Source organism: Winogradskyella sp. 4-2091 (genome assembly GCF_045765065.1).
Taxonomy (GTDB): Bacteria; Bacteroidota; Bacteroidia; order Flavobacteriales; family Flavobacteriaceae; genus Winogradskyella.
Genome location: NZ_JBJKOD010000003.1, coordinates 318,690 through 370,443 on the forward strand (window position 1 = coordinate 318,690; position 51,754 = coordinate 370,443).

A 51,754-nucleotide genomic window follows, 5' to 3' on the forward strand; every position below is an offset into this window, starting at 1 on the left:
TAAACTGTCGTTTCTCAGACTTTGTCAAGGATTTTACAAGTGAAAATAAATTATCTTTTTGGTCTTTAGTTATCAATAGAATAAAGGCTTATTGTTCTGTTTTTCAATGCTTTAAAGTACTTAAGTGCTTTTGAACATCGTAAAATCAATTTATCATAATACAAATTAATGAAATTCAAAACATAAATTCGTAAGACAATACTATAAATATATTTTGATATATGTCAAATAACAATATACAAATCTTTGATACAACACTACGCGATGGTGAGCAAGTGCCTGGTTGTAAATTAAACACAGAGCAGAAACTAGTCATAGCAGAGCAATTAGACGAGCTTGGTGTTGATATTATCGAAGCCGGTTTTCCCGTCTCGAGTCCAGGAGATTTTAGATCTGTAGAGGAGATTTCTAAAATCGTAAAAAATGCGACCGTCTGTGGTTTAACTAGATCTGTTCAAAATGATATTAAGGTTGCTGCAGAGGCTTTGAAATACGCAGCTAAACCTAGAATTCATACAGGTATTGGAACTTCAGATTCTCATATAGTTCATAAATTTAAGACAACACAAGAAGATATTTTAGAGCGTGCATTTGCGGCTGTAAAATATGCAAAGTCATTTGTAGAGGATGTTGAGTTCTATGCTGAAGATGCAGGTAGAACAGATAATGAGTATTTGGCTAGAGTATGCGAAGCTGCAATAAAGGCTGGCGCAACAGTTCTAAATATTCCAGACACAACAGGTTACTGTTTGCCTAGTGAATATGGTGCAAAAATTAAATACCTTAAAGAAAATGTAAAAGGAATTGAAAAAGCCATATTATCTTGTCATTGTCATAACGACTTAGGTTTAGCAACGGCTAATTCTATAGAAGGGGTTATTAATGGCGCGAGACAGATTGAGTGTACAATCAATGGAATAGGAGAACGTGCTGGTAATACAGCTTTAGAAGAAGTTGTTATGGTGTTAAAACAACATCCTTACCTTAATTTAGATACCAATATTAATACCTCAATGCTTTATGGAATGAGCCAATTGGTTAGTGATAGTATGGGAATATATACGCAGCCAAATAAAGCGATTGTAGGATCAAATGCATTTGCGCATAGCTCAGGTATTCACCAAGATGGTGTTATAAAAAACCGTGAAACTTACGAAATTATAGACCCAAAAGATGTTGGGGTAACAGAGTCTGCAATTGTTTTAACAGCAAGAAGTGGAAGAGCAGCTTTGGCATATAGAGCTAAAAATGTAGGATACGAATTAACAAAACTTCAGTTAGACGAAGTGTACGCAGATTTTTTGAGTTTTGCCGATAAAAAGAAAGAAATTAATGATAATGATATTCATCAAATCATTGAGAAAAGTAAAGTTTATCAACAAATAATTTCAGCTTAAATGTCAAAAAAAACATTATTCGATAAAGTTTGGGATGCACACGTCGTAGATTCTATAGAAAACGGTCCACAAATTCTATATATTGATAAACACTTAATACATGAGGTTACAAGTCCGCAAGCTTTTAATGAATTAGAAGATCGTGGAATTCCTGTATATAGACCAAATCAAATTGTAGCTACGGCAGATCATAATACACCAACATTAAATCAAGATCAACCCATAAAAGATGATTTATCTAGACAACAGCTAGAACAGTTGTCTATAAATTGTAAAAAAAACGATATTACATTATATGAGTTAGGACATCAATATAATGGAATTGTCCATGTAATGGCTCCAGAGTTGGGCGTGACACAACCAGGCATGACCATGGTCTGTGGAGATAGTCACACTTCAACACATGGTGCCTTTGGTACTATTGCTTTTGGTATAGGAACAAGCCAGGTCGCGCAAGTCTTTGCGAGTCAGTGTTTGCTACTTAAAAAGCCTAAGAGTTTAAGAGTATCGGTAAATGGCAAATTAAAGAATGGCGTCTTACCAAAAGATGTCATTCTTTTTATTATTTCAAAATTAGGAACAAATTCTGGTACAGGTTATTTTTGTGAATATGCAGGAAATGTTTTTGAAGAGATGAGTATGGAAGGTCGTATGACTGTCTGTAATATGAGTATTGAAATGGGAGCGCGTGGTGGAATGATAGCACCAGATCAAACTACTTTTGATTACGTGAAAGGACGAAAATTCGCTCCAGAAGGAGAAGATTTTGAAAAGAAAGTTGCTTATTGGAAAACTTTGCCAACAGATGATGGTGCTAAGTTTGATTTGGAATACAGTTTTAATGCTGAAGATATAGAACCAATGATTACTTATGGAACAAATCCAGGAATGGGAATTAAAATTTCTGAAAATATTCCTGTCGATGAAAACCCGTCATTTAAAAAGTCATTGGCTTACATGGATTTTGAAGCTGGTGAAAGTCTAATCAATAAGCCTATAAACTATGTATTTATAGGGAGTTGTACTAATTCTAGGATAGAAGATTTTAGAGTTGCAGCAAATTATATAAAAGGTAAGAAAAAAGCGGATAATGTTACGGCTTGGTTAGTTCCAGGTAGTAAACAAGTTGAAGCTCAGATAATAGAAGAAGGATTAAAAACAGTATTTGAAGAAGCAGGTTTTGAGTTACGTCAACCAGGATGTTCAGCATGTTTGGCAATGAATGACGATAAAATTCCACAAGGAGAATATTGTGTCTCAACGTCTAATAGAAATTTTGAAGGACGACAAGGGCAAGGTTCAAGAACTATTTTAGCTAGTCCGCTAGTTGCAGCAGCAACTGCTGTAGAGGGTAAGATTATTGACATTTCAAAACAATTAAATTAATGGAAAAATTTATAACATTGCAGTCTAAAGCCATTCCATTAAATATTGAGAATGTAGATACAGACCAGATAATACCTGCACGTTTCTTAAAAGCAACCGATAGAAAAGGATTTGGTGATAATGTATTTAGAGATTGGAGATACCATAAAGATGGAACTGTAAATGCCGGTTTTGTATTAAATGATTCCAAATATTCTGGCAGTATTTTAGTGGCTGGAGATAATTTTGGATGCGGATCGAGTAGGGAGCATGCTGCTTGGGCTATTACAGATTATGGGTTTAAAGTTGTAGTATCTAGTTTCTTTGCAGATATTTTTAAAGGTAATGCTTTAAATAATGGGCTCTTACCAATACAAGTTTCTAAAGCCTTTTTGAGTGACTTATTGCAACAAATTGAGTCAAACCCACAGACGGTTTTAACGGTTAATCTAGAAAATCAAACTATTTCAGTCAATGAATCCGATTTATCTGAAGATTTTGAAATAGATGCTTATAAAAAAACATGCTTAATCAATGGTTATGATGATATTGATTATTTATTAAGTAAAAAAACAGAAATTGAAGCTTTTGAAAAACAAAGTGTGTAAATTAGAACAGTAAAAAAATCAGAATAAGTTTCCCGAAATTTCGGATATAAAAGAAGATTTAATGAAATTAAATATAGCAGTTTTACCAGGAGACGGTATTGGGCCAGAAGTTACAAAGCAGGCAATTAAAGCATTGACAGCTATTGCTTCAGAATTTAATCATAATTTTAAATTTACAACTGCAGATGTAGGAGCAATTGCTATTGATAAGCATGGTGCTGCATTACCAGATGATACGTTAGAATTATGTAAAAAGAGTGATGCCATTTTGTTTGGAGCCATAGGAGATCCGAAGTACGATAATGATCCTTCTGCTCCTGTTAGGCCAGAGCAAGGTTTGCTTAAACTTAGAAAAGAAATGGGATTATATGCTAACATTAGACCAGTTAAAGCGTATAAGACCTTGTTAGATAAGTCGCCATTAAAAAAGAATATTATTGATGGTACCGATATTTGTATTTATAGAGAATTAACTAGTGGTATTTATTTCGGTGAAAAAGCATTGTCTGAAGATGGTAATTATGCTTCAGATTTGTGTGCGTATACTCGAGAAGAAATTGAACGAATTGCTCACTTGGCTTTTGCGGCTGCACAGCATAGAGAGAATAAAGTTACTTTAGTGGATAAAGCTAATGTGCTAGAATCTTCAAGACTTTGGAGAAAGGTTGTAAAAGAAGTTGCAGAAGATTACCCAGATGTTGCATTAGACTTTTTGTTTGTAGATAATGCGGCAATGCAAATGATTTTAAACCCAAAACAGTTTGATGTGATTTTAACTGAAAATATGTTTGGCGACATCATCAGTGATGAGGCAAGTGTAATTGGTGGTTCTATTGGTTTGTTAGCTTCGGCGTCAGTTGGAGACAAATATGCAATGTTTGAGCCTATTCATGGTTCTTATCCTCAAGCCACTAATAAAGGTATAGCAAACCCAATTGCTTCTATATTATCTGCAGCAATGTTACTGAGCCATTTTGGATTGCATAATGAAGCTGAGTTAATTAAGTTGGCTGTAGAGAAATCTTTAAAATTAAATATTACAACTCCAGATATAAACGCTGTGATTGATACCGTTACAACAACCAATGTTGGAGATTTTATTGAGGACTTTATTTTTAATCCAAAAGACACCAATTTAAACTTCAAAAATATTCACTTAGGGCAATCCACAATAATATAAATATACATGTCAAAACAACCAAAGTTAACACGCTTTAATCAGAATGTACTGTCAAAATATCAGATATACAATAGTATATTTATGACACTTCCTTTTGACACTATAACAAAAACAGGAGCGCTTTTGCCTTTGTTTCATGAGACTTGTAAAAAAGGTTTTGCGAATCAAGATGATCCTACAACTATAGTTGATACTTTTTTTAAAAAGTACCAAGGAAGACGTTCGTCTGAGAGTCAAATAAATTTGCTTTTTAGATTTATTCAATACATAGAAAGACAAGTTGTATTGTTTGATGCCATTGAGGATGCTGCATTTCCTGTTGTAAATAACATGGATGGAATAGGAACTCTAAGAAGTTTAAAAGAGACTGTTAGTGCAGGTAATAAAATGGAGTTGCTTCGTCAGTATTTAGAAGAATTTAAAGTTAGAATTGTTTTAACTGCCCATCCAACTCAATTTTATCCAGGATCCGTTTTAGGTATTATTACAGATTTAACTGAAGCTATTCGAGATAATGATTTGCTTAAAATTAATGATTTGTTAGCTCAATTGGGTAAAACACCATTTTATAAACATGCAAAGCCTTCTCCGTTTGATGAAGCGGTAAGTTTAATTTGGTATTTAGAAAACGTATTTTATAAATCGTTTGGAAGTATATATGATTATATACAACAAAATATTTTTGACGGAGAACATGTAGAGAATGATATTATAAATATTGGTTTTTGGCCAGGAGGTGATAGAGATGGGAATCCATTCGTTACACCTGAAATAACATTAAAAGTTGCCGGTAGATTAAGACTATCTATTATTAAAAACTATTACAGAAATGTAAGACAGCTAAAACGGAAGTTAACTTTTGAAGGAGTTGAAGATAGAATGGCGCATTTAGAGCGTGAGTTGTATAACATTATAACTAATGAAAAATCAGATTTAACCTTAGAGTTTTTTGTTTCAGAATTAAAAGCTGTAAGACAAACCATTGTAGATAAGCATCAATCTCTTTATTTTGATGAAATCAATAGTCTTATTAATAAAACACACTTATTTGGATTTCACTTTGCTAATTTAGATATAAGACAAGATAGTAGAAAACACGCTAAGTTCTTTAATGATATGGTTAATGCATTGATAGAAAATGGAAGCGATATTTTTCCGAAAGACTATCATGATTTACCTGAGCAAGAACAGATTAAGATATTGTCCACGGTTAAAGGTTCAGTTGATTTGTCATTGATAGAGGATGAAGAATCTTTGAAGGCTTTAAAGACAATGCAGGTTATAAAGACGATACAAGATACTAATGGTGAGCAAGCGGCTAATCGTTATATAATAAGTAATAATCAAACAACTTTGCATGTAATGCAGTTGTTTGCGATGCTTAAGTTAGTTGCGTTTCATGATAAACTAACTGTAGATATTGGACCATTATTTGAAACAATTACAGACTTAGAAAACGCACCTAAGGTAATGGAGGAGTTATACACAAATCCAGATTATGCTGCACACTTAAAATCGAGAGGCAACAATCAAACAATTATGTTAGGTTTTAGTGATGGTACCAAAGATGGTGGTTATTTAATGGCAAACTGGGCAATATATAAAGCAAAAGAAAACTTAACTAGAGTTTCTAGAAAACATGGAATAAAGGTTGTCTTTTTTGATGGTCGTGGTGGACCACCAGCTAGAGGTGGTGGAAAAACACATAATTTTTATGCGTCGTTAGGTCCAACTATCGAAGATAAGGAGGTGCAGTTAACTATTCAAGGCCAGACAATTAGTTCTAATTTTGGAACTTTAGAGTCGTCTCAATATAATTTAGAGCAATTAATTAGTTCTGGAATAGGGAACAGGTTAACTGATACGGATTTAAGTATGGAGCCAGAAAATAGAGATGTAATGACTGACTTGTCAGAACGCAGTTATAAGGCGTATTCAGCATTTAAAGCACATCCTAAATTTATTTCGTATTTGGAGCATATGAGTACTTTAAAATACTATGCAAAAACGAATATTGGAAGTCGACCATCTAAACGAGGTAAGGCAGAAGGTTTAGTGTTTGAAGATTTAAGGGCAATTCCGTTTGTAGGTTCTTGGAGTCAATTAAAGCAAAATGTACCAGGATTTTTTGGTGTAGGGACAGCATTAAAACATTATGAGGATAATAATGAATTTGAAAAAGTCCAACACTTGTTTAAGACATCTAGTTTTTTCAAGACATTAATAGAAAACAGTATGATGTCCTTGTCTAAATCCTTTTTTGATTTAACGCGTTATATGTCAGAAGATAAAGAATATGGAGAATTCTGGAATCTTATTTATCAAGAATACGAAACATCGAAGCGACTTATACTTAAGTTAACAGGTTTTACTGAGCTGATGCAAGAAGAACCTTCTGGTAAGGCGTCAATTGCTGTGAGGGAATCTATTGTTTTGCCATTATTAACTATTCAGCAATATGCATTAAAGAAAATTCAAGAACTTGAAAAGGCTGAAGTAAGGGATGAAGAACAGATTAAAATTTTCGCTAATATGGTAACGCGATCATTATTTGGTAATATTAATGCTAGTCGTAATTCTGCGTAATGTAATATTATAAAAGTGTAAAGCCTGCAATGTTATACGTTGCAGGCTTTTTTTTATTATTAAAAAACCCTCGTAGTTAACATTACGAGGGTTTTTTCTAACGAACTAATTGTTCAATTAATCAATTAATGTTCGTTTAATCTAAAATCTGGATAAGCATCCATACCATGTTCATGTGCATCTAGGCCTTCTAGCTCTTCTCGTTCTGATACTCTTATGCCTACGGCCTTTTTCAAAGTAAATATAATTAAGAAAGAAGAAACAAGACAGATACCAGCGTAGCATCCTACTCCGATTAATTGAGTTAAAAATGAATGATCTGGGTTTGTAGAAAAGATTCCAACAGCAAGTGTGCCCCAAATACCACATGCTAAATGTACGGCAATTGCTCCCACAGGGTCGTCTAATCTTAATTTGTCAACTAACGCTACGGCGAAAACGATAATTACTCCTGCAATGGCTCCAATAATAATTGCGCTTTCAGGAGACATAACGTCAGCTCCAGCAGTTATTCCTACTAATCCACCCAAAATTCCATTTAAGAACATGGTTAAATCTAAGTTCTTATACTTTAAAAATGAAACTGTAGCAGCAACAACTCCTCCAGAGGCAGCTGCCAAACATGTAGTAACTAAAACTAGTGAAGTTAGCGCTGGGTCAGCAGATAAAACTGAACCGCCATTAAATCCAAACCAGCCAAGCCAAAGTATTAAGACGCCTGCAGTTGCTAAAGGTATGTTGTGTCCTGGAATTGCTTGAGGTTTTCCATCTTTAAATTTGCCAATTCTAGATCCTAATAAATAAACAGCAACTAAAGCTGCCCATCCTCCAACAGAATGAACTAAAGTCGATCCAGCAAAATCGTAGAAACCTAATTTATCTAAAAATCCGCCACCCCATTTCCATGAGCCAGCAATTGGGTAAATCAGTCCAACATAAATCACAGTGAAAATCATAAAAGGTCCAATTTTCATTCGTTCAGCCACAGCACCTGAAACAATAGTTGCTGCAGTTGCAGCAAACATTCCTTGAAACAAGAAGTCTGTGTACCATGTATAGCCTCCATCAGCATATAAACTTCCATCAGCAGTAGTAAATGAATTTTGCATATCTCCTAAGTCAATTCCAAATCCAGCAAAATCTAAAATTCCTGAAGATCCATCAGCAAACCCTGGATACATAAGATTAAATCCTCCAATGTAGTAAAGCAATAAGCCTACCGTGATAATAAATATATTTTTAAATAAGATGTTTATTGTGTTTTTCTGTCTAGTCAGTCCGATTTCTAAAAATGCAAATCCTAAGTGCATAAAGAAGACTAAAGCTGTACAGATCATCATCCATACATTATTTGTAGTTAATAATTCCATGTTTTTTTATTTTAAAGTTTGTCCTCCTTTTTCACCAGTTCTTATTCTATAAACTTCATCAACGTGAGAGACGAAGATTTTACCATCTCCAACATCACCAGTAGAGGCAGCTTCAAGTATGGCTTTGATTGTAACCTCTTCAAAGTCGTCATTAACAACTATTGATAAGTATCGTCTTTGAATATCACTAGTGCTATAAGAAACACCTCTGTAAACATGGCCTTCTTTTTCGTTTCCAAGACCTGTAACGTCCCAATACGAAAAGAAGTTTACGCCTACTTCGTGCAGTGCGTCTTTTACTTTAGAAAATTTTGACTTTCTAATAATGGCTTCAACTTTTTTCATGAAAAAAAATTATTTAGTTAGTTAAGAGACAAATTTATATAAAGTTTATGCGCACCCTTACCAAATTTGGGGTTTGGGCTAAATTTTTATGAATATTTTATTTTATACCCCCTTTTATTTACTTTCTTTTAGTTTTTTCAACGTTCTTTTTGGGTGAAGGTGTTATTTAAACAGAGAAAACCTTCAAAGTGCAATACTTTGAAGGTTTTTAAATCTAATCTTTAATCGAATTATTTAAATCAACACTATATTTAAAGATTGTAATTATCTTTCTCTTTTTCCTGGGTAAGCAATTTCCCCATGTTCAGAAAGGTCAAGACCAACTGTTTCTTCTTCTTTTGTAACTCGAAGCCCCATTGTAGATTTCAAGATTTTAAGAACAATAAATGATAAAACTACAGACCAAACAGCGTAGGCTAAAACGCCTATAGCTTGTGTTCCAAGTTGTGCAAATCCACCACCATTAAATAAGCCTATTCCTTCATCACCGTTTATTCCCCAAAGACCGATTACTAATGTTCCCCAGGCTCCTGCAACACCATGTACAGATGCTGCGCCAATAGCGTCATCAATTTTTAATTTCTTTTCAATGAATTCTATTGAGAATACCACAATTACACCACCAATAAGACCTGCGAAAACAGCTCCGACTGCAGACATGTTTCCACATCCTGCTGTAATACTTACTAAACCGGCAAGGGCACCGTTTAAAGTTTGTGGTAGATTTGGTTTACCGTACCATATCCATGTTGTGATTAATGCGCCAAGACCACCTGCAGCAGCTGCTAGGTTTGTTACAAGTACAACATTAGAAGCGCCAATAGCGTCAGCACCACCCCAAGCTAATTGAGATCCACCATTAAAACCAAACCATCCTAACCAAAGGATAAATACACCTAAAGTAGCTAATATTTGGTTGTGTCCTGGTATAGACATTACTTTTCCATCAACAAATTTTCCAATTCTTGGTCCCACCATGTAAGCAGCAACCAAAGCAGCCCATCCTCCTACAGAGTGAACAATTGAAGATCCTGCAAAATCAATGAAGCCTAAGTTGGTTAACCAACCAGACCCTTGCCATTGCCATCCACCAGCTATTGGGTAAATAAGAGCAGTCATTATAATTGAGAAGATAGCGTAAGTTGAATACTTAGTTCGTCCTGCAATTGCTCCAGAAACAATTGTTGCTGCAGTAGCTGCAAACATTGTTTGGAATAATAAATCAGCACCTTCACCTTGCATTAAACCACTCCAGAAAAACCATCCATTAGAAGTATCTCCATACATTAAAGAATATCCTACTAGCCAATATGTTAGTGATCCAACACAAATGTCTAATAAGTTTTTCATTGCAATGTTGGCTGCGTTTTTAGAACGCGTCATTCCTGTTTCTACAAGAGTAAAACCAGCTTGCATAAAGAATACAAGGATTGCTGATATTAGCATCCATAGCATTCCCATGTCGCCATTAATCGCGGCAACAGCAGCTTCAACTTCAGTAGGTTCTGCAGCATCTTGTACTGCAATAAGACTTGGGAGAATCGTTAAAATATTAGGTATCATAATCGTTAGTGTTAGTTAATATTGTTGGTTAAAACGTGTAGATTGCAGCTAAAGTAAAAGCAGCTAAACTACTTGCATCTTCACCATCTGCATCAAAAAATCTATCGTCCCAATTGCTCCAAGAATCTAATCTGATTTCTGGCTTAATAATCAAATTGCTTTCTACGGTATAACTTCCTGTTAGAGTAGTAGCAAATACACTTGGTAAATCATCTATGTCTTTATCGTGGTAGCCAAAATACTCCCCTCTTAATCCAATGCTGAATTCGTCAGATGTAGCAAATTGTGGGTATAATGCAGCTCCATAAAAACCGCTACCGTCATTATCGTTATACGCAGCGTTGATTCCTAAGAAAAAATCGTCAGAAAGATCAAATCCACCAGTATAGTCAATCTCAAAACCTAATCCGTCGTTATTTCCACTGTCGTAATATAAGTTTAAATATTGTCCAGAATATCCTAATTGAGCTCCAAATGAATACTCTCCAGTTGTAGATGTATTGTTAGTGTCCCAAGGATTCATCACAGCCAGCATTAAGCTAAAATCTTCTGATATCGCAAAATCAGCTTTTAAACCTAAATGTGAGAATGGTCCATGAGAAAATAAATAGGAAGTGCTGTAGTTAAAGTTCGCTGCAGGAGCAATTACTTCGTACCCTAAGAATGTATTAAAACGACCCATTGTTAATGTTGTGCTTTCTGAGACATTCCAATAAGCATAAGCTTGATTAACGATTCCGTCAACAATATCATCGCTAAAAGTTGCGCCTGCACCTCTTGGTCCAACAACTAAATCAAGTACAGCACCTACTTTACCACTTTCGTAACTAGCAATTAAGTTACCCATACCTAAAGCGAATCCAGTTTGATCAGCAAAAGCAGTTCCATATGACTGCCCAGAATCATCAGATGTTGTTAGGTAAGTTTGATAATAAGCATCCACACTTCCACTAAGTGTAAAAGATTTTGTTTCCTCTACGGCCTCAGTTTCCTGTGCTGTTAATACTACTGACATAAATAGTAGTGTTAATGTGAAGATTTTTTTCATAATTATAATATATTTAAAATAGTTAGTTCGGGTCAAATCTATATAAACTTTACATACACCCTATTTAAAAAAGGGGTAAAAACTGAATTTTTATGAATTTGTAATTTTATACCCTATAAATTTTGGGGTTAAAATTAAATATGGTGTTTTTATTGAAATATCAATAATTCTGTTTTTAATAAAATGAAGTAAAACCGTCTATTTTGTGAATTATTATTAATGTTTTATTACTGTCGAAATCGTTTTCGCAACAAATGACATAATTTGTTGTTTTTTTTTCATTAGTTAATTCATAGTATATTATGATATTATTGCAAAATTTTCAATAAGAATCCTGTTTACTATCGATTTGGGAAAATTGTTTCAACTATTTTTTTTATCTGTTTTTTGAATCTATATTAGAGCTGAAATAAGGTGTAAAAAACCTTTAAATAACGATCAGAATATGTTTAAGAAACAAGGACTTTATTTACCAGAATTTGAACACGAAAATTGTGGCGCAGGATTCATATGTAATCTAAAGGGAGAAAAGACAAATCAAATTATACATGATGCCCTGGAAATACTAGAAAAATTAGAGCATCGAGGTGGTGTAAGTTCCGATGGAAAAACGGGTGATGGAGCAGGTCTTTTAATAGATATTCCACATGCGTATTTTAAACGTGTTTGTGGCTTTAAAGTTCCCGTAAAAGGGAAGTATGCTGTAGGTATGGTTTTCTTGCCTAAAAACAGAAATCAATATAAGTTTTGTAAGGATAATTTTGAGAAGGAAATCATCGCTCAAGGACTGACTGTAATAGGTTGGAGAGAAGTGCCTGTAGATTCTACTCAATTAGGAGAAATCGCCTTAGCTTCAGAACCAAATATAGAGCAGCTTTTCGTAGGTAAATCGAATGAAGTTTCTGAAGCTGATTTTAAAGCGAAACTCTATGCAGCACGCAAGATTACGGAGCATACTGTAAGGAAATCTAAGATGTCTCAAAGCTCTTATTTCTATGTGTCTAGCTTGTCAATGAATACACTTATATATAAAGGTATTATCATGCCCGAAGATATAGGTCCTTATTATAAAGATTTACAAGAAGACGATTTGGTTACTAGATTGGCTTTAGTACACCAACGTTTTTCTACTAATACAATGCCAACTTGGGAATTGGCGCAGCCATTCCGATTTATGTGTCAGAATGGAGAAATTAATACCCTTCGTGGCAATGTGAGTAGAATGCGTGTTCGTGAAGAAATCATGAAAAGTGAGGTCTTTGGACCACAAATAGATAAATTATTTCCGATTATTTTACCCGGAAAATCAGATTCTGCATCTATGGATATGGTAGTAGAATTGTTAACGCATACAGGGCGTTCTCTGCCAGAAGTTATGATGATGATGATACCAGAAGCATGGGAGAAACATGCTACAATGTCGCCAGAGCGTAAAGCCTTTTATGATTATAACGCTTGTATTATGGAGCCTTGGGACGGACCAGCTTCTGTGCCATTTACGGATGGTAATTATATAGGTGCGCTTTTAGATAGAAACGGATTAAGACCTTCAAGATATACCGTTACAAAAAGTGGTAAACTAATTATGTCTTCAGAAATTGGAGTGGTTGATATTGATCCAGAAGATGTAGAAAGTCACGGTCGCTTAGAACCTGGTAAAATGTTTTTGGTAGACATGAACCAAGGTCGTATAATTAATGACGAAGAAATAAAAAGCAAAATCGTTAAGGAAAGACCTTATCAAGAATGGTTAGATAAAACAAGATTACATTTAAAAGATATTCCATACACAGGCGAAACTTGTCCTGTGGAACTGTTAGATATTAAAACAAGACAACGTCTCTTTAATTATACATACGAAGATATTCAAGAGGTTATCACACCAATGGCTCAAAAAGCAAAAGAAGCTTTGGGCTCAATGGGAATCGATACACCTTTAGCGGTTTTGTCTAACAAGCCGCAATTAATTTCAAATTATTTTAAGCAATTATTCGCGCAAGTTACTAATCCGCCTTTAGACGGAATTAGAGAAGAAATTGTAACAGATATTAGTTTATCTTTAGGAAAGGATAGAAATATTTTCAGCATTACAGAAAGACAATGTAGAAAATTGAAAATTCAGAATCCAGTAATTTCAAATGACGATTTAGCAAAAATTAGAAACATTCAAGTTGAAGGTTTTAAAGCTGAAACAGTAGAGTTACTGTATCAAAAAGATAAAGGACTTAACGGACTAGAAGATGCTTTAGACAATATTATTATTCAAATAGAAAAAGCACTGACTCGAAAAACCAATATCATCATTTTATCTGATAGAGGTGTGAGTAAGGTAATGGCGCCAATTCCTGCGTTGTTAGCGTGTTCTTATGTAAGTCATCAAATGAACCGTTTGCGTAAGCGTTCGTATTTCGATATTATTATTGAATCTGCAGAACCACGTGAGCCACATCATTTCGCAACCTTATTTGGTTATGGAGCAAGTGCAGTAAATCCATATATGGTTAACGAAATTATTAGAATGCAAGTGACAGATGGTTTCATTACTGATATGGACGAGCAAAAAGCAGTTGATAATTTCAATAAAGCCATCGGAAAAGGGATTCTTAAAGTAATGAACAAAATCGGAATTTCGACATTACGTTCTTACAGAGGATCTCAAATTTTCGAAATCGTAGGTTTCAATTCGCAATTCGTAGAAAAATATTTTCCATATACAGCATCAAGAATTGAAGGTATAGGACTATATGAAATTGAAAAAGAAATTGATAAACGCTACCAACACGCGTATCCAAGTAATGTCTTAGACAAGCGTTTAGGTTTAAACATTGGTGGAGATTACAGATGGAGACGTAATGGAGAAAAGCATTTATTTAATCCAACAACGGTTGCCAAATTACAACAAGCGGTTCGTTTAAGCGACCAGGCGAGTTATGATGTGTACGCAAAAACCATCAATGAGCAATCAAAAAATTTAATGACCATTCGAGGGTTATTCGAATTTAATAATATAGATCCAATTCCAATTGAAGAGGTAGAGCCTTGGACGGAAATCGTGAAACGTTTTAAAACAGGAGCGATGTCTTATGGGTCTATTTCTCGTGAAGCGCATGAGAATTTAGCCATTGCCATGAATAGAATTGGAGGTAAATCTAATTCTGGAGAAGGAGGAGAAGATAGAAGACGTTTTCAGCCAGATGTAAATGGAGATAGTAGAAATTCTGCAATTAAGCAAGTAGCTTCTGGTCGTTTTGGTGTAACGTCACATTATTTAACGAATGCTAAAGAGATTCAGATAAAAATGGCGCAAGGTGCCAAGCCAGGCGAAGGAGGTCAATTGCCAGGTGAAAAGGTATTGCCTTGGATTGCGGCAGCAAGAAATTCAACCCCTTTTGTTGGTTTAATTTCGCCGCCACCACATCACGATATTTATTCTATAGAGGATTTAGCACAATTAATTTACGATTTAAAAAATGCTAATCGCGAGGCTAGAATTAACGTGAAACTAGTTTCAGAAGTTGGTGTTGGTACCATTGCGGCTGGTGTTGCAAAAGCAAAAGCCGACGTAGTACTTATAGCTGGCTATGATGGAGGCACAGGAGCTTCGCCCTTAACATCACTAAAACATGCTGGTTTACCTTGGGAACTTGGATTGGCAGAGGCACAACAAACCTTAGTGCTTAATAACCTAAGAAGTAGAATTGTTGTAGAATGTGATGGACAACTAAAAACAGGTCGTGATGTTGCTATTGCAGCATTATTAGGAGCTGAGGAATTTGGTTTTGCAACTGCACCATTAGTAGCTTCGGGTTGTATTATGATGCGAAAATGTCATTTAAATACATGCCCTGTAGGTATAGCAACACAAGACAAAGAATTGCGTAAAAACTTTAAAGGCACACCAGAACATGTGATTAATTTCTTCTATTATATTGCAGAAGAATTGAGAAGCATTATGGCGGAATTAGGGTTTAGATCTATGGCAGAAATGGTTGGTCAAACACATAAAATTAATGCCAATAAAGCTATTAAACATTACAAAGCTAAAGGCTTAGATTTATCTTCAATTTTACATAGACCAGAAGTGTACAATCAAATGACGGTTAAGAATACTGAGAAGCAAGATCATAATTTAGATAATGTTTTAGATTTCAAAATTCTAAAAGATTCACATCGTGCTTTATACAGAAAAGAGCAGATGACCTTGGCTTATCCAATTAAAAATACAGACAGAACTGTAGGTGCTATTGTGAGTAATGAGATTTCAAAAATATATGGCCATTTAGGATTACCTGAAGATACCTTAAATATCAATTTTGAAGGTTCAGCAGGACAAAGTTTCGGGGCTTTCGGAGCTCACGGATTAACTTTTAATCTTCAAGGAAACACCAATGATTATTTAGGTAAAGGATTATCTGGAGCCAAATTAATTGTAAAGAAACCTGAAAAGGCAGATTTTAAAGCAGAAGATAATATCATCATTGGTAATGTGTGTTTATTTGGAGCTGTTGAAGGACAAGCTTATATCAACGGAATAGCAGGCGAACGATTTGCAGTTAGAAACTCTGGAGCAACTGCAGTTGTAGAAGGTGTTGGAGATCACTGTTGTGAATACATGACTGGTGGAAAAGTAGTGGTTCTTGGCAAAACAGGACGAAACTTCGCAGCAGGAATGAGTGGAGGAATCGCTTATGTGTACGATCCAGAAAACAAGTTTAAAAATGGTTTGTGTAATACCGAAACTATAGATTTTGAAAAAATTCTGAAGAAAGATGCAAACGATTTAAAATCGATAATAGAGAAACATGTAAAATATACTAACAGTGAGTTAGGAAAATCTCTATTAGCAGATTGGGAAACAAGCTTGAAGAATTTTGTACGCGTTATGCCTACGGAATACAAACGTGCTTTAAAACGTTTAGAGACAGAAGAACAAATGGTTGAAGAATTAGAAACAGTATAGGACAATGGGAAAAGTAACAGGTTTTAAAGAATTCGAAAGAAAAGATGAGTCATACAAGCCCGTAAAGGATCGTGTAAAACATTACAAGGAATTTACAGTGCCATTGAATGATAAGGACATGACCGAACAAGGGTCACGTTGCATGGATTGTGGAATTCCGTTTTGTCATAGTGGTTGTCCGCTTGGTAATCTAATTCCAGATTTTAATCATATGGTGCACCAAGGCGAATGGCAAAAGGCTTCTTGGATTTTGCACTCAACAAATAATTTTCCTGAATTTACAGGAAGACTATGTCCTGCGCCATGCGAACAAGCATGTGTTTTAGGTATAATTGAAGATCCAGTATCGATAGAGAATATTGAAAAAAATATAGTAGAACGTGCTTTTAAAGAAGGTTGGATTAAACCACAACCACCAAAAGTAAGAACAGGAAAAACGATTGCTGTCGTAGGTTCTGGTCCTGCAGGCTTAGCAGCTGCACAACAATTAAATAGAGCTGGTCATACAGTTACTGTTTTTGAACGTGATGATGCTATTGGAGGTCTATTGCGTTATGGTATTCCAAATTTTAAAATGGAAAAAGGTATCATAGATCGTCGTTTAGCGATTCTTGAAGCTGAAGGTATTGTATTTAAAACTAATGTTAATGTTGGTGTAAATTATGATGTTGAAGAGTTGAAAAAGTTTGATGCTGTAGTACTTTGTGGAGGAGCAACTGAAAGAAGAAGTTTACCAACACCAGGAATTGATGCAGAAGGAGTAGTGCAAGCTATGGACTTTTTAACACAACAAACTAAGGTTGTTTTTGGGCAAAAGATAAAAAATCAAGTTTTAGCGACTGGTAAAAATGTGATTGTAATTGGAGGTGGAGATACAGGATCTGATTGTATTGGTACATCGAATCGTCAAGGCGCAAAATCAGTCGTGAATTTTGAAATTATGCCAAAACCGCCAGGACATCGTTCGCCAACAACACCTTGGCCATATTGGCCATTGCAGTTAAAGACATCCTCTTCTCATAAAGAAGGTGTAGAACGTAACTGGTTAATAAACACAAAAGAGTTTGTCACTAACGCAAAAGGTAAATTAACAGCCTTAAAAACTGTAAATGTAGAATGGGAAATGGTACCTGGAGAACGACCAAAACTTGTTGAGATTGCTGGTACTGAAAAAACGTGGAAATGTGATTTAGCATTATTAGCCTTAGGTTTTACAGGTCCGGAATCTACAATTGCAGATAAATTAGGTTTAGGCAGAGACGTACGTTCTAACTACAAAGCGAGTTACGGAAAATACCAAACTAACATTCCAAATATTTTCACAGCAGGAGATATGCGAAGAGGACAATCTCTAATTGTTTGGGCTATTTCAGAAGGAAGAGAAGCTGCCAGACAAGTTGATATTTACTTAATGGGTAAATCGGATTTGGCGACTAAGAATGAAGAAGGCGATTTAGTCGGACTATAAATGAAGAATATATTTTAAACACAAAAAGCATCTGGAAACGGATGCTTTTTGTGTTTATATCTCTAAAATCCTCTCAAGAGGACAATAGCTCGAAGTATATTTTTAGGATTGTCCCCTTGAGGAGACTTTAAGGGATTTTTTAATTAGGAAACTTCTTTCTAATTTCATCTAAACACAAATTATGAATACTACCAATATGTGAATGTTCTTTTCCTAAATCGGGTTGGTAAGTTCCTGCTTGTACTTGGCTTCCAATTTTTTGATACGCTTCTCTAAAGCTCATACCATCAACCACTAAATTGTTTATGCTATCTACTGTAAATAAATATTGATATTTCTCATCGTTGAGGTCAATATCTTTTACAATGATTTGTTGAATGGAATACGTAAAGATGTCTAAAATATCCTTTACGTCTTCAAAAGCATTAATAATGTTTTCTTTTAGTAATTGAAAGTCTCTGTGGTAACCACTTGGTAAATTATTAGTAATCAATAACATTTCAGAATGTAAAGCTTGAATTTTATTACATTTTCCTCTAATCAATTCAAACACATCAGGATTCTTTTTGTGTGGCATAATGCTACTTCCTGTGGTTAACTCATCTGGAAATGTAATAAACCCAAAATTCTGACTCATATACAAGCAAATATCCATAGCAAAACGTGCCATAGTATTACATAAGCCACCTAGCGCACTTGCAATAGCACGCTCACTCTTTCCTCTACTTAATTGTGCGGCAACTACATTATATTTTAAAGTTGAAAACCCTAATTCTTTGGTCGTGATATCTCTATCAATAGGAAACGAACTTCCGTAACCAGCAGCCGAACCTAAAACATTTTGGTCAGTAATTTTTGAAACCGCATTTAAAACATAAACATCATCAATTAGTAATTCCGCATAGGCAGAAAACCATAATCCAAAAGAGGATGGCATAGCAACTTGCAAATGCGTGTAACCTGGTAAAAGTTTCGTTTTATGCGTTTCAGCAAGACCTAATAGTGTATCAAAAAACGTTTTAGTTTTATCATTTATGATTTGTAAGTTCTCCTTATAGTAAAGTTGAAGTGCAACTAAAACTTGATCGTTTCTAGAACGTGCTGTATGGATTTTCTTTCCGACGTCGCCTAAGGTTTTTGTGAGTTCATGTTCTATTTTAGAATGTACATCTTCAAAAGAATCTTCAATTGTAAATGTTCCAGCATCAATTGATTCGGCTAAAACTTTTAATCCTGATTTTAATTGCTCCAATTCATCAGAAGTTATAATTCCGATAGACTCTAACATCACAGCATGAGCTCTCGATGCTTCAACATCATATTTTGCGATATGCATGTCAATTTCTCTATCGTTACCAACGGTAAATAATTCTATTTTTTTATCTATTGAATAGCCTTTGTCCCAAAGTTTCATAATATATTCCTGCGAAAGCAGGAATCTCTGCTTTCATTTTTAGTTAAACTTTTATTGTTATGTCATTCCTGCGAAGGCAGGAATCTATTTTTAAATTTCAGTTTGTTTTTGGATTCCTGCATTCGCAGGAATGACAGCACTGTTATAATACCTTTTCCAACAACTTAATATACAAATCAACACCTTCCTCAATCTCAGCCAAATAAATAAACTCATCTGCGGTGTGCGAACGTGTACTATCTCCTGGTCCTAATTTTAATGACTGACAAGTTAAAACAGATTGGTCAGAAAGTGTAGGCGAACCGTAAGTTTCTCTTCCTAATTCAATTCCGGCTTTTACTAGCTCATGATTACTAGAAATTGAAGACGAATTTAATCTTAAACTTCGTGCTGTAATACTTGTACATGGCGATTTCTGAGTTAAAATATCAGCAATTTGTTGATTGGTGTATTTATCATTCACACGTACATCAACAACTAAATCCACTTCTGCAGGAACCGCATTATGTTGTTTACCAGCATTAATCTGCGTAACGGTCATTTTTACATCGCCTAAAACTGGCGATTTTCTTTCAAATTTATAGTCTTGAAACCATTTTAAAACATCAATAGTGTTATATATTGAATTGTCATTGTTTGGGTGTGCAGCATGGCTAGCAGTTCCTTTTACTTTAGCGTCAAAAACGACTAATCCTTTTTCTGCAACCGCTAAATTCATTAAAGTGGGTTCGCCAACAATAGCCACATCTATTTTTGGAATGATGGACAACATACTATTCAATCCGTTTGGTCCACTGTTTTCTTCTTCGGCAGAAGCTACAATGACTAAATTATAGTTGAGGTCTTTTTTGTTGTAGAAATATGTGAACGTAGCAATTAAAGATACCAAGCATCCACCTGCATCATTACTGCCTAAACCATATAATTTACCATCTTCTACAATGGCTTTTAATGGGTCTTTAGTGTAACCAGAATTTGGTTTTACCGTATCGTGATGCGAGTTTAATAATAGGGTTGGTTTGCTCTCGTCAAAATATTTGTTGGTAGACCAAATGTTGTGGTTGTTTCTTTTGAAAGGCACATTGTGTGTTGTAAACCAGCCTTCAATAAGCAATGCAGTGTTGTCTTCTTCTGCAGAAAATGACTGTGTTTCTATAAGTTCCTTCAGTAAAGCAATAGCTTCTGTTGTTAATTTTTCAATCATTTTGTAATGGTTGTATGTTTGTTGTTGGTATTGAAAAGCATATCTGATTTTCCGATACAAACTTTTTGAACGTTTTTATGTATTGCATGAAAACAGTTGTCTAATTTCGGCAACATGCCTTCAAATATGATATTGTTTTCTTTTAATGTTTTGTAGTTTTCTGTGTTGATGTTTTCAATAACAGAATCATCATTTTCTACATCTTCAAGAACACCATTCTTTTCGAAACAATAATATAATTCTGTATTGAAAATTGATGATAATCCGATGGCTAATTCTGAAGCAATCGTATCTGCATTCGTGTTTAATAATTGTCCATTTTCATCATGAGAGATTGCGCAAAAGACAGGTGTAATATTGTTGTTTAATAAAATCTCTAAAACATTTGTATTTACCTTTTTTACATCGCCAACAAAACCGTAATCCATAGTTTTAATAGGTCGTTTTTCCGAAACAATCGTATTTCCGTCTGCACCAGAAAATCCAATAGCATTGCAATTATTGGCTTGTAACTGAGCGACAATATTTTTGTTGATTTTGCCTGCATAAACCATAGTGATAATATCTAAAGTTTCTGGGTCTGTGATACGTCTGCCATCAGTCATTTTTACAGGAATATTCATTTGTTCGGCCAGTTTTGTTGCCAATTTGCCACCTCCATGAACCAAAACTTTTGGACCAACTATAGTCGCAAAATCTTTGAGAAATGCAGCTAGTGCTTCTTCATTATCGATGATGTTCCCACCTATTTTTATGACTTTTATTGTTTTCATTTTATAGTCTTTTGTCATTCCCTTGAAAACGGGAATCCACATTTATTAGTAATAGATTCCTGCCTGCGCAGGAATGACAATGAATTAAACCTGCTAGGTCTTAAGTTATTTATAAATCCTCTAAAATCTGCTTCAATACAACTTGAGCCGCAAAAGTTCTGTTATTTGCTTGTTGTATAACCACAGATTGCTCACTATCTAAAACAGCATCTTCCACCACAACATTCCGTCTTACAGGTAGGCAATGCATAAATTTAGCATTACCTAATTTTGCTTTAGTCATCATCCAATTGCTATCGTTATTTAGAATTTTTCCATAATCGTTATAGCTACTCCAATTTTTTACGTAAACAAAATCGGCATCTTTAAGGGCCTCTTCTTGATTGTGATTTATTGGCGAGTCTTTAGTTATTTCTGAGTTAAGCTCATAACCTTTAGGATGTGTAATTGTAAAATCTACATCTAAATCTTGCATCATCTCAACAAAAGTATTGGCAACCGCTTGTGGTAAAGCTTTTGGATGTGGTGCCCAAGATAAAACCACTTTAGGCTTCTTTTTCTCTGTTAATTCTGAAATAGTGATTGCATCCGTTAGCGCTTGTAATGGATGGGCTGTACTAGATTCCATATTAACTATTGGAACCGTTGCGTATTTTTTGAAGCTATTTAGTACAAATTCCGATTCATCCTTTGCTTTATCTTGTAATGTCGGAAACGCTCTTACCGCAATAATATCTGCATATTGAGAAATCACTTGTGCGGCTTCTTTTATATGTTCAGACCTGTCCATGTTCATAACTGTGCCATCTTCAAACTCTAAATTCCAAGCGTCATTTACGTTAAGAATCATAACGTCCATACCTAAGTTTTTTGCTGCTTTTTCAGTACTTAATCGTGTACGTAAACTTGAGTTGAAAAACAGCATAATTAAAGTCTTGTTTTTTCCTAGATGCGAATATTCAAAAGGACTCATTTTTAATAAAATGGCTTCTCTTATTGTTTCCGACAGATTAGATATGTCTTTTAACGTGGTATAATTTTTCATGTCGCTATTTTATTTTAGTAAAAGGTACTTTGTTTTCTATGGCATTAATAATAAAATTATCTTCCAAACCATTGACAATCCATGTTTCAATATTAGATTGTTTTGCTAAGGAAATGGCATCCACTTTAGATTGCATTCCACCTGTGCCATGAGACGATTTTGAATCTACCACTTCATTCATCAATACGCTAAAATCGTTGACTTCTTCTATGGTTTTTGGTGCTTTATTTTCCATAGATGCTTTAGTGTATATGCCGTTTGTGTTGGTGGCAATTATAAATAAATCTACATCTAAAAGTGATGCTGTTAATGCACCTAACTTGTCGTTGTCTCCAAATTTAATTTCGTCAGTGGCAACCGTGTCATTTTCGTTAATAATAGGAATGTAATTATTGCTAACCAATACATTAATGGTGTTTACAATATTGGTTTTACTCTCTTGTTTTTCAAAATCTGAATAAGATAATAGACATTGAGATGTCAGTAAACCGAGTTCTCTAAAAATTTCTTGATAAATCCGAATAAGATGTGGTTGGCCAATCGAAGCTAAAGCTTGTTTTACAAAGAGTTCCTTGCGTTTGCTCTCTAATTTTACAAACTGTTTGGCTACAGCAATGGCTCCAGAACTCACAATAATAAACTCATGAGAATCTTGAAGCTTCGCAATTTGATTTGCAATATCTTCAATTTTTCCTCTTGAAATATTATCGGTTTCTTTGGTTAAGGTATTAGAGCCGATTTTGAGTAAAATTCTTTTCTTTTTAGCCATTATTTATCGTGTTTGTCCATTTCCGAAAACGTACCATTTATTAGTGACTAAATGTTGTAATCCTATTGGTCCTCTTTGGTGTAATTTGTCTGTGCTTATGGCTAATTCTCCACCTAAACCTAGTTGTCCTCCATCAGTAAAACGTGTAGATGCATTGTGATAAACAGCTGCTGTATCTACATTTTCCATGAAGAGTTTCGCTGCGTCTTTATTTGTTGTTATAATAGAGGATGAATGACCTCCTGAATATGTATTTATCCAAGCAATAGCATCTTGATTTGATGCAATTTCTCCAATTACAATTTTATAATCCAAGAATTCTTCATGCCAAATAGAATCCGAATTTATCGTTTCTATAGTATCAAATTTTGAAATGTTTTCATCTCCTAAGATTTCAACATTATACGCTTTCAATTTTGAAATTAATGTTTTTATGAATGCTTCTTTATTTGGAAGATTTTTATCAATCAGAACTTTATCTACCGCATTACAAGCCGATATTTTAGCTGTTTTACCGTTGATAATAATATCTAGTGCAATTTTAAGGTCAGCTTCTTTATTCACATAAACAAAATTGTTGCCTCTACCACTGATTATAACAGGACATGTAGCGTGTTCTTTTACAAAAGCGATTAATCGTTCGCCTCCACGAGGTACAATTAAATCGACCTTTTGTGTTGGTTTTTCTAAGAATGCTTGTGTTTCTGTTCTGTTAAATTGCATATATTCTACCCAATCGGTAGAAGCATCGCATGCTATTAATGCTTGATGCCAGAGTTCAACAATTTTTAAGTTCGATTTTAAAGATTCCTTTCCACCTTTTAAAAGTATTTTGTTTCCAGATTTAAATGCAATTCCGGCTGCTTCAACAGTAACATCTGGTCGAGACTCATAAATGATTAAAACCGTTCCAAAAGATGCCGTTTTATTATACACTTGCATGCCATTATCATGCTTAAAACTAAAACGTTCTTTGCCAACAGGATCTTCTTGAGACGCTAGGTGTTTTGCAGCAGCAATCATTTCATCTACCTTAGAATCGTCAACCTTTAGTCTGTCGTACATTGAGATATCGTCGCCATTATAAGCGTCTAAATCTGTTTTATTTATGGCAATTATTTGGGCTCTTTCTTTTTCTAAAAGCGCAGCCATTTTAAGTAAAACTGAATTTCTTTTGTCTATGGATAATAAAGTATTCATAGTTATAGTGTTTTTTTTAAGGCGTCGAAAAATGTATCAACATGTTCCTTTTTTACCGTTAATGGTGGTAGAATTCTTAATAAATTAGGGTTTTTAGCGCTTCCTGTGAAAATATGTTGATCGTGAATTAAAGATTTTCTTAAGTCTGCAATTGGAAATTCAAATTCTAATCCCAACATTAACCCTCTACCTTTTATGTTTTTTATTTGTGGAGTTCCTTGTGCTTGTGCAATGAAGTATTTTGAAATTTCTTTAGCATGTTGCATTAAATTCTCTTTCTCTAATACATCTAAAACCGCTATTGATGCTGCACATGCTAAATGATTGCCACCAAAAGTGGTTCCTAACAAACCATAAGATGCTTTTATATTCGGGTGGATTAAAATGCCTCCAATTGGAAAGCCATTACCCATTCCTTTTGCTATGGAAATAATATCGGGTTCAATACCATGTTTTTGAAAAGCGAAAAAATCTCCGGTTCTTCCAAATCCGCATTGAATTTCATCTGCAATTAAAAGTGTTCCGTGTTGTTTACATGCAGCACTAATTTCTTTATAAAATTCGGTAGAAACTTCATCTAATCCACCAATACCTTGAATAGTTTCTATAATAACAGCACAAACATCTCCTTTTGATACTACTGCATTTAGGCTATCTAAATCGTCTAATTCTAAAAACTCAACCTGTTGTTGTGCATTAATTGGTGCTACTATTTTAGGATTGTCAGTTGCGGCAACTGCAGCAGACGTTCTGCCGTGAAATGAATTTTTAAATGAAACTATTTTACTTTTGTTAGTATGAAAAGAAGCTAATTTCAACGCATTTTCATTGGCTTCTGCTCCAGAGTTACATAAGAACAATTGATAATCTTCGCAACCAGATAATTTTCCTAATTTCTGAGCTAATTCAACTTGTAAAGGATTTTGAATAGAGTTACTATAAAATCCTAATTGATTGACTTGATTGCTAATGCTTTTTACATATTCTGGGTGAGAATGCCCTATGGATATTACAGCATGACCTCCATATAAGTCGAGATATTTTGTGTTATTTTCATCGTAAACATAGACATCTTTCCCTTTTACAGGTGTTATGTTGAACAAAGGATAAACATCAAATAAATTCATAACTGGTCGGTTTTAATACTGTTAATTTTGTCGAATGATGCTATCATTCCCTGAATTAAAGATGAGCTTAATCCTTTATGTTCCATTTCATTTAAGCCTTCAATGGTACAGCCCTTTGGTGTTGTTACTTTGTCTATTTCTTGTTCTGGATGATTGCCAGTTGTAATTAATAAACTTGCAGCTCCTTCGCAAGTATGCATGGCTAATTCTTGGGCTTCTTTGGCTTCAAATCCAAGTTGAATTGCCGCTTGAGTGGTTGCTCTAATTAAGCGCATCCAAAAGGCAATTCCGCTAGCGCAAATTACAGTAGCAGCTTGCATTTTAATTTCCGGAATTACAATAGAAGTCCCTAAATTATTAAATATGGCTTCTGCGACTTTTATTCTGTTTTTTCCATTTCCATTACTACACAGACACGTCATTGATTTACCAACAGCAATAGCTGTATTTGGCATAGCTCTTATTAAAATCTTATCATCTCCCACAATGTTTTCCATTTTTTCAATTGAAAATCCTGTAATGGTAGAAATCAGTACATGGTTTTCATGAAGTAAAGGTTTTATAGCGACCAATATTTTCTCCATGTGCGATGGTTGTACCGCAAAAATTAAGATGTCTGAATTTTTAACGGCTTCAATATTATCTGAAGTTAAGATAACGTCTTTATAGCCTTCAAATTCACTAATAGAATTTAAATTACGTTTGGTTAAATACAAGGATGTAATAGCATTGGTTGTAATCAATCCTTTTGCAATGGCCTTTCCTAAATTTCCGGTTCCTATGATTGCTATTTTCATCTTTATAGTTGTTAGTTTTTAGTTAGTAGTAATTAGTGCTTACTGTTGTCTAAATAATTTATTGATGTTTTGTCATTCCTTCGCAGGCAGGAATCTAATTTTTTTACGAGTGGATTCCTGCCTGCGCAGGAATGACAGATGTTTAAAAATAATTCGCCTTTAATTGTAATCCTTCTGTTTCTTCATATCCATACATTAAATTCATGTTTTGCACTGCTGCGCCAGAAGCACCTTTTAATAAATTATCGATTGCACTTGTGATTAGTAATTTATTGCCGTGTTTTTCAAGACTAATTATACATTTATTGGTATTTACCACTTGTTTTAAAAATATACTTTCATCAGAAACAACAGTAAATACTGCGTCTTTATAATAGGTTTTGTAGAGTGTTTTAGCATCTTCTAGAGAACCTTCAAACTTTGTGTATGTTGTAGCAAAAATCCCTCTTGAAAAATCGCCTCTATTTGGCATAAAATTGATTTCGGAATTAAAGTTACTCTGTAATTGTTTTACCGTTTGGTTGATTTCTCCTAAATGTTGATGATTAAATGCTTTATAGTGCGAAAAATTGTTGTCTCTCCAAGTAAAATGCGTTGTAGCAGATAATGATGTTCCTGCGCCAGTTGCTCCAGTAACAGCATTAATATGTACGTCATTAGTTAGTAAACCTTTTGCTGCTAAAGGCAAAAGTGCAAGTTGTAAAGCTGTTGCAAAACAACCTGGATTTGCGATGTACTTAGCTGTTTTTATAGCTTCTTTATCTAATTCTGGTAAACCGTAAACAAATTCTTTTCCTTCAAAATTCTTGTCTGCAACTAACCTAAAATCATTACTTAAATCAATAATCTTAGTATCATCAGAAAATTTATTTTTTTCTAAAAATGCTGTTGAATTTCCATGACCTAGGCACAAGAATAATACATCTACATCTGAATTAATTTCACTCGTAAATTCTAAATCCGTAGAGCCAATTAAATCTTGATGCACTTTATATACTTTGTTTCCTGCATTAGATGTGCTGTAAACAAAATTAAGGTTTGTTTTAGGATGGTTAAGTAATAATCTAATCAACTCTCCAGCTGTATAACCTGCTCCTCCAATGATTCCTGTTTCTAATTTTTTCATATCTATTTCCCATGAAAATGGGAATCTTTTTAATTCAACCTGATTTTTAGTTTGAAACCTACAAGGTTTTATAAACCTGCTAGGTCTAGTCTGAATTATTTACCTGTTGATAAATTTTATTTTGGTTTCCAATAATTTTAATAAACCCTTTGGCGTCATCTGCCGTCCAAGCTTTGTTTTCTTCTCCGTAGGTACTAAATGCGCTAGACATTAAGTCGTGATCAGACACAATACCATCTAAAGAAAAATGATACGGTTTTAAAGTCACTACCACATTACCTGACACCATTTTTTGAGAACTTTGTAAAAAAGCTTCAGTATCTCGCATTACTGGATCTAAATACTGACCTTCATGCAAATGCATGCCGTAAAAACTAGATAAGTACTCTTTGTGCTGCAATTGCCATTTAGTCAACGTATGTTTTTCTAATAAATGATGTGCTTTCACTGTAATTAAAGCGGCAGCAGCTTCAAAACCAACGCGTCCTTTTGTGCCAACAATAGTATCTCCAACATGAATATCTCTTCCAATAGCATACGCAGAAGCAATGTTATTTAAGTTTTCAATATTTACTTCTGGTGCATTTTCTTGTCCGTTTAAAGCAACAAACTCTCCATTTTTAAATGTTAGTGTTACTTTTTCTTCTCCTTCTTTTACTAATTGAGATGGATAAGCTTCACTTGGTAAAGGCTTTTCAGATTTTAAAGTTTCTACACCACCAACACTTGTTCCCCAAAGTCCTTTGTTTACTGAATATTTAGATTTCTCCCAATTCATGTCAATTCCTTCAGATTTTAAATAGTCTATTTCTTCTTGTCTGGTTAATTTTTGATCTCTAATTGGTGTTATAATTTTAATACCAGGTGCTAAGGTTTGAAAAATCATGTCAAAACGTACTTGGTCGTTTCCTGCGCCTGTACTGCCGTGAGCAATGTATTCTGCATCAATACTTTTAGCATATTCAATAATTTCTATGGCTTGAATAATACGTTCTGCACTTACAGATAATGGGTATGTTGCATTTTTTAAGACATTCCCGAAAATTAAATACTTGACTACTTTATTGTAAAACGTAGCTACTGCATCAATGTTTTTATAGGTAGAAACACCCATTTTATAAGCATTACTTTCTATGTGATTAATCTCTTCAGTATTGAAGCCACCTGTGTTTACACTTACAGCATGCACATCGTATTCTTTTGATAAACTTACTGCGCAATAAGAGGTGTCTAATCCACCACTATATGCTATTACTAATTTCTTTTTCATTTTTCTACTATATTGTTTTCACTTGTAAAATGAGTTCGCATTTAATTGCTAGGTTCATCTTTTTTATCTTTTTTTAGGAACATAGTTTGTTTTAGATTTTTCAATCTTATCCATGCCTTTTTATCGTAATTGTGTTCTTTTGGTTTTGTTTCTTCAGTTTTTTTAGGGTCGTATAGCATGCCTGTACATAAGCACATCTTTTGTTCTGTTCTTGTTAAAACATCAAAATTCTTGCAGGTTTGGCAACCTTTCCAAAAGGATTGGTCGTCTGTTAATTCTGAAAACGTAACAGGTTTGTAACCTAATTCACTATTCATTTTCATAACTGCTAAACCAGTTGTGATACTAAATACCTTAGAGTCTGGGAATTTTGTTCTAGAATGTTCGAAGATGACTTTTTTAATTTTCTTAGCTAGCCCTTGATTTCTGAAATCTGGATGAACAATTAAGCCAGAATTAGCAACAAATTTGCCGTGTCCCCAAGCTTCTATGTAGCAAAAACCAGCAAATTTGTCGTCATCTAATGCGATAACCGCATTGCCATTTTCCATTTTAGAAATAATATATTCTGGTTTTCGCTTTGCAATACCAGTACCTCTAACTTGAGCAGCATCTGCAATAGTGTTGCATATCGTTTCTGCGTATATGCTATGTGATTTATCAGCAATGACAATTTTCATTGTTATTGAGTTTTAGTATTAAAATTGTAATTTTTTGTTTTGAGATTCCTTTCGTCAGGAATTTGGCTTTATAAGCAGAACTGGACACACCTAAGTTCTATAAATAGAAGTACACCCTAAGGGCGACGTCGAAAATTGCGACGTACTAATACATTGTTATATTTTTCAATAACTGTACCTAAAAAGAAAAATGTATTTGGAAAATGATTCATGATTAATAAATATAAAAACGGATTAACTAATTGGCTTTTGAAGTAATAGCATTAGCGACGTCGTCTGCGTATTGGCAAACTAATGGGTCTTTCGTTTTTATTTGTCGTTGTAATCATTACGTAAAATTATAAATTAATATTGAATAAAGGTCTTAGTGTCTATTGTTATTTGAAAAGAATTAGGAATTTCGCAATATTTTTAAATTAAATTGTGAATATTATATAAATCATTAATTCTTAGTACTATAAATTATAGAATATAATCAGTGCTCACAAAATTTGAAGCTTTTGAATCCATTAAATCTTTTAAAATATCATTATTATAGTCGTTGTCTTTTGATGCTACAAAAGTTCTAATTGAAAAAGAACGTAAGGCGTCATGAACACTTAAAGTGGCAACTGCTGAATCTTTTCGTCCTGTAAATGGATAAACATCTGGTCCGCGCTGACAAGAACTGTTTAAATTCACTCTACATACTAAATTTACAAGTGTATCAATCAATGGTGCTAAGGTGTTTACATCTTTACCAAATAAACTTACTTGTTGTCCGTAGTTTGACTCTGCCATATCATCTAAAGGTTCTTCAATATCTGAAAATGGTACTATTGGAATAACTGGCCCAAATTGTTCTTCTTGAAACACTCTCATTTCTTTAGTTACAGGATATAAAACGGCAGGAAAAATATAATTTTCTGTAGTTTCTCCTCCTTTGGTGTTAATGACTGAAGCTCCTTTTTCTAAAGCATCATCAATTAAACTTTGAATATATAATGGTTTATCTGGTTCTGGTAATGGTGTTAGTTTAGCGCCATCTTCCCATGGATTTGCAAATTTAAGTGCATCTACTTTTGCTGCAAATCGTTTGTTAAATTCTTCCACAACAGCTTCATGTACGTATAGCACTTTTAAAGCAGTACATCGCTGACCATTAAATGAAGTTGAACCTGCAATACATTCGTCTATGGCTAAATCTAAATCTGCATCTGGTAAGACAATTGCAGGGTTTTTTGCTTCTAAACCTAAAACTAAACGTAACCGATTACTTTTAGGATGCTGATTTTGTAAAGCATTTGCGGATTTGCTATTTCCTATTAAAGCTAAAACATCAACTTTTCCGGATTGCATAATTGGTGCAGCAACGGTTCTTCCGCGTCCATAAATAATATTGACAGCTCCTTTAGGAAAACTATCTCTAAAGGCTTCTAGTAAAGGTGATATTAATAAAACACCATGCTTTGCTGGCTTAAAAACAACTGTGTTTCCCAAAATTAAGGCGGGAATCAATAAAGCAAATGTTTCATTTAATGGGTAATTATAAGGGCCTAAACAAAGTACAACACCTAAAGGCCCTCTTCGGATATGTGCATTTACACCAGAGCTCTTAACAAATTTAGCACTATCACGATCCATTTGTTTATAATCTTCAATGGTGTCGTATATGTACTCCACAGTTCTGTCAAACTCTTTTTCAGAGTCTGGAAGGTTTTTACCAATTTCCCACATTAGTAATTTTACAACTTCAGCGCGCTTGGTTTTCATTTGTTCCACAAACTTCTCCATGCAAACAATGCGGTCTTCAACCTTCATTGTTGGCCATAAACCTTGTCCTTTCTTGTATGCAGATTCTGCAGAATCTAATGCTCTTAAAGCTTCTTTTTTGCCTAGCGTAGGAATTGTACCTAGTAGTGTTGGTGCATAGTCCGTAGTAGAAGATATAGTTGAATACACCTTTGAAGTTTCTCCTCTCCAAGGTATTAAGCCACCTTCAGCTAAATAGGTGTTTTGGTTAATTAAGGATTTAATTTGAAACTCTTCTGGAATATTCATGATTGTTGTTTTAAACTAAGAATTGAAATAAATCGGGTTTATCGTTGAGGTAATCTCCAAAGAACTTATGAAGTTTCATTTTTGATATTAATGGTTCTAAATCTTCGGGCGATTTTAATTGTATACCAACGACTGCAACGTCATTTTCTCGATTTGCTTTTTTTGTGTATTCAAAGTGCGTGATATCATCGTTTGGTCCTAATATATCTACAACAAAATCACGCAAAGCACCTGTACGTTGTGGGAATTTAACAATGAAGTAATGTTTAAGATTAGCGTAGAGTAGTGCACGTTCTTTGATTTCGGCAGTACGTGTAATATCATTGTTACTTCCACTAATAACACAAACGATATTTTTTCCTTTAATCTCGTCTTTAAACTGTTCTAAAGCAGAGAGACTTAATGCACCAGCTGGTTCAGCAACAATGGCATCTTTGTTATATAATTCTAATATCGTTTGGCATATTTTACCTTCATCTACAGTAACAACACGATGTAAATTTTCTTTGCAAATCGCAAAATTTAAATCGCCCACTCGCTTTACAGCTGCTCCATCTACAAAGCTATCTATAGATTCTAATTTAATATTTTTATTAGCTCTAATTGAAGTGAGCATTGCAGCAGCACCTTTTGGTTCTACACTAATAATTTTTGTTTGAGGCGATAATAATTTAAAAACCGAAGATAAACCAGAAGCTAATCCACCACCACCAACAGGAACAAAAACATAATCAATAGGATGCTCTTTTGCTTGGTCAATTATTTCTAAACCAACGGTTGCTTGTCCTTCAATGACTTTTTCATCATCAAAAGGATGAACAAAAGTTTTACTCATTTCTTCGCTTTGCTGCATGGCTGCATGGTAAGCATCGTCAAAAGTGTCGCCAACTAAAACAACATCAATAAATTCTTCGCCAAACATTTTTACCTGTTCAATTTTTTGACCAGGTGTAGGCGACGGCATAAATATGGTACCTTGTATTTTTAGAAGTTTACAAGAAATAGCAACACCTTGTGCATGATTTCCTGCGCTAGCACATACAATTCCGTTTTCTATTTGAGCAGCATCAAGAGAAGAGATTTTATTATAAGCACCTCTAATTTTATAAGATCGGACTTCTTGCAAATCCTCTCGTTTAAAATAAATGTTGGCTCCAAATTTTTTAGAATACCTAGCATTTTTAACTAAAGGCGTTACAGAAGCAATACCTCTAAGTTTTTCTGCTGCAGCCTCAATAGCTTCTAATGTTGGTCTGTATGTGGTTTTTGTTTCTTCCATGTTTTCTTCCCACGAAAGTGGAAATTTTATATTTAAATTACAGTTTCATAATGCTCAACATTAGGGAAAGGATCATAGTAATGATGCAATAATGCCTTCCATTTTAAATAAGCTTCAGAGGTTCTAAATCCTATATTATGATCTTCAATTGTTTCCCAATCTACAAGCAGAATGTATTTGTTTTTTTGCTCAATACATTTTTTTAATGAATGACTTTTGTAGCCTTTAATTGAACTGATATACTGTCCTGCTTTTAAAAAGTCGATTTCAAATTGCTTTTCTAAATTGTCTTTAACGTATAAAATAGCAACTTCTAATATCATGATTCATTTTGCATTTTAGAAAAACACCTGTCAGATTAATTAAACCTGACAGGATGATTATAATTTATGCTAAAACAGAATCACTTGCTTCAACATCAGATTTAATAACTTTCATAGCTGTCATTGCTGAACGTAAACGTTGACCAACAGCTTCAATTGGATGATTTCTAATAGCATCATTAACGGCAATTAATTCTCCGTTATCTACTCCGTTTGAACTAGAAAATGGCTTGCCAATAATACTTGTATCTACTGTTTTCATAAAATCAGTCAATAATGGCTTACATGCATGGTCAAATAAATAACACCCGTATTCTGCAGTATCAGAAATCACACGGTTCATTTCAAATAATTTCTTTCTTGCAATTGTATTCGCGATTAATGGTAATTCATGTAGCGATTCGTAGTAAGCAGAATCTTCAATAATGCCAGCGCTTGTCATGGCTTCAAAAGCTAATTCTACTCCAGATTTTACAAATGCTACTAATAATACGCCATTGTCAAAATATTCTTGTTCTGAGATATGATCTGTAGTTAATGCTGTTTTTTCAAAAGCAGTTTCTCCAGTTGCAGCTCTCCATGATAATAAGTTAACATCATCATTTGCCCAATCTTCCATCATTGTTTTAGAGAAATGACCTGAGATAATATCGTCCATATGCTTTTCAAATAAAGGACGCATAATATCTTTTAATTCTTCTGATAATTGGTGCGCTTTAATTTTAGCTGGATTAGATAAACGATCCATCATGTTGGTAATTCCACCATGTTTTAAAGCTTCAGTGATGGTTTCCCAACCAAACTGAATTAACTTCCCAGCATAACCTGGTTCAATTCCTTCTTCAACCATTTTATCAAAAGATAAAATTGCGCCTGTTTGTAATAGTCCACAAAGAATAGTTTGCTCTCCCATTAAATCAGATTTAACTTCAGCAACAAACGACGATTCTAAAACACCAGCTCTGTGTCCACCTGTAGCAACAGCATAGGCTTTTGCTTGTGCCCAACCTTTTCCTTCTGGATCATTTTCTGGGTGTACAGCGGTAAGCGTTGGTACACCAAATCCACGCTTGTACTCTTCACGAACTTCACTACCAGGACATTTTGGTGCGACCATAATTACGGTTAAATCCTCACGGATTTGTGTACCTTCTTCAACAATATTAAAACCATGAGAATAACTTAAAGTTGCACCTTTTTTCATTAAAGGCATTACTGTATTTACTACATTGGTATGCTGTTTATCTGGCGTTAAGTTTAACACTAAATCTGCAGTTGGTATTAACTCTTCGTAAGTACCAACAGTGAAACCATTTGATGTTGCGTTTTTGTAAGATTCACGTTGCTGATCAATTGCAGCCTGACGTAATGCATAAGAAATATCTAAGCCAGAATCTCTCATATTTAAACCTTGGTTTAGACCTTGCGCGCCACAACCTACGATTACGATTTTCTTTCCTTTTAAAGCGTTCACACCATCTTCAAATTCTGAAGCGTCCATAAAACGACACTTTCCTAATTGCTCTAATTGTTCTCTTAATGGTAATGTGTTAAAATAATTTGACATTGTTTCTAGTTGTTTTTAAACCTATTTTAGTCTATTAATTTGTATTAATGTTGAAATGTTTCTAGTAATGTTGAGATTTTCATTTCGTCTTTAGTAACAGCTACTCGTCCAGAGCGCGTAAATTGCATAATTCCGAAAACATTTAATTCTCGGTAGAGTAAATCAATTTCTTCTTTTCTTCCTGATTTTTCAAGAACAAAGAATTGTTTGTTTACAGTGACAATTCTGGCATTACTTTCTTTTATAATATTTTGAATTTGACGTTCATCAAATAATAATTCTGATTTTATTTTAAATAAACACGATTCTTGATAAATGATTTCATCGTCGGTATGATAAAAAGCTTTGATGACTTCAACCTGCTTTTCAATTTGGCCAATGATTTTTTTCATTTGCGACTCTGCAATATTCACAACAATTGTAAATCTTGAAACACTCTCAATCTCTGAAGGTGATGTGTTAAGACTTTCAATATTCATGTGTCTTCTTTGAAATATTGCAGAAATTCTATTTAGTAATCCTATATTGTTTTCCGTATATATTGAAACGGTATATTGTTTGTTCTCTGTACTCATTCTTTTAATAGATAATAGAAAAAAGATAATAGAAAATAGACTTTAATAGTCGTTAAGGATTTTGTATTCTCTATTCTAGTTTCTTTGTTCTTATTTTATTCTAACCTTATATCTGAAACACTTGCACCTGTTGGTATCATTGGGAATACGTTACCTTCTTTTTCTACTCTTACTTCTAAGAAATATGGACCATCACAATCTATCATTTCTTTTACAGCCGCTTTTAAATCTTGTCTTTCTGAAACTTTCTTAGCATCGATATGATAACCTTTAGCAATAGCAACAAAATCTGGATTTACCATTTCTGTTGACGCATAGCGCTTGTCAAAAAATAATTGTTGCCACTGGCGTACCATACCAAGAAATTCGTTATTTAAGACTACAATTTTTACAGGTACTTTTTGCTGAAAAATGGTTCCTAATTCTTGAATATTCATTTGGTAACCACCATCTCCAGCAATCATTACAACCTCACGGTCTGGTGCTGCCATTTTTGCTCCAATCGCAGCAGGTAAAGCAAATCCCATTGTTCCTAGGCCACCAGAAGTAATGTTGCTTTTTGAAATATTAAATTCGGCATAACGACAAGCAATCATTTGGTGTTGACCAACATCACTGACTATAGCTGCTTTTCCTTCTGTTTGTACGTTGATTTCTTTCAACACTTCTCCCATCGTTAAGCCTTCTTTTGTAGGATGTAAGTCATTTTTAATAACCTTATCGTATTCAATTTGGTATAAATCTTTAAACTCTTGATGCCAATCTATATGTGAATTAGTATTCAATAGTGGCAAAAGCTTTTTTAAGCTGTCTTTAGAGTTACCAAGAACAGCAACATCCGTTTTTACGTTTTTATCTATTTCAGCAGGATCTATTTCAAAATGAACGATTTTAGCCTGCTTTGCATAAGTTGCTAAATTACCAGTAACACGATCATCAAATCGCATTCCGATAGCAATCAAAACATCGCACTGGTTTGTTAAAACATTTGGCGCGTAATTTCCATGCATACCAACCATTCCAACATTTAGTGGATGAGACGTTGGTATTGCAGAAGCTCCCAAAATAGTCCATGCAGAAGGAATTCCCGCTTTTTCAATAACCGCTTTAAATTCTTCTTCGGCTTTACCTAAAATGACACCTTGTCCCCAAACTATTAATGGCTTTTTTGCGCTATTAATCAGTTCTGCTGCAGCTTTTAATGCAGTTTCATCAGTTTTTGGTACAGGTTTGTAACTTCTAACACCTTTACATTTTTCGTATTTAAAATCGAACTCTTCAAACTGAGCATCTTTAGTAATGTCTATTAAAACTGGTCCTGGTCTTCCGCTTCTTGCAATGTAAAATGCTTTTGCTATCGCTCCAGGAATTTGAGATGCTTTTGTAATTTGACAATTCCATTTTGTAACTGGTGTTGAAATACCTACAATGTCAGTTTCTTGAAAAGCGTCACTTCCTAATAAATGAGATCCTACTTGACCAGTAATGCAGACTAAAGGAGTAGAGTCAATTTGAGCATCTGCAATACCGGTTATTAAATTTGTAGCTCCTGGTCCTGAAGTTGCCATTGCGACACCAACTTTTCCAGAAATTCGTGCATAACCTTGGGCAGCGTGAGCAGCACCTTGTTCATGACGTGTTAAAACATGATGAATTTGATCTTGATATTTATATAATTCATCATAAACAGGCATTATCGCTCCTCCTGGATACCCATAAAGCGTTGTAACACCTTCTGCTAATAGACACTTAATAACTGCTTCACTGCCAGAAATTCTTTCGGTAGTTTCAGTGTCTTTAGAATTGTTGTTCATAGTTTGAGTTTCTTTCATCTCATTTATTTTTGATATCCATTAATTAATCTTATTTGTAACAAGATCTAAATAAGGATTACTTTTTGTAATAATTGTTCTTTGTCTAAAACTCATCAGTTACACATCCTTTCGATGCTGATGAGACTGTTTTAGCATATTTGTATAAAACACCACGTTCAAATTTTAATTCTGGTGCTTTCCATTTTGCACGTCTTTTTTGTAATTCAACTTCAGAGACTTCTAATGAAATTGAATTTGTTTCGGCATCAATAGTAATAATATCCCCATCTTTTACGACAGCTATTGTTCCTCCTTCTTGTGCTTCTGGTGTAATGTGTCCTACAACAAAACCATGCGTTCCACCTGAAAATCTTCCATCAGTAATTAAAGCAACGTCTTTACCTAAACCTGCGCCCATAATTGCAGCAGTTGGTTTTAGCATTTCTGGCATTCCAGGTCCACCTTTAGGGCCTTCATACCTAATGACGACGACATCTCCTTTTTCGACTAGGCCATCTCTAATGCCATCGTTTGCTGCATATTCGCCTTCAAAAACCTTTGCCTTTCCTCTAAAACAAAGCCCTTCTTTGCCAGTAATTTTGGCAACACTACCTTCAGTGGCTAAATTTCCATACAACATTCTTAAATGTCCAGAAATCTTAATAGGTTCTTCAATTGGTTTTATAACATCTTGACCTTCTTTTAAGTCTGGAACGTCCAATAGATTTTCTGCAATTGTTTTTCCGGTAACGGTTAAACAGTCACCATGAATTAATCCTTTTTTCAAAAGATATTTTAATACAGCAGGAATTCCGCCTACGGCATGTACATCCTCCATTAAATATTGTCCACTTGGTTTTAAATCTGCCAAAAATGGTGTATTGTCACTTATATCTTGAAAATCTTTTAAAGTAAAATCGATTTGAGCAGCTCGAGCAATAGCTAAAAAGTGTAATACAGCATTAGTGGAACCACCTAGAATTGTGACTAGTCTAACGGCATTTTCAAGAGATTTTCTTGTTATTATATCTGAAGGTTTAATATCTTTTTCTAATAATAGGCGTAAAGCTTCACCAGCTTTTACTGATTCTTCTTTTTTAGCATCACTTAATGCAGGATTAGAAGAATTGAAAGGCAAAGTCATTCCAAGAGCTTCAATAGCAGATGCCATTGTGTTTGCGGTGTACATTCCACCACAAGCGCCAGCGCCAGGACATGCTTTTTCAACTATATTTTGGTATTCGCCTTCATCCATAGTTCCAGCAACTTTGCTTCCCCAAGCTTCAAAGGCAGAGACAACATCTAACTTTTTACCGTTATGGCAACCAGAATCAATAGTACCACCATAAACTAGAATTGAAGGTCTGTTTAAACGAATCATTGCCATTAATGCGCCAGGCATATTCTTATCGCAACCGACTACTGTTACTAATCCATCATAGCTCATGGCTTGAACTACAGTTTCCATAGAATCTGCAATGATATCTCGAGAAGGTAATGAATAACGCATTCCTGGTGTTCCCATAGAAATGCCATCACTAACACCAATAGTATTGAAAATTAAACCGACGACATCTTCATTTTTTGTGCCCTCTTTAACCAATTTAGCTAAATCATTGAGGTGCATGTTACATGGATTGCCTTCGTAACCTGTACTTGCAATACCAACGATGGGTTTAAAGAAATCTTCTTTTGTTAAACCAATTGCATGAAGCATTGCTTGTGCTGCAGGTTGCGTAGGATCTTGGGTTACTGTTTTGCTGTATTTATTTAGTTGACTCATAGTTTTATTTAGGCAAAATTGATTTGCAGAAACTAAATTAATTGATAAACGTTGGTTGTGGAATTAACTTCATTATTTTTTTCTAAATTCAGTTGTGTAGGCTGGTAGTTAAAATGCTGATATTCAAATTTTTAGACTCAAATTAATATGATGTTCAAAATGAATTAAATTTTTAGTTAACGTTTTAATCTAGCACTGATGAATACATTGATTAATGATTTTTAAAAATATGATTTTAATAAAAATATAATTTAAATGTTTAATTGAGGTATAAAACCAAAAAACCCGATTCGTTTGAATCGGGTTTTTGATGGTGGTGCCTCCAGAAGCCAAACATTTTATACATGTGTGTATCTGTGTGGTTTTATAAGGTCGTTTTGGTATGATTAAAACTTAAAAGTAATCTTCTGTGTAGGTGTAAAAGCGTGTGTATTCGTGAGCATATTCTAGAGCATTTTTAAAAATGGGTTGTTTTGTCGTTTGTTAACGTTACAATTAATATCAATCATCCATCTACTCAAGATTTAATTGTATCTATAACAAGTCCTCAAGGTATTGAAGTTTTATTGACGTCCAATAATGGAGATGATGGAGATAATTATGTTAACACAACATTCAGTCAAGATGCACAAAATACAGTATCTGAAGCTTCAGCACCATTTACTGGTACTTACTTGCCTGAGGGAGATTTAAGTGTCTTCAATAATCAGAACTCTCTAGGAGATTGGGTGCTCACAGTTATAAATATGTCAGCTCAAACAGTAGGTGAATTTGAAAATTTCTCATTAGAGTTATGTGGTGTTGAAACATTAAGTTTAAATGATTTGTATTTTGAAACTTCAATATGGTCTAACCCTTCAAATGGTATTCTAAATGTGTCGTTTGATTCGGTCTCTAGCGAGACTAAAATAATTATATTTGATTTAAAAGGAAGATTAATGAATAGTTTTGAGTTTAAACAACATGAGTCTCAATTTAAAACAAAGTTAGATTTAAGGACATTAAATAAATCAGTTTATATTTTGTAAATCCAAAATGGAAATAGGATTCTAAACAAGCGATTAATCATAAATTAAAACCATTTTAAGACGATTTATTTAGAATAAAATTAAGATGTTTCAGAAAGAAAAGAATAAAATTTATAGAGAGAAATGTATTTTTGAATTTTAATTACAGACCCACTTGTTAAAGTACTTATCTCTATTAATAATTTATGGTTGCATTCTCTCTTTAAATGCGCAACAGCCAGCAAGCATTCATCTAACAGAAAAAGATGGACTGCCAGATATTGAGTTTTACAATATTATTGAAGATTCTAAGCAGTTTATTTGGTTAGCAGCAGATAAAGGTTTGTACCGTTATAATGGCAGACAATACGACTATTTCTCGCACCCTAAGCAAAGAGGAAATGCTGTTTTTGGGACGTTAGAAGATGATAAAGGACGCATTTGGTGTAATAATATTTCAGGACAGTTTTTTTATATTGAAAACAAACGTTTAAATCTTTTTATAGATTTAGGAGACATTCTTAATGGTGAACTTCCACAATTTAAGGTCAATAAAACGCATTTAATAGTTTTTACAGGACGAACTATTTATTCTGTAAATCTTGATGATAAAAAGGTTACTAAAGCTATAAACAAAACATTCTCTCTCATAGGTTTACCTCTAGAGCAGTCCAATAACTATTATTATACAAAGCGAAATTATATTATAAAAACAGATCATACCTTTAATAAGGTAGATAGTTTACACATTGATATTTATGATGAAAGGATAAATACTAGCATCTCTAAGTCCGCCAATTTAGCATCAAACGGTAATATTTTTTTGTGCCATTTTTTAAGACATAAAAAAAATGTGTTTTATCAATTTGATATTCTTAAAAAGACATTAGAATTATTGAAAGTTCCAATAGAATTAGAATCTAGGAGTATCAATCAAGTTTTTTTTAAAGATGATGAAATTTGGATGACAACAGATATAGGTATTCAAATTTTTAAGCTACTAGATAATAAGCTTGAATTTCAAAGAAGCCTATTCAATAAAGTGTACGTCACAAAAATTATTAGAGATAGTAATGATAATTATTGGGTAACAACAAAAGGTGAAGGGATTTTTATAATACCAAACATTAATATTTTTCAATACGAGCTTTCAAAGGACTTAGTTAATATTAACAAAATCAAAAACATAGGTAATAATACTATTTTATTTGGTACTAATAATGGTCGCGTCGCTACAATAGATACAGAAAAAAATAATATCAAAGTTTTAGATATAAGTTCTACCTACAGAGTTTCAGAAATTATACTAGATAAAGTAAAACCTGAAGCTATTATTGTTAAAGAAGATATTGCTTTAAGTCTAAATATAGAAAGTGGTAGGTTACAAAAGATGTATAATGAGTTATTATATGGTGCAAAAAGCATATCAAAGATAGAGACTGCAAGCTATGTTTTATCATCCTATAAAGACGCTATTTTATTAGACAATAATTTTAATGAAATTAATAAATTAGTCAATAAAAGGTCGTACACTAATTATGCTTCTAAAGAAAAAAAAGACGTTTATGTGAGCACAGTTGAAGGTCTTTTTGTTTTTGATAAAGCGTTTAATAAAACAGAAATAAAATATAAAAATGAGCATATTTTAGGTACTTCAATAACAGAAACAAATGATAATACTATTTGGGTTTCTACATTTAAAAATGGAATTCTTGGTATAAAAAATAAATCTGTTATTGTAACTTATGATGAAAGTAATGGTCTGCTGTCTAACAAAACAAGTGTTTTACAATCAGACAAAAACCATTTATGGATTGCTACAGAAAAAGGACTACAATTATTAGATGTTACTAAAAAAACTTTCAAGAATTTAACACGGCAAGACGGAATACCAACATATCGTATTAGTGATATAGAAGTGATGGATAACAAAGTTCTTTTTGTATCAAATATTGGTATGTTTGGACTTTATAAAGACAGTGCTTTTAAAAAAGTTAAAAATAAAACAGTTTATTTTACAGATTTTAGAATAAATGAACAATCTCACCCTATTAAAGATAGCTATGAATTAGATTATGACGAAAATAAAATCGGATTTAACTTTAATAGTAATGGATTTCAAAGCAATGTAAACACACGTTATAAGTATAGACTTTTGGGTTCAGATTCTATTTGGAAGACAACAAATGAGCTTGTGAATTATGTTGATTATAATAGCTTAGCAAGCGGAGATTATAAGTTTCAAGTTAAAGCATTACCAGAAAGTGATACCATAAAGACTATAGAATTTTCAATTTTAAAGCCATTCTGGAAACGCTGGTGGTTTTACGTTTTGTCTGTTATTTTAATTGGATTAGCTATTTACTTCATTTTCGTTTCTAAAATTGAAAAACTAAAAAGAAAGCAAGCAGAGGTTTTACAAAAAGAGTTTGTTAATAAACAGTTGGTGTTATCGCAATTAGAAAATTTGCGATCGCAAATGAACCCACATTTTATTTTTAATGCCCTAAACTCTATTCAAGAATATATTGTGCTGAATGAAAAAGAACTCGCTAGTTCTTTTTTAATAAAATTTTCGAGATTGATTCGTATTTATTTGGAGCACAGTAGAGAGAGTGAAGTAACACTCAATCAAGAGTTAAAAGCCTTAAATATATATTTAGAATTAGAGAAAAATAGATTTGAAGACATATTAGATTACTCTATAGAAGTTTCCGAAACTATAGATATTAGTCGTGTAAAAGTACCATCATTATTTATTCAGCCTTATGTAGAGAATGCACTAAAACACGGTTTGTTACATAAAAAGGATAATAGAAAACTAAAGTTGATATTTTATTTAAATAATAATAATGATATACTCTTTTGTGAAATTGAAGATAATGGTATTGGTGTTGAAGCATCTAAAAAACTAAATGCGAGTAGGCGACCTATGCACAAATCGTTCGCAACAAGTGCTAATGAAAAAAGAGTAACATTATTAAATACGACTAGAAAAACACCAATTAAGGTAACTATTACTCCTTTAGATCTTAGTAAGAAAACAGGGACTAAAGTAGAAATAAAAATTCCTATACAAAGTATATAATGCAAGCACTAATTATAGATGACGAAAATAAAGCAAGACGATTATTAGAACGTTTATTGCAAGAACAATGTCCGGATATCAAAACTATTTTACAGGCTTCAGATTTAGAAGCAGGTGTAGAAATTATTAAGTCTGAAAAGTTAGATATTGTGTATCTTGATATAGAAATGCCAAAATATTCTGGGCTTCAAATTTTAGAATTATTAGAAGATACACCTGTTAATTTTCAAATTATATTTACTACAGCTTATAACCAATATGCGGTAGATGCCTTTAAGTTATCTGCTATAGATTATTTGTTAAAACCAATTGCTGTAGAAGAACTTAAAGCTGCAACAGAAAAAGCAATAACCGTTCTTAAAGGACAAACAATTAATCATCAGTTAAAGGATCTAAAGAAAGCGTTTAATCAGTTAGCATTAAATAAAATAGCCTTAGAAATACCTAAAGGGGTCATTTTTATTTCGCACGATGATATTTTACTTTTTGAAGCAGATGGAATGTATACCAAAGTCTATTTAGATAATGGTGAGTCTGAGTTAATTTGTAAACCTTTAAAACACTTTGTAGAACAATTGAGTAATCTTTCTATTTTTTATAAACCACACCGTTCTTATTTAGTGAATTTAAAACATATTAAAGAGCTTTCTAAAAAGGATGGTTATCATTTAATAATGACCAATAGTAAGACAATTCCTATATCTAAAGATAAGCGAGATGAATTTATGACCGTAATCAATCAAGTTTTTAACACTTAAAATACTTTAGAAAAAAAAATAGTGTTTTCAGAAATAAATCCAATACAATGCCTCAGTTATGAGGCATTTTTGTTTGAAATATAAATTTTAATAAAAAATGAAAACAATAAACTTATTTACAATCTGGATTTTTCTGCTTACAATATGTATACAAGCACAAGATGTAAAACATCAAAGCGAAATTATTAAAAATACTGTTTACAAAGGCGATTACAAAATTATTGCAGATAAATATAAGAGTCATGGTGGTGTAATGACTATTACAGATATCCAAATGGATAAAAGTAGACCAAATGATCATTTTGAAATATCATTTAAAAAATACCCAAACCATGCTGCCGAGTCTACAAGAAATACAGTAATTAGGCTATTTGCAGACGATACTGCGTTTCCTGTGACTTATATGCAAAGTAATTATGAAGGCAATGGAAAATTACAAAAAGCGGTAGGCTATGTGGTTAGAGAAGGAAAAAGTGTTGGTGATGAGAGGTTTGTATTTGTAGATGACTATTTGTTTTTTCTTTCTGATTGGAAAAGTAAAGACGATTATTCAGTACGATTTATTCTTAAATTTCCAGAAACAACTACAAAAGATAGTGGTGAGAAAACAAAAAAGAAGAAAAAAGGTGGTTTCTTTAAAAAATTGAAACAAGGATTAAAAGAAGGAAGTACTGGTAGCGAAGAAAAAATTAAAAAATTAAAAGCAGAAGTATTACAACCATATTTAAACAAGGCAACAGCTCAGCAAAAGAGTCAATATGCTACTTGGATTAAAGATCCTAAAAACGTAAAGTTAAAAAAACATATTGCAGATACGCGTGTGTTGATGGATAAGGCTATGAAAAAATACAATGATGATATTTTTAATAGCCCTGAACATCAACGTATGTTAGCATTTAACAAATGGTATAAAAATAATAAAGTAATGACTGTTCATAACAAAACAGGTAGAAGGATATGGGTGGGCTCAAGTAAAAATGCTCATATTACAACAGGTATTGATAATGGGCATTCTCGATCTATAAGTTGTAGTTCAGATATGTATTATTATTTTATTGATGAAAATCGCACACCTGGCACAAAATTCTATACTGCTGATACAGCATGCGGTTCATCAGTAACAATAAATTAAATAACTGTTTTTTTTGTTTTTGGTTAGAAGTCAATGGCCTGTGGTAAAACATAGGCTTTTGTATTTTAATTTTTTTGAATATGAGTAAATTACACACATTATTAATCGTTTTTCTAGTATCATCTATATGCTCTGCGCAGATTATTATTGAGAAACCTACGTATTTAAGATTCCCTAAGGACTCTGTTTTGGTGAATACGTTAACAACGTCGTTAGATAATTTGTTTTCAAATCTAAATGAAGATAAGGGTTTAGACCAGTTTTTAATGCAAGATCAAATTGTATTAACAACTAAAACACTAAATGTAATTAAGGGATATCATAAGCAGTTTAAAGGCGATAGTACAAAAATAGTATCGCATCAACTCAGTAATGTGTATTCTATTGCTAGCGAAAGTTCTAAAATAGTAATTAATGGTTTTTTATCTAGACCTCAAAAATCACCAACATTATTATACAGTATAACATTAATAGCTAAAGAAGCTAAAGAAGGTTTTAAATTTTCAATACCCTTAAAAATAGAAACAGAGAATTGGAAGATTAAAAAAATTGGAAATATCACGTATCATTATCGTAATGATTTGAATGTTAACCGTGCTAATCTGTTCAATGAAAAAAACACTCATATTGCTAATAAGTTTGGTTTAAAACCAGAAACACTTACAATGTATATGTGTAACAATTATCAAGAGATACTTCAATTAAGAGGTGTTAATTATTCGGTAAATGATAATGGTTTGTATCGTGATGGTTATGGAGTAGTAGATACTACTATTTTTTCCCTAATGCATAACGAAGATTTTTCACATGATATGTTACATTACTATTCAGGTAAAGTAAATAAAAGCGAGGACAGAAATTGGATAGCCGAAGAAGGTTTGGCGTATTTATGGGGAAACGCATATTATACAGATGCGTTTGGAGAGATGATTACACAAAAACGATTAGTGTTAGCTCTAAAAAAACATCTAAAGCAACATTCAAATATGAGTTTATTACAATTGTTTAAAGAAGATACTAAACTATTTAATCATATAGCTTCAGAAGTTTCTGTACGTTCTGTATTAGCAGCAATTATTGCAAATGAAGTAACACTACAAAAAGGAAGTAAAGGAATTCTTGAGCTTATTAATGCAGGTCGAGAGGATCGATTAAGAAATTTTTTAAAAGCTACAAACCAATTAATTGGTTTAAATGAGAATAATTTTAATAAAAAAGTAAGTCGATTACTATTAGATTTCTAAGATTACCTTATTTCAGAAAAAAACGAATCACTTTCAGAAAAATAGTAAATAAAATGCCTCAATGATGGGGCATTTTTGTGTTTTAATTTAAAACCAAATTTAGTATGAAAAAAGTAGTTTACTTAACCTTATTAAGCCTTTCCGTTTTGTTAATTAACTCTTGTGATAAAGACTCTGAAGATAAAGATTGGGCTGAAAATTTTGTAGGAAGTGATTTAGTTGAAACAAGTGCCTGTGAAGGCACAAATAATAATAATGCGTTTTTGTTTAATGTGGATATTATAAAAATAGATGAAACAACCTTGTCTACTAGAAATTTGCTAGGTTATGGAATAAGTAATGTTGTAGAGATAGATGTAATTAGTGCTAATGAAATTTCTATTAACTATACAGATGTTGCTAATCGTGTTTTTACAGGTACAGGAACTAAAGTAGATAATGAACTAACAATTGATATAGAAGTAGATTTTCCTACACCAGGTTTAGTTAATGACATCTGTACTACAGTAATTACATATTAGAAAGAGTTTAAAATAGAGTCTCAAAATTTACGATACAGCATTTTCAGAAATAAACAAGCGACTTTCAGAAAAAAAGTAAATAAAATGCCTCAGTGATGAGGCATTTTTGTGTTTAAAATAAAAACCAAATTTATTATGAAGAAAATTACATTTTTTTACGAACATATAATTAATACATGTTTTATGGGTAAAACAAAATTACTTTTAAGTATTTTATTAATGTTTATTTGCTTATCTGTTAAATCACAAACTTTTACTTGGGATACAGCAACAACCGCTTCATCAGGTGGTGTTTCGGTAGCATCTGCTTCTGAAACGGTGTCTGGTATTACTTGCACATTTACAGCTGTAAATACCTCAAGTGGTGCTAATTTACCTTCGCCTGTTATTCTTGGTGATTTTCAACAAGGCACTACAGGTAACTCTGTATCGCATCAAGATCCAGATGCAGTAGCGATTTTGTCATTTTCATCACCTGTGGATATTCAGGGGCTAAATGTATTTGACGTAGGTGGTGGTTCAGCCAACAGTTATACGTTTACTCCCTCGGGAGCAAATGTACAAGGTTCTGCAATAACAGTTAGTGTAGGTGTAAATGCATCTGGCTTTAATCCTAACTGGTCTAATGTAGAGAATATATTAATTACAGATACACAAAATAATACAACCAATTCTATAGGTATCGATGATATTGTATTTTCATTACCTACTGTTTGCACAGTAAATATTCCAGATGCTAATCTTAAAGAAGAGCTATTAGCTGTCAATGGTATAGATACGAATAATAATAATGAAATAGAATGTGCAGAAGCGTCTGCATATACTGGTCTCATTAATCTAACAGGTTTGTTTGGGGATATTTCAGATTATACCGGTTTAGAAGCATTTACAGAGATAACAAGCTTAGGGTTTTCTTCAGCAAGTGCTAGTAGTGTAAATACTATCGACTTATCTTCTAATACAAAAATTGAAAGCCTTGTTGTTTGGAATGAACCTTTTACCTCATTAGACATCTCAGATTTAGTAGCGCTAGAAGAACTCAATTTTAATAGTTCGCAACTGACCACAATTGACCTGTCGTCCAATGTAATGTTGAGAGATATTCAAATGCTTTCTGGAAATGAAACGACAATGGACCTTTCTGATTTAACAACATTAGAGAGCGTTCTAATAGGTGATGGACAATTAGCCTCAGTTACATTTACTAATAATCTTTCTTTAACAGAAGTTAATTTAAGAAATAATCAAATAACAAGTATAGATGTATCTGCATTATCTGCTTTAGAAGAATTGAATGTAAGAGGGAATCAAATAGCCGCTATAAACGTTACTCAAAATACCAGTCTTGAAAGTCTTATTGTGTTTAATAATAACCTAGCAACAATAGATGTAAGTCAAAATGCGGCTTTAATAACGTTAGCTGTAGGCGATAATAATTTGTCTGACATAGATGTTACTCAAAACATTAATTTAGGCCATCTAGGAGTAAGTGAAAATAGTAATATATCCACTTTAGATGTCAGTCAAAACTCTGTTTTAACGTCTCTTGCTTTAGGTGGTAATAATCTACAAAGTTTAGACCTAAGTCAAAATGCAAATTTAATGGGGCTTACCATTAGAGTCTCGACAAATTTTACAACCATAGACCTTAGTAATAATACCAATCTTTCTTTAATAGAAGTATACAATAGCGCTTTAACAGCATTGGATTTGTCTGCAAATAGTTTATTAGAAGAAGTTTATATAAACGATAATACTAATCTTACCAGCTTAAATTTGGCAAATGCTAATAATAGTATAATAGTTTCAGCCGATTTAAGTAATAATACAAATTTAACATGTATACAAATCGATGCTAATTTTACGCCATCGTCTAGTATTTGGTACAAAGACGCTTCTGCCAGTTACAGTGATGATTGTGCTGCACTTTCTATTGGTGATTATAATGTAATAGATTTTAAGCTCTACCCAAATCCAGCTTATGATATATTAATTATAGAATCAAACAAAACTATTAAAGCGTTAGAGATTTATTCTGTAACAGGTAAGCGATTAACTGTAATGCAGAATACAAATAGAATTGATGTTTCTGCTTTACATAATGGTATGTATTTTATCAAAATATATAGTGAAGACGAAAGCATAGCGAGTTTAAAGTTTTTAAAAGAATAATTTCAGAAAAAAACAAGCTACTTTCAGAAAAAAAGCAAATAAAATGCCTCTACACTGAGGCATTTTTGCATTTAAAATTAAAACCAAATTTATTATGAAAAAAACTACACCTCTTCACGAACAATTAATCAATAAATGCCTCGTGAGTAAAACAAAATTACTTTTGCTCTTTACATTATTAACAAGTACGGTATGCATATCGCAAATAACGCAAATTGGTAGTGCTATAAATGGTGTTGGATCTAATGATACAGCTAGTCCTGTAGCTATGTCTGCAGATGGAAGTGTTATTATAGTAGGAGCACGATCAAATGATGGCAGTGGTTTAAATGCTGGTCATGCACGTGTCTTTGAAAATATTAATAATGTTTGGACTCAAATAGGTAGCGATATTCAAGGTGAAAATGCACAAGATGGTTTTGGTGGTTCTGTCGCTATATCGTCGGATGGAACTATTGTGGCAATAGGTGGAGGACTTAACGATGGAGGTGGCAATAATGCAGGTCATGTTCGTGTTTTTGAAAAAATAAACAATGTTTGGACACAAATAGGTAGTGATATAGATGGTGAAATGGCAAATGATTTTTCAGGTCAATCAGTTTCTTTATCTGCTGATGGAACTATACTTGCAGTAGATGCGGTAGGGAATAATGGTAACAGAGGACGTGTGCGTATTTTTGAAAGTACAAGTGGTAATTGGGTACAAATTGGTAATAGCATAGATGGAGAATTTGCAGGAGATTTATTTGGTAGAACTGTAGGGTTATCAGCTGATGGGAATACAATTGCTATTGGAGCTACCGATAATGATAACATTGCTACAGATGCTGGTTATGTTCGTGTGTTTGAGAATATTAATAATGTATGGACACAAGTAGGTGGTAATATTGAAGGTGAAGCAGCAGGTGACCGTAGCGGATATGTTGCTATTTCTGCAGATGGCTCTTCAGTTGCTATAGGTGCAGGATTTAATGATGGTAACGAAACAGATTCTGGGCATGTACGTATTTTTAAAAACATTAATAATGTATGGAGTCAAATAGGTAGTGATATTGATGGTGAGGCACAAAATGATACTTCTGGTTTTGTAATTGATATCTCTTCAGACGGTAATATTGTAGCTATTGGAGCTACTAATAATGATGGTGGTGCAAATGATGCAGGTCATGTGCGTTTATTTCAAAATCAATCTAATAGTTGGGTGCAAATAGGTATGGATATTGACGGAATTGATGCAAATGATCGTTTTGGAAGTAACCTATCATTATCAAATGATGCTTCAAAAATAGCAATTGGTGCAATAAATACTGATGATAATGGCCTAAATACAGGACAAGTTAAGGTGTTTGATTTAAGTCAAATAATACCACCTTGTACTGTTAACATCCCAGATGCAGATTTTAAGGCAGCTCTATTAGACCATGGTATCGGCATTACAGGAACAAATGTTGGAGTTATTGATACTAATAATGATGGAGAAATACAATGCAGTGAAGCTAGTGCATATACAGGTAGAGTACTTGCAAATTGGTATAATGGTAGTGTGACTATTACAGATTTAACAGGAATTGAAGCATTTGTTAATATTCCTTATTTATTATTGGATAATCTATCCTTAACTAGTATTGATGTTTCTAGCAATACGGCTTTAACTTTTTTAAGTATTGGTAATAATCAATTATCAAATATTGATGTATCTAATAATTTAGCGTTAACACAATTAAGGCTTTTCGGTAATTCGTTATCTAGTATTGATATAAATCAAAACTCGGCGTTAGAATTTTTAACCTTAGAAAATAACCAATTGACTAGTATTGATTTGCAAGCTAATGTTAATTTAGAAATACTTAATGTGTCCGAAAATCAATTAACTACTTTGGTTATTTCTAATAACCCATTACTTATAGACTTAGAGCTTGATGATAACCAAATTACAACATTAGATGTTTCTAGTCTTATAGGACTAGACTATTTAAATGCAGCAAACAATCAATTAACTACATTAAATGTAGCTAATACCAATAATGTAAATATATCTGTTATGAATGCATTAGGTAATTCTAATTTAAGTTGTATACAAATAGATGCTGGTTTTACACCACCAACAGATAATACGTGGAGAAAAGATGCTGGTACAAGTTACAGTGATGATTGTGCTGCGCTATCCACCGATGATTTTGATCTAAATACGTTTAAAATTTATCCAAACCCAGTAACGGATGTATTACAAATAGAATCAAATAAAACGATTAAAACATTAGAAATCTATTCTATAACTGGTAAACGCTTAGCTATGGTGCAAAACACATCTTCAATTGATGTACCAGAGTTTAATAATGGGATGTACTTTATTAAAATAATAAGTGAAGACGGAAATGCATCAACTCTAAAATTCTTAAAGAAATAGTTTTAGAAAAAAAGAACTCTATTTCAGAAAGAAAACATATAAAATGCCTCGATATCGAGGCATTTTTGTTTTAAATAAAAAACTAAATATAATATGAAAAACAATTTACTATTACTTCAATTTCTAATGTTATCATTTTTTTGTGCAGCTCAGAATGTGAATATACCAGATCAAAATTTTAAAAATGCTTTAGTTAATAATTACTCAATAAATACGAACCAAGATCAAGAAATAAGTTATACTGAAGCTAGGGCCTACAGAGGTGCTATAGATGTTAGTGGTAAATCCATTAGTGATCTATCTGGTATAGATGCCTTTTTAAGAATAACAGAATTGAACTGTTCTGTCAATCAAATAACAAATTTAAATCTTTACAATAATTTAGTTTTAGAAAAACTTATTTGTTCCAATAATTTGTTCACTAGTTTAGATTTTAGTCCAAATACAGCTATAAAATATTTAGACTGTAGAAATAATGTATTACTCACTAACTTAAATTTGAGTAATAACACTGTTTTAGAGTATGTTGACTGTTCATTTAGTGCGCTGAATAATATCAACATGACAAATAGTAATAAATTAACCCATCTGGATTGTTCCTATAATTATTTAGTCAATCTAAATGTGTCAGGAAATTCAAAACTAGAATATTTGAATTGTTCTAATAACAATATATCAAGTATGTTTCTTTTTTTTAATACCGATTTAATTTATTTAGATTGCTCTGCAAATAATTTATCAAATTTACA

General features: G+C 33.2%; 38 protein-coding genes and 1 pseudogene (1 of these 39 running past the window's edge). 16 read left to right on the forward strand and 23 right to left on the reverse strand.

All coding sequences use genetic code 11. The features are described 5' to 3' along the window. Window positions 1–73, reverse strand: the start of a protein-coding gene (locus tag ACJBCC_RS05955; RefSeq protein ID WP_299102188.1) for a hypothetical protein. The gene continues 1,475 nt to the left of window position 1, outside the view; only the first 73 of its 1,548 coding nucleotides appear in the window; it begins with the start codon at window positions 71–73; its stop codon lies off the left edge, out of view. 148 nt (window positions 74–221) lie between these two features. Here ACJBCC_RS05955 and ACJBCC_RS05960 point away from each other — a divergent pair, with 148 nt between their 5' ends. The 5 genes from ACJBCC_RS05960 to ACJBCC_RS05980 all read left to right on the forward strand — a co-directional run bounded on the left by ACJBCC_RS05960 (window position 222) and on the right by ACJBCC_RS05980 (window position 7,136). Further along, window positions 222–1,397 carry a 2-isopropylmalate synthase gene (locus tag ACJBCC_RS05960; protein WP_299102047.1) on the forward strand — a complete coding sequence of 392 codons (1,176 nt, stop codon included), beginning with the start codon at window positions 222–224 and terminating at the stop codon, window positions 1,395–1,397. Continuing rightward, entirely contained in the window at window positions 1,398–2,783 is a 1,386-nt protein-coding gene (gene leuC, locus ACJBCC_RS05965) for a 3-isopropylmalate dehydratase large subunit (protein ID WP_299102045.1), read from the forward strand. Next, window positions 2,783–3,370: a 3-isopropylmalate dehydratase small subunit gene (leuD, locus tag ACJBCC_RS05970; RefSeq protein ID WP_407556663.1), complete on the forward strand. Its 588-nt coding sequence runs from the start codon at window positions 2,783–2,785 to the stop codon at window positions 3,368–3,370. The genes leuC and leuD overlap by 1 nt, the downstream gene beginning before the upstream one ends. 61 nt (window positions 3,371–3,431) lie before the next feature. Then, complete coding sequence (gene leuB / locus ACJBCC_RS05975; protein WP_299102041.1) at window positions 3,432–4,550, forward strand: 3-isopropylmalate dehydrogenase; 1,119 nt, start codon at window positions 3,432–3,434, stop codon at window positions 4,548–4,550. A 6-nt stretch (window positions 4,551–4,556) separates the two neighbouring features. Beyond that, window positions 4,557–7,136, forward strand: coding sequence for a phosphoenolpyruvate carboxylase (locus ACJBCC_RS05980; RefSeq protein ID WP_299102039.1), 2,580 nt, complete (start codon window positions 4,557–4,559; stop codon window positions 7,134–7,136). Between the two features lie 125 nt (window positions 7,137–7,261). On the opposite strand, the gene ACJBCC_RS05985 is transcribed toward ACJBCC_RS05980, so the two are convergent. The 4 genes from ACJBCC_RS05985 to ACJBCC_RS06000 all read right to left on the reverse strand — a co-directional run bounded on the left by ACJBCC_RS05985 (window position 7,262) and on the right by ACJBCC_RS06000 (window position 11,462). After that, entirely contained in the window at window positions 7,262–8,506 is a 1,245-nt protein-coding gene (locus tag ACJBCC_RS05985) for an ammonium transporter (RefSeq protein ID WP_407556664.1), read from the reverse strand. Between the two features lie 6 nt (window positions 8,507–8,512). Continuing rightward, window positions 8,513–8,851: a P-II family nitrogen regulator gene (locus ACJBCC_RS05990; RefSeq protein WP_299102034.1), complete on the reverse strand. Its 339-nt coding sequence runs from the start codon at window positions 8,849–8,851 to the stop codon at window positions 8,513–8,515. Window positions 8,852–9,115: 264 nt separating this feature from the next. Further along, complete coding sequence (locus ACJBCC_RS05995; RefSeq protein ID WP_299102031.1) at window positions 9,116–10,414, reverse strand: ammonium transporter; 1,299 nt, start codon at window positions 10,412–10,414, stop codon at window positions 9,116–9,118. Between the two features lie 28 nt (window positions 10,415–10,442). Further along, entirely contained in the window at window positions 10,443–11,462 is a 1,020-nt protein-coding gene (locus ACJBCC_RS06000; RefSeq protein WP_299102029.1) for an outer membrane beta-barrel protein, read from the reverse strand. A gap of 445 nt (window positions 11,463–11,907) precedes the next feature. Here ACJBCC_RS06000 and gltB point away from each other — a divergent pair, with 445 nt between their 5' ends. Together gltB and ACJBCC_RS06010 are read left to right on the forward strand one after the other, a co-directional pair. After that, entirely contained in the window at window positions 11,908–16,422 is a 4,515-nt protein-coding gene (gene gltB / locus ACJBCC_RS06005) for a glutamate synthase large subunit (RefSeq protein WP_299102027.1), read from the forward strand. Window positions 16,423–16,426: 4 nt separating this feature from the next. Then, the gene (locus tag ACJBCC_RS06010) at window positions 16,427–17,890 is read left to right on the forward strand and encodes a glutamate synthase subunit beta (protein WP_407556665.1); all 1,464 of its coding nucleotides are present in this window, start codon (window positions 16,427–16,429) and stop codon (window positions 17,888–17,890) included. A 139-nt stretch (window positions 17,891–18,029) separates the two neighbouring features. On the opposite strand, the gene argH is transcribed toward ACJBCC_RS06010, so the two are convergent. The 18 genes from argH to ilvD form a co-directional block, all read right to left on the reverse strand. Further along, window positions 18,030–19,304, reverse strand: a complete 1,275-nt coding sequence (argH, locus tag ACJBCC_RS06015; protein WP_299102023.1) for an argininosuccinate lyase — start codon at window positions 19,302–19,304, stop codon at window positions 18,030–18,032. A 142-nt stretch (window positions 19,305–19,446) separates the two neighbouring features. Beyond that, window positions 19,447–20,508, reverse strand: coding sequence for a M20 family metallo-hydrolase (locus tag ACJBCC_RS06020; protein WP_299102021.1), 1,062 nt, complete (start codon window positions 20,506–20,508; stop codon window positions 19,447–19,449). Further along, window positions 20,505–21,281 carry an acetylglutamate kinase gene (gene argB, locus ACJBCC_RS06025; protein WP_299102020.1) on the reverse strand — a complete coding sequence of 259 codons (777 nt, stop codon included), beginning with the start codon at window positions 21,279–21,281 and terminating at the stop codon, window positions 20,505–20,507. Before argB ends, ACJBCC_RS06020 begins: the two co-directional genes overlap by 4 nt. 109 nt (window positions 21,282–21,390) lie before the next feature. Further along, window positions 21,391–22,326: an acetylornithine carbamoyltransferase gene (locus tag ACJBCC_RS06030; RefSeq protein WP_299102018.1), complete on the reverse strand. Its 936-nt coding sequence runs from the start codon at window positions 22,324–22,326 to the stop codon at window positions 21,391–21,393. 4 nt (window positions 22,327–22,330) lie between these two features. Next, entirely contained in the window at window positions 22,331–23,095 is a 765-nt protein-coding gene (gene proB / locus ACJBCC_RS06035; protein ID WP_299102016.1) for a glutamate 5-kinase, read from the reverse strand. 3 nt (window positions 23,096–23,098) lie between these two features. Then, the gene (locus ACJBCC_RS06040; protein WP_299102014.1) at window positions 23,099–24,295 is read right to left on the reverse strand and encodes a glutamate-5-semialdehyde dehydrogenase; all 1,197 of its coding nucleotides are present in this window, start codon (window positions 24,293–24,295) and stop codon (window positions 23,099–23,101) included. A 2-nt stretch (window positions 24,296–24,297) separates the two neighbouring features. Continuing rightward, on the reverse strand, window positions 24,298–25,422 hold the full coding sequence (locus tag ACJBCC_RS06045; protein ID WP_299102012.1) for an aspartate aminotransferase family protein: 1,125 nt from the start codon (window positions 25,420–25,422) through the stop codon (window positions 24,298–24,300). Next, window positions 25,419–26,219 (reverse strand): pyrroline-5-carboxylate reductase, encoded by an 801-nt coding sequence (gene proC / locus ACJBCC_RS06050; RefSeq protein WP_299102010.1) that lies wholly within the window; start codon window positions 26,217–26,219, stop codon window positions 25,419–25,421. Before proC ends, ACJBCC_RS06045 begins: the two co-directional genes overlap by 4 nt. Window positions 26,220–26,361: 142 nt before the next feature. Further along, window positions 26,362–27,345, reverse strand: coding sequence for an N-acetyl-gamma-glutamyl-phosphate reductase (gene argC / locus ACJBCC_RS06055; protein ID WP_299102007.1), 984 nt, complete (start codon window positions 27,343–27,345; stop codon window positions 26,362–26,364). 85 nt (window positions 27,346–27,430) lie between these two features. Next, on the reverse strand, window positions 27,431–28,615 hold the full coding sequence (locus ACJBCC_RS06060; RefSeq protein WP_299102004.1) for an argininosuccinate synthase: 1,185 nt from the start codon (window positions 28,613–28,615) through the stop codon (window positions 27,431–27,433). 41 nt (window positions 28,616–28,656) lie between these two features. Continuing rightward, window positions 28,657–29,295: a GNAT family N-acetyltransferase gene (locus ACJBCC_RS06065; RefSeq protein WP_299102002.1), complete on the reverse strand. Its 639-nt coding sequence runs from the start codon at window positions 29,293–29,295 to the stop codon at window positions 28,657–28,659. A 462-nt stretch (window positions 29,296–29,757) separates the two neighbouring features. Beyond that, on the reverse strand, window positions 29,758–31,335 hold the full coding sequence (locus ACJBCC_RS06070; protein WP_299102000.1) for an NADP-dependent glyceraldehyde-3-phosphate dehydrogenase: 1,578 nt from the start codon (window positions 31,333–31,335) through the stop codon (window positions 29,758–29,760). Window positions 31,336–31,345: 10 nt separating this feature from the next. After that, window positions 31,346–32,614, reverse strand: a complete 1,269-nt coding sequence (gene ilvA / locus ACJBCC_RS06075) for a threonine ammonia-lyase IlvA (protein WP_299101998.1) — start codon at window positions 32,612–32,614, stop codon at window positions 31,346–31,348. A 32-nt stretch (window positions 32,615–32,646) separates the two neighbouring features. Continuing rightward, window positions 32,647–32,937 carry an antibiotic biosynthesis monooxygenase gene (locus ACJBCC_RS06080; protein ID WP_299101996.1) on the reverse strand — a complete coding sequence of 97 codons (291 nt, stop codon included), beginning with the start codon at window positions 32,935–32,937 and terminating at the stop codon, window positions 32,647–32,649. A gap of 64 nt (window positions 32,938–33,001) precedes the next feature. Then, a complete protein-coding gene (ilvC, locus tag ACJBCC_RS06085; RefSeq protein WP_299101994.1) occupies window positions 33,002–34,504 on the reverse strand; it encodes a ketol-acid reductoisomerase in 1,503 nt (500 codons plus the stop codon). A gap of 44 nt (window positions 34,505–34,548) precedes the next feature. After that, a complete protein-coding gene (gene ilvN / locus ACJBCC_RS06090) occupies window positions 34,549–35,079 on the reverse strand; it encodes an acetolactate synthase small subunit (protein ID WP_407556666.1) in 531 nt (176 codons plus the stop codon). A gap of 95 nt (window positions 35,080–35,174) precedes the next feature. Then, window positions 35,175–36,911, reverse strand: a complete 1,737-nt coding sequence (ilvB, locus tag ACJBCC_RS06095; protein ID WP_407556667.1) for a biosynthetic-type acetolactate synthase large subunit — start codon at window positions 36,909–36,911, stop codon at window positions 35,175–35,177. 85 nt (window positions 36,912–36,996) lie between these two features. Next, on the reverse strand, window positions 36,997–38,676 hold the full coding sequence (gene ilvD / locus ACJBCC_RS06100) for a dihydroxy-acid dehydratase (protein WP_299101988.1): 1,680 nt from the start codon (window positions 38,674–38,676) through the stop codon (window positions 36,997–36,999). Between the two features lie 473 nt (window positions 38,677–39,149). Between ilvD and ACJBCC_RS06105 the strand changes: the two genes are divergently transcribed. The 9 genes and pseudogenes from ACJBCC_RS06105 to ACJBCC_RS06145 all read left to right on the forward strand — a co-directional run. Continuing rightward, window positions 39,150–39,704 carry a proprotein convertase P-domain-containing protein gene (locus ACJBCC_RS06105; protein WP_407556668.1) on the forward strand — a complete coding sequence of 185 codons (555 nt, stop codon included), beginning with the start codon at window positions 39,150–39,152 and terminating at the stop codon, window positions 39,702–39,704. A gap of 154 nt (window positions 39,705–39,858) precedes the next feature. Further along, window positions 39,859–42,771, forward strand: coding sequence for a histidine kinase (locus tag ACJBCC_RS06110; RefSeq protein ID WP_407556669.1), 2,913 nt, complete (start codon window positions 39,859–39,861; stop codon window positions 42,769–42,771). Continuing rightward, window positions 42,771–43,529, forward strand: coding sequence for a LytR/AlgR family response regulator transcription factor (locus tag ACJBCC_RS06115; protein WP_407556670.1), 759 nt, complete (start codon window positions 42,771–42,773; stop codon window positions 43,527–43,529). The genes ACJBCC_RS06110 and ACJBCC_RS06115 overlap by 1 nt, the downstream gene beginning before the upstream one ends. A 97-nt stretch (window positions 43,530–43,626) precedes the next feature. Next, entirely contained in the window at window positions 43,627–44,661 is a 1,035-nt protein-coding gene (locus ACJBCC_RS06120) for a hypothetical protein (protein WP_407556671.1), read from the forward strand. 80 nt (window positions 44,662–44,741) lie between these two features. Next, window positions 44,742–45,905 carry a hypothetical protein gene (locus ACJBCC_RS06125; protein ID WP_407556672.1) on the forward strand — a complete coding sequence of 388 codons (1,164 nt, stop codon included), beginning with the start codon at window positions 44,742–44,744 and terminating at the stop codon, window positions 45,903–45,905. 104 nt (window positions 45,906–46,009) lie between these two features. Continuing rightward, window positions 46,010–46,426: a hypothetical protein gene (locus tag ACJBCC_RS06130; protein ID WP_407556673.1), complete on the forward strand. Its 417-nt coding sequence runs from the start codon at window positions 46,010–46,012 to the stop codon at window positions 46,424–46,426. A 135-nt stretch (window positions 46,427–46,561) separates the two neighbouring features. Next, window positions 46,562–48,598, forward strand: a complete 2,037-nt coding sequence (locus tag ACJBCC_RS06135) for a T9SS type A sorting domain-containing protein (RefSeq protein WP_407556674.1) — start codon at window positions 46,562–46,564, stop codon at window positions 48,596–48,598. Window positions 48,599–48,692: 94 nt separating this feature from the next. After that, entirely contained in the window at window positions 48,693–51,005 is a 2,313-nt protein-coding gene (locus ACJBCC_RS06140) for a T9SS type A sorting domain-containing protein (RefSeq protein WP_407556675.1), read from the forward strand. Window positions 51,006–51,098: 93 nt separating this feature from the next. Then, window positions 51,099–51,754, forward strand: a pseudogene (locus tag ACJBCC_RS06145) (hypothetical protein); the annotation flags it as partial.

Bases quoted from the DNA above. Each gene is read 5' to 3' on its own strand.
- leuB (WP_299102041.1), top strand. From the start codon at position 3,432: ATGAAATTAAATATAGCAGTTTTACCAGGAGACGGTATTGGGCCAGAA.
- ACJBCC_RS06115 (WP_407556670.1), top strand. From the start codon at position 42,771: ATGCAAGCACTAATTATAGATGACGAAAATAAAGCAAGACGATTATTA.
- ilvC (WP_299101994.1), bottom strand. From the start codon at position 34,504: ATGTCAAATTATTTTAACACATTACCATTAAGAGAACAATTAGAGCAA.
- ACJBCC_RS05980 (WP_299102039.1), top strand. From the start codon at position 4,557: ATGTCAAAACAACCAAAGTTAACACGCTTTAATCAGAATGTACTGTCA.
- ACJBCC_RS06080 (WP_299101996.1), bottom strand. From the start codon at position 32,937: ATGATATTAGAAGTTGCTATTTTATACGTTAAAGACAATTTAGAAAAG.
- ilvB (WP_407556667.1), bottom strand. From the start codon at position 36,911: ATGAAAGAAACTCAAACTATGAACAACAATTCTAAAGACACTGAAACT.
- argB (WP_299102020.1), bottom strand. From the start codon at position 21,281: ATGAAAACAATAAAAGTCATAAAAATAGGTGGGAACATCATCGATAAT.
- ACJBCC_RS06000 (WP_299102029.1), bottom strand. From the start codon at position 11,462: ATGAAAAAAATCTTCACATTAACACTACTATTTATGTCAGTAGTATTA.
- ilvA (WP_299101998.1), bottom strand. From the start codon at position 32,614: ATGGAAGAAACAAAAACCACATACAGACCAACATTAGAAGCTATTGAG.
- ACJBCC_RS06010 (WP_407556665.1), top strand. From the start codon at position 16,427: ATGGGAAAAGTAACAGGTTTTAAAGAATTCGAAAGAAAAGATGAGTCA.
- ACJBCC_RS06130 (WP_407556673.1), top strand. From the start codon at position 46,010: ATGAAAAAAGTAGTTTACTTAACCTTATTAAGCCTTTCCGTTTTGTTA.
- ACJBCC_RS06065 (WP_299102002.1), bottom strand. From the start codon at position 29,295: ATGAAAATTGTCATTGCTGATAAATCACATAGCATATACGCAGAAACG.
- leuD (WP_407556663.1), top strand. From the start codon at position 2,783: ATGGAAAAATTTATAACATTGCAGTCTAAAGCCATTCCATTAAATATT.
- ACJBCC_RS06070 (WP_299102000.1), bottom strand. From the start codon at position 31,335: ATGAATATTCCAGAAGAGTTTCAAATTAAATCCTTAATTAACCAAAAC.
- leuC (WP_299102045.1), top strand. From the start codon at position 1,398: ATGTCAAAAAAAACATTATTCGATAAAGTTTGGGATGCACACGTCGTA.
- proB (WP_299102016.1), bottom strand. From the start codon at position 23,095: ATGGCTAAAAAGAAAAGAATTTTACTCAAAATCGGCTCTAATACCTTA.
- argC (WP_299102007.1), bottom strand. From the start codon at position 27,345: ATGAAAAAATTAGAAACAGGAATCATTGGAGGAGCAGGTTATACAGCT.
- ACJBCC_RS06125 (WP_407556672.1), top strand. From the start codon at position 44,742: ATGAGTAAATTACACACATTATTAATCGTTTTTCTAGTATCATCTATA.
- ACJBCC_RS06120 (WP_407556671.1), top strand. From the start codon at position 43,627: ATGAAAACAATAAACTTATTTACAATCTGGATTTTTCTGCTTACAATA.
- ACJBCC_RS05990 (WP_299102034.1), bottom strand. From the start codon at position 8,851: ATGAAAAAAGTTGAAGCCATTATTAGAAAGTCAAAATTTTCTAAAGTA.
- ACJBCC_RS06040 (WP_299102014.1), bottom strand. From the start codon at position 24,295: ATGAATACTTTATTATCCATAGACAAAAGAAATTCAGTTTTACTTAAA.
- ACJBCC_RS06140 (WP_407556675.1), top strand. From the start codon at position 48,693: ATGAAAAAAACTACACCTCTTCACGAACAATTAATCAATAAATGCCTC.
- ACJBCC_RS05985 (WP_407556664.1), bottom strand. From the start codon at position 8,506: ATGGAATTATTAACTACAAATAATGTATGGATGATGATCTGTACAGCT.
- ACJBCC_RS06135 (WP_407556674.1), top strand. From the start codon at position 46,562: ATGAAGAAAATTACATTTTTTTACGAACATATAATTAATACATGTTTT.
- ACJBCC_RS06020 (WP_299102021.1), bottom strand. From the start codon at position 20,508: ATGATTGAAAAATTAACAACAGAAGCTATTGCTTTACTGAAGGAACTT.
- ACJBCC_RS06060 (WP_299102004.1), bottom strand. From the start codon at position 28,615: ATGAAAAAGAAATTAGTAATAGCATATAGTGGTGGATTAGACACCTCT.
- ACJBCC_RS06045 (WP_299102012.1), bottom strand. From the start codon at position 25,422: ATGAATTTATTTGATGTTTATCCTTTGTTCAACATAACACCTGTAAAA.
- gltB (WP_299102027.1), top strand. From the start codon at position 11,908: ATGTTTAAGAAACAAGGACTTTATTTACCAGAATTTGAACACGAAAAT.
- ACJBCC_RS06030 (WP_299102018.1), bottom strand. From the start codon at position 22,326: ATGAAAAATTATACCACGTTAAAAGACATATCTAATCTGTCGGAAACA.
- ACJBCC_RS05995 (WP_299102031.1), bottom strand. From the start codon at position 10,414: ATGATACCTAATATTTTAACGATTCTCCCAAGTCTTATTGCAGTACAA.
- argH (WP_299102023.1), bottom strand. From the start codon at position 19,304: ATGAAACTTTGGGACAAAGGCTATTCAATAGATAAAAAAATAGAATTA.
- ACJBCC_RS05960 (WP_299102047.1), top strand. From the start codon at position 222: ATGTCAAATAACAATATACAAATCTTTGATACAACACTACGCGATGGT.
- proC (WP_299102010.1), bottom strand. From the start codon at position 26,219: ATGAAAATAGCAATCATAGGAACCGGAAATTTAGGAAAGGCCATTGCA.
- ilvD (WP_299101988.1), bottom strand. From the start codon at position 38,676: ATGAGTCAACTAAATAAATACAGCAAAACAGTAACCCAAGATCCTACG.
- ilvN (WP_407556666.1), bottom strand. From the start codon at position 35,079: ATGAGTACAGAGAACAAACAATATACCGTTTCAATATATACGGAAAAC.